This is a genomic window from Xanthomonas sp. F4, from assembly GCF_011761895.1.
In genome coordinates this window covers 1-57,671 of sequence record NZ_JAASQX010000007.1, presented here as the reverse complement: position 1 = coordinate 57,671, position 57,671 = coordinate 1, and the positions used below count along the sequence as shown (strand labels likewise).

Below are 57,671 nucleotides of genomic sequence, written 5' to 3'. Positions count from 1 at the left end.
CGGGCGCCGCCTGGACTGGGCGCCGGGACAGTTCCTGAAGAGCCGCGAGGGTCATGTGGTGTGCGCCGCGCATGGCGCCGCGTTCGAGCTGCAGGACGGCCTGTGCGTGTCCGGCCCGTGCCGCGGCCAGAGCCTGCACGCGGTGCCGGTGGACGTGCGGGCCGGGCAGGTGGTGCTGGTCTAGCGCGCAGCAAGCGCGCTTGCGGTGCGGCGCGCTACAGCGCGTGCCACCAGCCCATCGACATCAGGTTGACCATCAGCACCACCACCAGGGTATAGACCAGCGACAGCGGGCCGCCGACGCGCCACAGTTCGCGCGGCTGGTAGTTGGCCGGGCCGGTGATCATCGAGATCACCGGATTGGACGCGGTCATCAGGTTGTTGGACGCCGACAGCGCCACGATCAGCGCGAACGCGGTGGGGTTGCCGCCGGCCGCCAGCGCCAGGTTGACCGCGATCGGCACCATCACGATGGTCGCGCCCACATGGCTGATCACCAGCGAGAACGCGGTGGTCAGCAGGCCCAGTGCGATCTCCAGCGCCCACACCGGAATGCCCTCGGGCAAGCGCGCGATGGTGTGGCCGGCGACCCAGGCCGCCGCGCCGCTGCTGTCCATCGCCCAGCCCAGCGGGATCAGCCCGGCCATCAGGAACACGGTCTTCCAGTTGATCGAGGCGTAAGCCTCGTCCATGCGCAGCACACCGGTCAGCAGCATGCCGGCCACGCCGGTCATCAGGGTCAGCGCCACCGGCAGCTTGGAGGTGAGCGCGATCAGGATGGTCAGGGCGAAGATCGTCATCGCGATCTTGAACTTGTGCGGACGGTGCTCGCCCTTGGGGTAGTCGGTGACCACCACGAAGTCGCGGCTTTCCGAGGCCTGCGCCAGGTCCTGCCAGATGCTGTGGAACACCAGCATGTCGCCGGCGCGCAGCGGCACCTTGCGCACGTCCTCGCGGATCACCTGCTTGTCGCGGTTGATCGCCAGCAGGCTGATCCCGGCCTGCTTGCGCAGGCGCAGTTCGGCCGCGCTCTTGCCGATGAAGCGCGAGGTCGGCGGGATCACCGCCTCGGAGATGCCGGCGCGGCTGGGGTTGAACAGGTCGCCGAGGTTGCGCAGGCGCGAGGACAGGCGCAGGAACTGGTTCTGCGCGAAATCGGCCACCTGCTGGCGCGCGCCCATCACCCCGAGCACGCTGCCGACCCAGATGCGCATGTCCGCCGGCGGCGCCAGGCGGGTGTCGTTGCCGGTCTTCAGGGCCAGCAACAGCGGTGCGTTGTGCACGGTCTCGGCCTCGCCCAGGGTCATGCCGACCAGCGGGCTGTCGGCGCTGACGATCAGTTCGAACACATCGCCCTCGATGCCGTAGGTGCGGGCGAAATAGCTCTCGGTGCGCGCCGGGGTGACGCCGTCGTTGATCAGCCGCTCTTCTTCGGCCAATGCCTTGTCGCCGCGCACGCGGAAGTAGATCAGCGAGGCCAGCAGCAGCGCCACGCCGATCGGCAGCGGCGCGAACATGCGCAGCGGCTCGATGGTGGCCATGCCCGAGGGCAGGTTGTTGTTGGCCGACTGCAGCAGGTCGTTGAGCAGGATCAGCGGCGAGTTGCCGACCATGGTCAGCGCACCGCCCATCACGATGGCCGCGGCGATCGGCAGCAGCAGCCGCTGCAGGGTCAGGCCGGTGCGTCCGACCAGGCGCGAGGCCACCGGCAGGTACAGCGCCATCACCGAGGGGTTCTGCATGAACGAGGAATTGAGCCCGGCGATGGCGGTGGTCAGCAGCATCAGCCGTTCCTCGACCCCGCGCGCGCGGCGCAGCAGCCACGACGCCAGCCGGTTCAGCGCGCCGGTGCGCTCCAGCCCGGCGCCGAGGATGGTGGTGGCGATGATGCTCATCACCGCATTACCGGAGAAGCCGCTGAACAACTCCTCCGGCGCGATCAAGCCGGTCACCCCAAGCACCACCAGCACCACCAGCGCCACCACGTCGGCACGGATCCGCTCGAACACGAACATCGCCATGGTGAAGCCGACCAGCCCGAGCACGAGCTTCATATCGGTGGTCAGCGTCAGCGCGGTGTCCATTGGGGGCCGGGATTGGGGATTGGGGATTCGGGATTAGCTGACGGCGCGAATCGGGACCGGCCGCGCTAATGGCGTGCCGCGGAGGCATTGTGTCCGGAAGGTGGCGGATTCGCTCCTCATCCCTAATCCCGACTCCCCAATCCCGGCTTGTCGTACAGCAAATCCCACACCCCATGGCCCAGATTCTGGCCGCGGGTCTCGAAGTGGGTCTGCGGGCGCCAGTCCGGACGCGGTACGTGGCCGCGCGGGCCGGCGCGGTTGACCAGGCCGGGGGTGGCGTCGAGCACGTCCCACATCTGCTCGGCGTAGTCGGCCCAGTCGGTGGCGCAGTGCAGGCGGCCGCCGTCGCGCAGCTTGCGCACCAGCAGCGCGGCGAACGCCGGCTGCAGCAGGCGCCGCTTGTTGTGGCGCTTCTTGTGCCAGGGATCGGGGAAGTAGATGCGCACTTCGTCCAGGCTGCCGTCGGCGATCTCGTGCTGCAGCACCTCCACCGCATCGTGGTGGTACAGGCGCACGTGGTCGGCACCGTCCTCGGCCAGCGCGTTGAGCAGGCGGCCCACGCCGGGCGCGTGCACTTCGATGCCGATGTAGTCGCGGCTCGGATCGTGCTGCGCGGCATGGCGCAGGGCCGCCCCATTGCCGAAGCCGATCTCCAGCACCTTGGGCGCGTTGCGGCCGAAGGTGGCGTCCAGATCGCGCGGCTGACCGCTGTAGTCCAGGCCGAAGCGCGGCCACAGCGCATCGAACGCGCGCTGCTGGGCCGGGGTGAAGCGGCCCTGGCGCAGCACGAAGCTGCGCACCTGGCGGTGCCCTTCCTCGACGGTGAAGGGTTTCGGCGGGGTCTTGGCGCCGGCGCTGGAGAACGGATCGGTCATGCCTGCGGCCTCACCCGATCAGTCCGTCGACCGGCGAGGAGGCGCTGGCGTAGCGCTTGCGCGGGATGCGCCCGGCCAGGAACGCCTCGCGGCCGGCTTCCACCGCCTTGCGCATGGCGCTGGCCATCAGCACCGGATTGCGCGCGCCGGCGATGGCGGTGTTCATCAGCACGCCATCGCAGCCCAGTTCCATCGCGATCGCCGCGTCCGAGGCGGTGCCGACGCCGGCATCGACGATGATCGGCACCTTGGCGTTGTCGATGATCTCCAGCAGGTTGTAGCGGTTCTGGATGCCCAGCCCGGAGCCGATCGGCGCGGCCAGCGGCATCACCGCCACGCAGCCGATCTCTTCCAGGCGCTTGGCCAGGATCGGGTCGTCGCTGGTATAGACCATCACCTCGAAGCCGTCGGCGACCAGGATTTCGGCGGCCTTGAGGGTCTGCACCACGTCCGGGAACAGGGTGCGCTGGTCGCCCAGCACTTCCAGCTTGGTCAGGTTGTGGCCGTCGAGCAGTTCGCGCGCCAGCCGGCAGGTGCGCACCGCATCCTCGGCGGTGTAGCAGCCGGCGGTGTTGGGCAGGATGGTGTACTGCTCAGGCGGCAGCACGTCGAGTAGGTTGGGCTCGCCCGGGTTCTGGCCGATGTTGCTGCGGCGGATCGCCACGGTGACGATCTGCGCGGCGGCGGCCTCGGTGGCCAGGCGGGTCTGTTCGAGATCGGCGAACTTGCCGGTGCCGGTGAGCAGACGCGAACGGTAGGGTTTGCCGGCGATCACCAGCGCATCGTGGGGGGCGGGAGCGTTCATCGGCGGATTATCGCCCATCGCACCGGCCCTGCCGAGTCCGCACCGGGACGCGCGGCGGCGCGATTCAGCCGCCGCCCAGCGCGTGCACGATCTCGACCCGGTCGCCGGCGTGCAGTTCGTGCGCGGCGTGCGCGCCGCGCGGCACGATCTCGCCGTTGACCTCGACCGCCACCCGCCGCTGCCCCAGCCCTTCGGCCTGCAGCAGCGCGGCCACGGTGGTGGCCTGCGCCAGCGTGCATTGTCTGCCGTTCAATTCGATGTTCATGCCATCATTGTGCAATGCGCGCCCTGGGCGCGCGAGTCGCGATCTTGCGGCAGTGCAACGTGAGCGTGTCCGGCAGAGGTGAAATCATGTCGGCCATGCGGCAACGTATGGCGCGGCCGCTCCCCCGTTTCGTTGCATTTCTCGTGTTCCATTTCTGCCCGGGAGGGCTTCCATGACTTCGTCCATCCGTCCGCTCCGTTCGCTGCTCGCCGCCGCGATCGTGCTCGCCGCCGCGCCTGCGTTCGCGCAGTCCACCTACAGTCGCACCGTGTTCTTCGGCGACAGCCTGACCGACGCCGGCTACTACCGGCCGCTGCTGCCGGCCTCGGTACGTGCGGTGACCGGCCAGTTCACCACCAACCCGGACTTCGTCTGGGCGCAGTACGTGGCCGAGTACTACGGCACCAACGCCGCCGCCAACGGCAACGGCCAGATCGGCGACGACTATGCCGCCGGCAACGCCCGCGTCGGCGTGGCCAACCCGAGCGCCCTCGGCGTGGCGCCGTCGCTGGCCACCCAGGCCAGCAACTACCTGGCCGCCAACGGCGGCAAGGCCGACCCGAATGCGCTGTACTCGGTCTGGGGCGGCGCCAACGACCTGTTCGCCATCGCCGGCGGCGCGCCGGTGCAGACCACCATCGGCAATGCGGTGGCCGCCGAAGTGGGCATCGTCGCCAGCCTGCAGAACGCCGGCGCGCGCTATGTCATGGTCAACAATCTGCCCGACGTCGGCATCACCCCGCGCTTCCGCGCCGGCGGCGCCGTGGCGATGGCGCAGGGCACCGCGCTGGCCACCGCCTACAACAACGCGCTGTTCTCCGGCCTCAAGAGCGCCGGGCTGCGGGTGATCCCGGTCGATACCTTCCACCTGCTGCAGGAAGTGGTGGCCAACCCGGGCACCTACGGCTTCACCAACGTCACCGGCACCGCCTGCCAGCCGCAGGTCACCGCGCAGTCGCTCACCTGCAACCCGACCAGCTACGTCAGCGCCGATGCCGCCGACACTTATGTGTTTGCCGACGGCGTGCACCCGACCGGCCGCACCCACGAACTGCTGGCGCAGTATGCGCTGTCGATCTTGGAAGGCCCGCGCACCCAGCAGATCCTGACGCACTCGGCGCAGATGGTCGGCCGCTCGCGCGCCGATCAGGTCGCCTGGCACGTCGATGGCCGCCCGGAATCGGACGGCGTGCGCTGGTGGGGCAACCTGCGCGGCGACATGCAGCGCTACCAGCACGGCGACCTGTACGACGGCATGGCCCCGGCCGGCCTGTTCGGCGTGGACTGGTCGCGCGGCGAGTGGGTGTTCGGCGGCTTCGGCGGCTTCGGTCGCACCGATGCCGACTTCGGCAACCGCGGCGGCGACTACACCCAGGACGACAGCACCCTCGGCGGCTTCGCCGGCTGGTACGGCGAGCATGCCTGGGTGAATGCCCAGGTCAGCTACACCTGGCTGAGCTACGACGTCACCCGCAAGGTCAACCTCGGCCCGGCCACCATCGAGCACAAGGGCTCGCCGGACGGCAGCAACCTGACCGCGGCGCTGCAGGGCGGCTACGAGTTCGGCGAAGGCAGCTTCAAGCACGGCCCGGTGGCCGCGGCGATCTGGCAGAAGGTCAAGCTCGACGGCTACACCGAGAGCAACCCGAACTCCAGCGCGCTGGGCTACAGCGACCGCGACGTCGAGTCGATGGTCGGCCGCATCGGCTGGAAGGCCAGCATCGACGCCGGCACGGTGAAGCCGTACCTGCAGGCCACCTACGACCACGAGTTCAAGAAGAACCAGGAAGCCACCGCGTGGCTGCAGACCATGTCCGACCTGGGCGAGTACGCGGTGCCGGGCATCGACTTCGACCGCAACTACGCGTCGGTGGTGCTGGGCGCGCGGACCAAGCTGTGGGGCTTCGAGAGCAACGTCGGCATCGCCACCACCACGGGCCAGTCGCGCGCGCACGACACCTCGCTGTTCGTGAACTTCGGCGGCAGCTTCTAAGCACCGCCCGGGTTTGCCCGCCTTGCCCGGCTGCGTGCCGGGCAGGGTAGGGCGAGGGATGTACAAAGGCAGCAGTGCCTGTTGTGGGAGGGGCTTCAGCCCCGACGCCTCGGAGTTCGAGCCGTCGGGACTGAAGCCCTTCTGCATTTCCACGGCACCTGCCGGGCCGTGTCGCTTTCGTCCGCGCACTGCAGCCCGCATCGCGCCGATTTCTTGCGCAACCCCCGGCCCAGCGCATAGACTGCACCGGCAACGCGGGCGTAGCTCAATGGTAGAGCTGTAGCTTCCCAAGCTACTGACGTGGGTTCGATTCCCATCGCCCGCTCCAGTCTCGCGAATGCTAGCGCTAAGTTGTTGACCGCGCTGACTATTCCGTCCGGCTGAAGACCGCCTCGAACGACCTCCCAAGGTATCGTTTGAGGTATCGTTTTTCCCAAAGCCCCTCTTGCTGCATCGGTCATCAGGCCTCTACGTGCGCTTCTTGGTTCCTGCTGATTTGCAGGGGTAAGTCGGCTCGCGTTTTCTTGTTCGTCCTCTCTATCTTTGCCCCGGCGACGCTGCGCGTCTGGTGTCTGCCTACATGGGAGTGGCACTATCGAACGCGTTCCAAGCATTGAGGCAGGGAAAGTCAGTGGATCTGGACGAAGTGCTGCGCCGAATTCGAGAGCAAGGACTGCGCGAACTCACATTGACCGATGTGACGCTGCCTAATGGCACGCATCGTTAAGGCCCAGATCGATACGCCTGAGGACGCAGCGTTAGTTGCTGCGTTGAATCTAGCCCCAATCGACGAGATTTTCGTCGATCGGGGGGTTTCATGCATTCAAGGCGAGATGTCTCTTGCGATGGCTGTTTTTGGGCCTGATAGCTACCATAAATTTATTGAAAATCAGTCTTCCCCGGAAACTGGGAGAATGAGCTCGGCGTTCGACTTGGGGAAGGGAAAGCCACTTCTCGGGATGAGGTGGGCAAAACCATTTCCCTTATTTTGGATGATCCTACTCTCGACTTCTTGCGAAAGTGGAATTGCTCGTCCGGTTCTTTCCTGAACAATTCAGTCAGATCCTCTTCGCGCATCTGCCGGCCTATCAAGAAAGCGTCGACCAAGAGGTTGAGAATCTCTGTGTCGTCACGCGTGGAGCCCCTATCGATTTGAAAGGAAGGGAATCGGTTGTTGCGCGAAAGCAGATATTCAATGAGGTGGCGAGGGACGCCTTTGCTAAAATTGGGCTATCTGTTGCCGGCGAAAAGGATGGTTTACTTCTTCTCTGGCGTCGGAAGCGATGGTGCCAAAATCTCGGCGCAAATTGAGCCTTCATCCCTCACCAGGGTATATTCGACCCACACGTGGCCGACTATTCGATATTGGCCTTTGATGCCGTTTAGCTTCGTCGTCAAGAAGAGATCTAAAGGCGAGAAGAATGCGGCATTCATGATGCCACCTGAGGTCCAGTCACTAGCAGCGCTGCGTCTAGGAAGATATGAAGACAGTCACTCGCTAGAAGTTGCTGTGCGCGCCTTGGCGTTGTGGATCGAACTGGGATTTTTTGGTGACCCGCCCAAGAAGGATTGAAGTTTCCCAAGTGTCCTGGCTGATCTACTCGATAGGCAGTAGACGAAAAGCCCCGAGTTGATTGTGCTTTTATGGACGCCTAGATGATCTTGTCGTGCTGGTTCCGTTGGTCATCCGGTCGATCTAAGATGCATCTGGTTGGCACATCAAAGGCGCGCCTTCTGTGTATAAGCAGGTCAAGTTCACTCGGGAAGAACTCTACGAGATGGTTTGGGCACGCCCTGTGCTCGTCCTTGCCAAGGAAATCGGCGTATCCGATGTCGCTTTCTCGAAGGCATGTCGAAAAGCGGAGATTCCACTTCCGAACAGAGGGCACTGGGCAATCGTCCGGACTGGGCGGACCGTCAAGCAGCCCCCTCTTCCGGATGCCAAGGAAGGGCAGCCAAGTGTCGTGCTCTTTACCGTGTCCGAGAACGCTCCTTCCAAGCCACCTCGACCCGAGGTGCCGCTTGGGCCACCTGTTGCGGTTCCCCAAGAACTCATCAAGCCCCACCGCTTGATCGCTGAGGTCAAAGCGGCAGCAAAGGCTGCCCGAGAGGACAAGGGCGTCTTGCAGTTGAGCTATAACAAGGTGCTTCGGCTCAGAACCTCGACGGCTCAGCTACCCAGAGCCTTGATCCTATTGGACGTCCTGATCAAGCAGTTCGAGGCCAAGGGCTGCAAAGTCCGCCTCAACGAGGAGCGGGCTTCAACAGAATTGGTGTTGAAAGAAGGAACTGTATCTTTCCGGTTGAGCGAAAGGACCAAGCAAACGCTACCGCCACCACCACCGCCTCGCCCACCCGGACGAAGAGGAGAGTCTTACTACGAGCCGTGGAGGCCAGCTTACATCTTGGTGGGAACGGGCGAATTTGCCTTGGAGTTTGACCAATGGCTTGGCAACAGTCGCCACATTTGGAAGGATCGGGCAGGAAACCCCTTGGAGGCTCAGCTCCATGAGGTGATCGCAGAAGTCCCTGTGTGGGAAGACGCATTGCGCACGCGTCGCTTGGAGAACGAGAAGCGAACTGCCGATGCGAGAGAACAAGAAGCTAGGCGCATAGAAGCGGAGCGGGCAAGGGCTGTCTTGCGCACACAACGAGCCCGCCTGGTGCAGAACATGCTTGCTTGGGAGCGCGCTCAGCGAATTCGCCACTTCATCTTGGCAGTTCAACAAAGCGCAGATCCGACACCGGAAGCGCAGGTGTGGTTAGCCTGGGCCAACGAACAAGTGAAATGCCTCGATCCGATCACCTCATCTCTTTCGCACGTAATCAACTTGGACGTAAAGCTCGATCCCTACTTCAGTGGCTACTCGCATTGGAACAAGCCTGAGAAGGATTGGTGGGATTGATCTTTGAGCGGACTGCCGGCGCAGCAAGCGCGAGCAGGCGGGAGGTAGAGCACCGATCGTTGCGGCACCCAGGTCCGGTGGGTGCCGCATCAAGGGCAACATCTCGCGTCAGGGCAATAAGATCTACCACGTGCCTGGCCCCCGTGAAGCCTTGCGGGCAGGGTGGCGGCCGGCACTGCGCTGACATGCGTTCTCTATGCCCAAGTGGACGGTAGGGAGGCGGCCCAGCAGCCAGCGGAGCAGAACCTGGTACAGGCGGAGGTCATCAAGCAAGTCGAAGTGCGTCAGCACCAGGTGGAGATGACCCAGAAGTAAGCGCAAGAGCAGGCAGCGCCGACTCGGGGGATGGGAAGCAAGAAAGGATAGAGGTCCTGTCTGCTTCCACGCAGAGGGTGCTCGGTTCCTTAGGCGCTCCTGGCCCCGGCTTTCATGGAGTTACCCGTCGAATCTCCCAATCGCCGCGCGACATTGTTCGAACTTGATGAAGGTCAATGTCATAAATGGCGATCAGTTCAGAGCTACTGGCGATGATGTGGCCTCGGATCTTACGCTCGCCCTTTTCCCAGAGTTCCGTATCGCCGCGCGACACCGGGCCGAGTAAGCGACGCCGCTCAGCGCTTGCTTCATTTTTTCCAGCATGTTCGCCAACAAATCCTGGTAAGACTGATACGAACAAGCCGACGAAAAAAAGTGTCGCTGCAAGATAAATGCCAGAGGCGGCGATACCCGCTGATGACAGGACAAGCATGATTGAAGGGTGACGCCGGCCAAATTCTTTGATGCGAACTCCTTTGTAGGGTCGGGCAGGGAAGCGGTAGACCCAAACTGCCAACCACAAGAAGAAAAAAGCGAGCAACACTGCAAGCCAAGGCACGGAGTGGATGACTCCAATGCCTTCCAACACAATGGCATAGTAGCCTCGGATGACTTTCCAGTCGGTGGATTGAGGAAAGAGATCTGCCTGGACACCCCACGCATTGAGATAGCTGGTGTAGGCAACATGCCCACACCCGTGAAGCACGATCCCAGCCAGCGTTGTCATCGCAGCGATACTGCCGATCAACGTGGTGATGGACCAAGATCGCTTCGAGGACGCCTTGTTCGCGTCCTCTGGTGAAGGGCTGGAACGCTTCGATCGGACAATTTCGATATGGCGCATGGCTGTCGTGTTTGATGAGCTACTCAGCTACTTTGATCGTTCCTCAAGAACCCGATGTGATGCACGGAGTTGATGTCAGCCATGAAACGCCCTGAGCCTGACTCTCGGGCGTAATCGAAAAGGAGAAGATAGTGGCCAACCATCTCGTCAATGCTCGATAGGCCATAGCGAGCGAGGATCGAAGGGATGTGATCACGCAGAAGCGCGATACGGAAACTCTCACGTGTGGTGCCAAAGTTGCAGTAATAAGTGTCATGCGCTGTCCACAATTTCCACGGACGGACGATGCCCCAGAACCCCAACCATCGGCCCGTGTGATGCGCCATGATCGCTGATTCAAAACGCACGAATGCATCATGGACAGCCACCTCAGGCCGGTCGTTGCCTGGCATGCGAATCGTCATCGAACTTGTCTTAAAGCTCGGCCACTCGACCAGCTGTTCAAGCAGCTTTTGAGGCCCACGCGAGACGGTATTTGAACGCCTTGTGCCATCGCCGCTGCTCCGCGAGCGACTTTCTTCCCCAGGCCCTTCCTGATCCTCTGAGGTGATGTCATCGCTCTCTGCCGTCAAAGACGGGATCAACACGATAAGCTTGGTGTTGCGCTGCTCCCAATGAGCCACCGTTCGATCGCTGTCGTCGTCTTCCCAGGGGTCGCCATAGCTTCGAGTGATGTCACACTCATCTGCGTGGGGAAGAGCGTAGAAGTGTGCGACTTTGCTGCGCCGGCCAGGACTCGGCCTGGATGCGGATCTGAAATGAGCCGTGGCCTCGCAATAGGGGCAGCGCAAATGGAGCTTCAAGGCGCGCCGGGAGGACGGATCTAGATCCGCGACTTCCTGTGCTGTGTATTCTTGATTGCTTCGAAGATCCCTTGCTTTGTCCATCAGGCTCCCCTTGTCCTAACTTGCATGCTTTCAAGTGCCGTGCAGCTAGTCAAGCCGATCCGCAGTGGCGAATATTGCGATACGATCAAGGGGATGGCATCGGGGGCGAAGCGCTCTCTAGATCATATGTAGAACCCAAACAGCAGAGGTCGTGATGAGTAAGCTGAAGGTGCACTCCGTGGCGAATAAGGGTGACTTGGCGAGCGAATGCGTATGGATCCAGGTATTGGAGGATATTCAAAGCCTCAGTCATTATCTTCTCTGTGATACCACCTACACTGATGAAAATCATGTATCTAATGAACTTCGGCACCTATACTGGTTCAATAATCTTGCTGTCAAGAAGGGTGACTGGATTCAGCTCATGACCAAAGATGGGAGAAATGCCTCTATGGTCAATAAGTATCAAACAACAACTCATGTTTTCTTCTGGAAGCTGAGTGTGGCGGTATGGAATAAGGCTGGTGATGCGGCGTTAATTTTCGATGTTGTCGATTGGAAAACCACACGGGTCTGATGGATAGCAAAGAGTGGAGATGACCAGTGCATCAGGGCCTGATGGTTTGCTTCGGCAGCTTATTGATGAGCTGGATTACACGCATCGGCCTGAGGTGCTTTCAAGTCACGAATTTTGGAAAAATTTCGGTCTTTCTAACTTTTCCACCGCGAAGTCGGGTGAGCAGCGACACTTCACGCAGCAGGCGGCCTTGCTGATGCATCGCCTAACGGCTCAGCTGCATGTGGAGCCTGGTCCCCTTGGACACCAGATTGATGAGAATAGTCTGGGGCTGATGCTTCGCCAAGCAGTCACCGAACTCCACGCAACGCAGGCCTTTGTCACCGATAAACCACTTCTCTTGCTGCGCGAAGAGCTTCTACGGCAGCTCAATGATCGCACTCAATCTAAGCGCCACTACCTTCCTGCCTGGACACTGGGTGTTGAGTCACTTGGAGAGTGGTCCATCGGACCGGTCTCTTTTATGACTTGGGATCGATGGCTTGAAGGCGTTGAATTCGCAGACTGGGCTAAGGAGCACTTCCCCGGCAACGCGGTGGATAACGCGCAGTGGAAGAGTCTTGTTCGCGCGGTGCTTGACGGAAAAGCCGATGAGCCTAAGGAGGGATTGGCCCGAATGGTCCTTCCCGTTATTCGCTCCTCACCCGCCGTGCTAGCAGTCACGATTAGTGGCTTGGACACAGAATTTTCGCGCCAGCGCGCAGAGATCGCCTGCAAAACGGCGCTGGATGCGTCTTCTTTGCTGATCGGGCAACAAGGTGCGTTCTACCAACAAGCGCTTCAATCCGAACGGCTACCACCAACAGAAATTCAAGACATCATTGAAACCGATGGCTTCCTTTGGTCGCCCCGTCGCATAGCCAGCCAGCGCTTGACTAAGCTCCCTCCTGAGGAAATTAAATCTCACTTTGAGCGGGTAAAAGGGGAGTTGGATGCAATCTCTATGGTTCTGGACTGTCTAGTTGACCCCAGCAAACATCCTCATCCACAGTTGGCCAGTCGTTGGGCGACAGCCTTGGACTGGTATGCAGAAGCGCAGCGGGAGCTAAGCGACGCTATTGCGGTTGCCAAGCTTGGAACATCGCTAGATGTGCTAGCTTGTGGCGGAAAGTTCGGTGGCATCTTAGGTGTCGTTATACATATGACCAGGCGTCAAGAACACGCCTTGGTGACGAAGGGGGCTGTTCAACTTACCCTCAGAGCTTTGGTTAAGCGTATTTATGACGAGTGTCGATCGAAAATCCTGCACGGCAATCACCACGATCGCATGATGGAGTTCCAGCGCGACCGCCACCTTGCCACGCAACTAGCCGCGGAGGTGCTTAGGGAAGCGTTGATCAGACTTCATTACTATCAGGGCAGTGATGCTGACCCCAAAGCATTTAGGGATATGCCTCCCTTGGAAAATTAGTAACTGTGGCCCTAGCAATCAGCTGTGAAAAATCTGAGTTGTAATAGTAGAGCGTGATAAAGGGGTCTGGTTCTTTAGCCCCGAGGAGGCCATGCGGGCGGGGAGGGTGGCAGCTGGCAAAGCGCTGACGACTTGTGCGTCCAGTTAATAGGAGACGACTAGGCTGATTTGGAGGCGATCCTGACTCATTGAATACAGTGCAAAGCGGATTGCAAGGGCTTTGCTGTCAGGCCTAACGGAATTTCGCGTCCAGGTATTGGAATATGGTTCGAGCAGCATTGATCGTTAGCGTCGCCTCGTCCTTGTCTAGAAGCTCTTCGTTGGCGTGCGCCAAGCTCCCGTGATTGCGCGCAGGATTGAGACAATCCATGACATTGCTCAACGAGGACAGCATTTTACTCATGGCCTCGGATTGGCTCCCCATATCACGCAACCCCGGATGGCCCGATCGGAGTTGCTTGAACAAGTGGGTAATCGTCGCGTTTGGTGGGGCTTCGATCCCATGAGCCTGGCAAACCGCTTTCAAGTAAGCATGAATTGCGGTATGGATCCGATCTACTGCATGAGTTGGTCCTGCGCCTTGGATGAGTCGATCGGTATCGGCTAACGCGCGCTTCAAGACTTCGCTGGTGATCGCTGGGTTACTCGCTTGGACCGAAAGCGCGTCAGCACAGCGCTTGGTAAGTTCCATGAGTTGCCGGTATGCCTGTTGCGTCCGGAAGTGTTCGCTTCCAAGTGGATATTTCCGGGCGATACCGCGCAAGATGGCGCCTTGTTGATGTGCTTCAACGCCCGCCAGTATGGCAGTGAAGCGCTCACGGGTTGTGCTGCCGGTAAAAGCATCGGGATCCAAGTCGAGGTCACAAAAGCCGGGGTAAAACTCGCGGTGAGTCTTATAGGAAAAGTCGCCTAAGTAACCGCCCTCCACGCCGATGTATTGGTAGACAATCCAATGAATTTCACTGCTTCTCAACTCGCCCACAGCGACTCCTGGCTGGCTGGAACACGCGTCACTTTCGGCGCATTATAGACAGACGCTTTGGGACAGCGGAGGGCCGCCTTGCACGCCCGGCCATGTCCCGTCACAGGGGACGAGTCGATGGATCAGACGGCAGTAGCACAGGCAGATGAGCAGTCTTCACTTCGGGGAACCGGCGGCCTTAAAGACAAGATTGAAAAGGCCCGCTTGGAGCTTTTGGACCTGTCTACGCGCAATCGTCTGCTCCATACACCCAGAGGCGGGCGTGCAAAGACCATTGAGGTTGTCCATGAGCTTGCCAAGGCGATGTATCAGACCTTGGTCATCGATGGTAAGCGCTTCACTTTCGTGCCAGGAAAGCAAGACCCCAAGCAAGGCGGCGCGTTGCCTGACTTAGATGACGAAGATGCGGAAGTTTTCTTGGATGAGGCCCCGGAAGACCGGGAGTTGATGGCTCAGCCTGACTTCGAGTTGGATGAAAATGGGCGAGTCAAAGCGCATTGGGATGCGCATCTCACAACGCGTCTCACGCCAACGGGCCTCCAGAAGCGCCTGTTGGATCTTTACGTAGACGCACGCACGCTCCAAGAAGAGCAGGGCGTCAATGTTCTTTACTTGGCCGTTGGCTACTTGCGTTGGCGTGCTACTTCCACTCCTCAAACGGATCGCTTCGCGCCGTTGGTGCTCATCCCCGTTCAGTTAGAGCGCAGCACTGCGGGCGAGAAGTTCCACCTCAAATGGACCGGTGACGACATACAAGCCAATCTGTCGTTGCAGTTGTTCTTGCAGCGCGAGTTTGGGCTTCGCTTACCCAACATCGATGAGTTCGAAACGCTCGATATCGATGCCTACTTGGCGTCGGTTGAAGTGATGCTGGAAGGCAAGGACGCCTGGGGTGTGCTTCGCGATGACGCCATCCTAGGGCTGTTCTCGTTCGCCAAGTTCATGATGTATCGAGACCTAGACCCTCACGGTTGGGAGGCGCTTGGTGGGATGGAGGCCATCCCGACACTTCGCGGCGTCGTTCAGGACGGCTTCCCTGGCGCCAGCCTCACGGATGAGGCGAGCAATCTAGACAGCATCATTCCGCCTGAGAAGATGCGTCATGTGGTGGACTGCGATTCGTCGCAAGCCTTGGTGGTGCACGATGTGCTCCAAGGCAACAACATCCTGGTGCAAGGGCCGCCTGGAACGGGCAAATCTCAAACCATCGCGAACATCATCTCAGGTGCTGTGGCTGAGGGTAAGCGGGTGTTGTTCGTGGCCGAGAAGATGGCCGCGCTCGAAGTCGTGAAACGGCGCTTGGATCATGTCGGTGTGGGGGTGGCCTGTTTGGAACTTCACAGCAACAAAGCCAACAAGCGCTCATTACTGGAAGAACTTCGCCACACGCTGAACTTGGGCGAGCCCAAGCGAAGCAGTGCTGCGCCTATCATCGAGCAGCTTACCGAACGGCGTGACACGCTCAATGCCCATGTGGCGCGGCTCCACGAAGCTCACCAGCCGTCTGGACTGACGCCTTACCAAGTCTTCGGACACATGGTGCGCCTGCGTCGCTTGGGCTACACGACCCAAAGCCTGCCTCTCGAAGTGCCGACCTCTTGGGCGTCTCATCAAAAGGATGAGCGGGAATCACTCCTGCGTGAGCTGATCGAGCGAATTGAAGAAATTGGCGTTCCAGATGAGCACGCTTGGAGCGGCGTTCAGAACGACGGTCTCTTGCCGAGTGAACGCGACCGGTTGCTCATTTTGGTCGCAGTATTGTCCCAGCGGCTGGGGGACTGGGAAGCGTCAAGCACTTCGCTCCATCACACACTGGACCTTGCCCCTCCCGCGCGCTTTGATGATGCGGGCTTTGCGGTCCAGCGCGTGAAAGCGCTCCTCGAAGCGCCGAAGCTTGGCTCCAACGCGCTCCAAAGCGAGGTTTGGGACGAGCCTGGTCGTGCTTCGACAGTCATCGACGCGCTGGAAAGCGTTCAGAAGGCCAGGGCGGCGGTCGAAGCCAAGATCAAAGTGGACGCGTTGGTGCAGGACTGGGACGCCACTAAGGCGACCTTGGGCGTCTTGCCAAGCATCTTCGTTTTGGGGAAAGAGCTTGCAACGCTCGTTGGGGCGCACAGCGTGCTGGTTCGGCTTCTGCCAGACCTCACTCGCTTGACGCAGCTTCTAGCTGAGAGGTCAACGCTAACGCTGGATCTTGCCCTCCGCCTCGTTGCGATCGCTGAGCGGGCCACGAGCATTCCGGAACTCGATCGCGATGCGCTGGTGGCTCACATTTGGGACCGAGGGGTTGATGCGGTCGAAGAGATCGTCGTGGCCGTTGAAAGCGTCCAGCAGGCCAAAGCAAGCCTCTCAACGGTCTTCCGGGACAGCGCCTGGAACAAAGACCCTGCGGAACTTGAAGCGGCGCGCGGTCAGTTGGCCATGCGCGGCACGAGCCTGTTTCGCTTCCTGAGTGGAGATTGGCGTCGCGCCAATCAGACAATCCGCACACTGCTTTCTAACCCCAAGCTTTCAGCTTTGGAGATGCTTGGCTCTTTGGATGTGCTGCTCGATGCCAAAGCGGCACAGCGCAAAATCGCCGAGCACGACTCCCAAGGCCAAGAGGCATTTGGCTCGAATTGGCAGCGTGAGCGCTCCAACCCCTCGTTCCTGAGAGGCGTTGTGGCTTGGATGCGCACGCTCCGTCCCTTAGGGAGTGGGGTGCGCGAGCGCCTGGTTGATATCGGTGATCGGGTGCTGGCAACCGAGATTGCCAAGCGCGTGAAGCCAGTTCTGGAAGAACTCGGTCGCAATCTCTTGCCCGTGCACGAAGCATTGCTTGCAGCTGAGCGCAATCCTTGGGGCGAGGAGACCGTCTTAAAGCGTGTTGCGCTTTCTGATCTCACGGATAAATCGGCGCTTTGGCTGGCCGCATCTGAACAGGCAGCCTTCTTGCTCGGGGCAGAAGAGCTGACGGTAGAGCAGGCACTTGCTGTGGTAGGGGAGATCCAGCAGGCACAAGCGGCCACTGCTGCGTTTGAGGGTTTGGCCGATGATGGGGCGTCTGCGTTTGGCCCGTTTTGGCTAGCGCTCGACAGTAAGCCAAGCGAGCTTCGCCTAATCGTGTCTTGGATTGAGCAAAATCCCGAGCTTCGGCCTTTGGCCGCACGGATCAGTGAGCCTCAACCGCTGTTGGACCAAGCCGAACGTGCCTCGTCGGCTGCCGGCATCCTGGCAGGCGAAGTGATGGATCTTCTGGTTGGCTTGCAGTTTGAGGGCAACGCCGAGATCACGCGTGACCCAAGCCAAACGCCTTTGGCGACGCTCAAATCACAGCTGGCGAGCTGGCAAGCCGACCCGGAAGGGCTTAGGACTTGGGTGGCGTATCTGGCCATTGCCAATGAGGCCAAGCGCAAAGGCCTTGGCACGGTGGTCGATGCGCTTACCGAAGGGGACTTGGCAGTTGCCGATGCTCTGGGCGTGTTTGAACTGTCTTACTACGAAGCGGTGCTTCAAGCACTGGTGCAACGCGATCGGGCGCTGGCAAGCTTTGACGGGCAGCGTCAATCGCAAGTGGTGGCAAGCTTTGCAAGCCTCGATCAAGAGCGCATGCAGCTTGCCCGCTACGAGGTCGTCAAGGCGCACCACAGCAAGATCCCGAGGCAAGGTGGAGCAACGGGACCGACCGCTGTTTTGATTGGCGAGATGGCGAGGAAGAAGGGGCATCTGCCGATCCGGCAACTGATGCAACGGTGCGCCCCGGCCATCCAGGCGCTTAAACCCGTCTTCATGATGAGTCCGCTGTCGGTGGCGCAGTTCTTGCCGGCGGGTGCGTTGGACTTTGACATGCTGGTCATTGACGAGGCGAGCCAGGTGCAGCCGATCGATGCGCTCGGTGCGATCGCGCGCGCCAAGCAGTTGGTCATTGTCGGTGACGAGCGGCAGCTTCCGCCCACGCGCTTCTTCTCCAAGGCGCTTGGCGATGGGGGTGATCGGGAGGACGACGAGGGTGGGGCACAGGCGTCGGATGTGGAGAGCATCTTGGGCCTTTGCCGCGCAAGAGGCTTGCCTGAGCGCATGCTGCGTTGGCACTACCGGAGCCGCCATCAGTCGCTCATTGCCGTTTCCAATCAGCAGTTTTACGAAGGCAAGCTCTTCATCGTCCCCAGTCCCTATACCAGCGAAGCCGGTGTGGGCTTGCGACTGCACCATTTGCCAGAAGCCATCTACGACCGGGGCAACACACGCACCAATCCCAAGGAGGCCAAGGCCGTAGCACTCGCGGTGCTTTCCCATGCGCAGAACACGCCTCAACTAACGCTGGGCGTAGCGACCTTCTCGACAGCGCAGCGCCGTGCCATTCTTGATGAATTAGAGCTCCTGCGCCGCCAGCACCCTGAAACGGAAGGGTTCTTCGCCGATCATCCAGCAGAGCCTTTCTTCGTCAAGAGTTTGGAAAACATCCAGGGCGACGAGCGCGATGTCATCTTCATCTCGGTCGGCTACGGGCGCGATGCTCAGCGCCACATGACGATGAATTTCGGTCCCGTGAGCAGTGAAGGTGGCGAGCGTCGCTTGAACGTGCTGATCAGCCGGGCCAAGTCGCGCTGCGAAATATTCACCTCGATCACTGACGAAGACGTCGATACCGATCGCGCCAAGGGCAAGGGCACTTTCGCCTTAAAGCTCTTCTTGAATTACGCTAGGACTGGTCGGCTCACCCTTACCACTGAGGCACGTGACGCCAAGCAAAGTGTGTTTGAGCAAGAGGTCGCCCAAGCGCTTCGCGAGCGAGGCTATGATCTCCACACAGATGTGGGCTTGGCAGGCTTCTTCGTCGATATCGCGATTGCCAATCCGGACGAACCTGGACGCTACATCTTAGGGATTGAGTGCGACGGGCAGTCGTATCGAGATGCAAAAAGTGCCCGTGATCGGGACCGTTTGCGCGAGAGCGTGTTGCGTGACAAAGGCTGGCAGGTTTGCCGCATTTGGAGTTCAGACTGGTTCCATCGGCCTGAGGCGGAGCTTGAAAAGCTTGTTGCCGCTATTGAACACGCGAAGTCAGAGTCAGGCGCCTTCGAGTCCAAGGCTAAGGCTTCGCATCGTGCGGTGCCAGTCGAGATCCTCACCGTTGATCGCGGTGAAGTGGCCGAGATGGGGCTCATTGAAGCTCAAATTCCTCCGGACACGGAGCCCTACATTGAGGCGTCCTTCGCTGTGCCGAGCAAGCAGTTCGAGTTGCACCTGGCACCACTAGGTCTGCTAGCGACGATCGTTAACAAGATTGTCGAAGTAGAGAGCCCGATCCATCGAAGCGAAGTCATGAGCCGTGCCCGAACGCTTTGGGGGTTGCAGCGTGCAGGCTCGCGCATCCAGCAGGCGGTTGAAGAAGCGATTGGATCATTGGTATCTCTGGGTGGTGTGCAGATCGTGGACAAAGACTTCTTGGTCATTCCGGGGAAAGAGGTCCGCGTGCGGGACCGCTCGATGGTCGAGTCGTTGACGCTACGCCGCCCAGAATTTCTGCCGCCCTCCGAAATCGATGTCGCTTTGATTAGGATCGTGAAGGACAATCTTGGCGCCAAGGCTGAGGAACTGGTGACAATGGCCTCGCGGCAGCTTGGCTACAAGAGCACGAGCCAGCAACTTCGTCGGGTCATTCTGGATCGCTGCGAAACTCTAATAAAGGACGAACGGTTGACCTTGAGAGGAGACCTCTTAACAAACACCTGATCTTGCTGGGCAGCAGAGATAAAAGGTTCAGACAAGGCAGTATCGTCTGGCGCGACCTATCAAGGAATCGCTCCGCAATATCCTGGGCGCTCCGCAATTGCGCGTCGGGGTTGTCTTGGCGCCACTGCGCTTACGCACGTAGACCGCGGTCGTCGTGACCGACTTGTGTCCCCCATTGCGACTGAGCTTGGCGGATGTCGCCGACTGTACCGGCCTTTGCGCATTGCCTGCAGTTCTGCCCCTGCTTCTTTCAACAGCGTCGCGCGCGCTGCACTCGACAACGCTAAACACGAAGCCCGAGCGTGTGATGGGTCTCGTTGAGGCGATGTAGGGTGAAGTCGTCTGCTTCGATCGCGATTTCATTCACGCAGCACGGCTCCTGCTTGATGCGCCAGTAGCGGGCCAGCGGCAGCCCGAGGCATTGCAGGAGGATGACCCGATTGATGCTGTCGTGGCCAACCAGGACGACGGTCTGGCCGCTGTGATCATGCAGGATCGTGTGCAGCACCTTCATTGCGCGAACCAGCACGTCCGCCAGCGTTTCGCCTCCTGGAATCACGGCGAGATCCGGCATTGCAAACCAGGCCCGTGCGAGATCGGGCCAGCGCGCAGCCACCTCTTCGTGCGTCAGCCCCTGCCATTGGCCGTAGTCGATGTCGGACAGGTCGTCCAGGATCTTGGCCGGCACACCGGTTGCCTGCGCGATCGCATCGCCGGTTCGGATGCACCGCGACAGTGGGCTGGTGTAGATCGCGTCCGGTGTCCAGCTTTGTGCTACACGCGTTGCCAAGGCCGCGGCCTGCAGTTCGCCGAGCTTCGATAGCGACAGTTCCGCACGCCCGCGGAACCGCTCGGGCGCAATCCAGTCGACGTGCCCATGGCGGGCGAGGATCAGGGTGGTCATGACGCCTTTCTCTCATTGTCTTGTCTAACCAACGCTGAGCGGTGAGATGGCGTGGTTTCGCCGATGCATGTGGCCCGGTTGCATGCATGTCACGACACTCCGCGGCGCGGTTGCCGCAGATCTCCGGCAACTCCCACGTCATCGACCAAATTGGGGTTGGCCGATGCCTGAGCGCTTGCTCGTTGCCGATCTTTCCATCGCAGTCCAATACCGCCGTGCCGCTTCCTCACCCATGCATCGTCGGCCCTGGCGGCCGGCACGGCACTGCCAGTCTTGCCGTGCGTCATCCGCAGTGCGATGGCGGTGCCGCCGGCACTCGGATCCCCACGCCCTGCAGGACGTGCAGCACGTGGCGATCCCGATGCGGCAGAGCCGTTCCTTTTCCAGGAAATTCGACGCTCCTTCATCAATGGCAACGCCGTCCGTTGGTCGAACGGCGTCGTTCGCGTCCGGATCCGTTTCAGGGCATGCGCGGCGTCCGGCGCGCGCACGCCTGTGCGCACCTCCGACTCAGCGCGCCGTTGCGCGTCGCGTGGTGTCCACCGACGGCGCCGGAAGCGGGACGTCCTGCGGCGAGGTCAGTGCGCCGGTGTCGGTGTCGTAGCGGTAGATCTCTTCGATGTCGCCGGTATGCACGGTGACCGTGCCGGTGGTCAGATCGTCGCGCACGGTGAGCGGGATCGGGGTCAGACCCGGGCAGGCGATGCGCGCACCGGTGTCGAAGCCACCATCGCCGAGCGGTTGGATCAGGCACGGCGCCTGGCCCGGGCGACCCAGTTGCAACCAGCCCTCGGCGGTGATGGTGTGCGCATACAGCGGCCGTCCATCCGGTGCGATGGTGGTGGCGGTTTCGCCTTTGCCGTAATCGCGCGGCGGGCGTTCGATGCCCTTGATGCCCATGCGGTTGTTGACCAGCAGGCCGTGGTCGTCCAGGTAGAGATGGCCGATCTGGGTGCCGGTGTCCTGTGGCCAGCGCAGGTGCATGTGGATATGCGGCGGGTCGTCCCGATGCCCGTGCGGATCGTTGGTGTCGAAGCCCATGATCTGGATCGTGCCGAGGCCTTCTCGCACGGCTTGCTCGCCCAACCCCAGGCGCCGCACCACCTCACGTTGCGCGAACTCCAGAGTGTCCGCGGCGCGGCGCTGGCGAACAGGGAAGGCGCCGCTGCGGTAGGCACCGGCACGGCGTGCGGGGTCGGCATGTTCGAGTCGCAGCACCATGCCCGGCTCGACGATGTGCATCGAGTATTCGGCCGCGGTGATCGCGTCGCGGTCCAGAGGTGCCAGTTGCACCACCCAGCGGCCTTGCGCGTAATGGAACGGCACGTCGCCGTCCTCCACCCGCACACGTTCGATCGCGTCGGGGTCGCCGGAGAACGTCAGTTCCAGCGTGCGCATGCGCGGAACCCGGAGGGCGACCACCGTTTCCTTGGCGTTGTCGGCGTTGTAGCCGTCGATGTGGATCGGCGTGCAGGGACGGCATGACGTTGCGTCGAAGGCGATCTTTGCAGATGCATGCCCGTCGGCCTTGACCAGCTTCAGTACGACGGCGACATCGTCCGCGTTCGCTGCGTGCGCGGACCCCAGCGCCAGTCCAGCGCACACTGCGGCGATGAGCGGGCGACGCCAGAGGTGTTGCGGCCGACTGTCGCGGCGATGGCCCTGCAACTGCATCGGTCGCATCACTTGCTGCCTCCATTGGGATGCCAGCTGAAGCTCAGCCAGAGCGTCGAGCCGACCGGGAAGTAGTTGTTGACCAGCGCCTGCCCCGGTCCCTGGCGCACGACAAAGGGCGCGCGGGTGATGTTCTGCGCCTGCAGCATCACGTCCCAGGCCGGGTTGATCGCGTAGCTGAGCTGCAGGTCGAGCTGGCTGCGCGGCTGGGCGTAGAGATCGCGCTCCGGCGTGTCGCTGCTGACCAGTTGCAAGGCTTCGCCGATGCGGTTCCAGGAGGCGCGCGCCTCGAAGCCGCCGCGTCGGTAGAACACGGTGGCGTTGGCGATGTAGTCCGGTTGCTGCACCAGTCCGCTGCTGCGTCGGCTGGCGGGAGCGCCGGCCGCGACTGCTGCCGAACTGGCGGGAATGTCGAAGCTGCCGTCGAGCAGGGTCAGGTTGCTGCTCACGCCCAGTCCGCGCAGCGCGTCCGGCAGAAAGGCGAGTTCGCCGGAGACGTAGTTCAGTTCGAGACCGCGCACCTTGCCGCGACCGGAATTCAGCGGAGTGCTCTCGCTGACATCGTCGTACACCACGCCGTTGTAGGCCGTCGGGCCCGGGCTGCGCACCGCGGTGAAGATCTCGTTGCGGATCCGCTTCTGGAACACCGCCGCCGAGAACAGTCCGCCATCGTCCATGAACCACTCGTAGGACAGATCCAGGTTGACGGACTGGCGCGGCTCGAGCGCGGGATTGCCGCGGCTGATCGCCAGGCCGCCGCTGCTGGTGACGGCGAACGCGGTGGTGGCCGCGTATTGGGCGTAGTCGGGACGACCGATGGTCTTGCTGACGGCGGCAGTCAGGCGCGCGTCGTCGTCGATCTTCCAGGTGGCCAGCGCCGAAGGCAGCAGGTACGCATAGCCGCCCTTGCGCAGCGCCGGCGCATACGCGGAAGGCGCCGCCGGGTTGGGGACCTGCCAGGTGGTGACGTCCACCTTGGTGTCGTCGTAGCGCACGCCGGCGAGGGCGTAGAAGCGCTCCGAGCGGAACACGCCTTCGGCATACACGCCGGTCACCGCTTCCTTGTCGTCGAAGTCGCTGGTGTAGTTGTCGGCGACCCGATTGGATTGGGCCAGCCACTCGGGGTGGTTGGCGATCAGCGCCGTGCCCTTGGCCGGGTCGACGACGTAGAACGGCACGCCACCGATGAAGTCGCTGGGCCAGGTGGTGGGATAGGTGTAGCCGGGAAGGCCGCCGATCGCCGTCTGCGCCGCGGCGTTCCTGGCGAACCATTCCTGGTAGGACTGGTCGTTGCCGACCTTGCTGTCGGTGTACGAGGCGCCGGCGCGCGCGCCGAAGCCCTGGTCTTCGGGGTCGGCGTTGAGCGCCACGTTGGCGGCGACGTAGCGGACGGTCGATGCCGAATCTCGGGTGATGTTGCGCAGGTACAGCAGATCGTAGGACGACGGGTCGGTGGCGCGGCGCGGGTCGGGGAAGGTGGCCAGCACCTTGCCGCCGTCGAGGGCGTAGTCGAACCGGTAGTCGGTGGCGTTCAGCGTCGTGGTGGAACCGGGGCGCACGTCCGACGCCCACTTGTACATGTCCCGCTGCAGTGCGCTGGTGGCGCGCGACCACGACGCGGTGGCGTCCCAACTCACGTCGTCGGTGGGGCGGAAGGCGCCCTTGAGGGTGACGATGTCGGTGTCGCGGGTCTGCGGCTGCCAGACGATGCCTTGCTGGAACTGCGCGGCCCCGTAGCTGCCGTGCTGCGCATCCACGTAGCGCGGCGGGGTGCTGGGGATGGCCAGTTGCTCTGCGCGCAATTCCGCATCGACGGCCTGGTAATGGCCGCCGAACAGCGAGATCTCCCCGCCATTGGCGAACAGGTACTCCAGCTTGGCGTTGATGCCCTTGCGGCTGCGCGCATCGTCGAACCAGTAGCCCTGCGGGCGCACCGGGTACAGCACGCCGTCGCGCGACAGGTTGGCGAACGGCGTCGCCGTCCCCGAGGGGGTGTAGTACACCCAGCCGGCACCGGCGCTGTCGCCCGGCAACTGGCTGTGCGAGGTCGACCAGAGCTTCTGCCAGTCCAGCGAGACCACCACGCCCCACTGGCCGCGCTCGCCGAACACTTTCGACGCGGTGGCGTTGGCCTTCTGCAGCGGACGATCGTCCTGCACAAAGGCACCGGCACTGGAGCTGTGGCCCAGCCCCGCATTGACCACGACGAAGCCGTCGGGTTTGTCGAAGGCGCTGCGGGTGACCAGGTTCACCTGGCCGCCGAGGCCGTGCGGGTCGTACTGCGGGGTCAGGGTTTTGATCGCCTCGATGCGCGAGACCATCGGCGAGGGCAACTGGTCCAGGCGCGCGCCGCGCACGTCGATCTCGCTGCTGGCCATCGGCACGCCGTCGATGGTGATGAGGTTGTACTTCGGGTCCAGGCCACGAATGGTCACCCGTTCGTACAGGTCGCGGTTGCGGGTCGGGTCCATGCCGGCGACGGTGGACAGGCCGACGATGCGCCGCGCCGATTCGACGATGCTCAGGTCGGGGAGGCTGCCGATGTCGTCGTCGCTCACGGCGTCCAGCACCACCTGGCTCTCGCGTTTGGCGTCGACCGCGGCGGTGGCGGCAGCGCGAAAGCCGGTGACCTGAATCTGGTCCAGATTGACGGTCGCGGGCGTACCCGCTTGAGCGGTAGCGGCGTCTGCCGTGGTGGCGACAGGTGGGAGCGGCGCGGCATGGCCCTGGCTCGCCGCGGCGAGCGCGGGGAGCAGGGCGGAGGCGAGGCGGCTGAGGCGAAGGTGAAACGCGGCGTGGCGTTGAGGCATGACCGGGATCAAAGATGGATGGTGGCTAAATATATTACGATCAGTATGAAATTAATTTGACAAGACCAGCCGGGTAGCGGAGCATGCCGCCGCTCCGGAACGAGGCATGGCGAGGCGCGGCAGGATGATCAAGAAGACGCTCACGCCCCGGGCGAGGCTGGTGCTGGGTCTGGTCCGGCGACACGGTGCGGTCTCACGCGCCGCGCTGATCCGCGATACCGGACTCTCGGGGACGGCGGTGTTCCGTAGCACCGATGAGCTGGAGAAGGCGGGATTGATCCGGGTCGGCGAGACGATCGCCGAAGGCCGTGGCCAGCCCAGCGCCATGATCCATCTGCAGCCCGATGCCGCGTTCAGCCTGGGACTGTCGGTGATGGCGGATCGCGCCGAGGCGGTGCTGGTGGATCTGTCAGGCCGGATCCGTGCGCGCGCCGACGTCGCCACGCTGGGATTGAGACGCGCAGACGTCTTGGCGCGCTGCCACGCCCTCGCCGTGGAGGCGTTGGGCGGGCGCGCCGCAATGGCGCCGCGGCTGATCGGCGTTGGCGTGGCCATCGCTGGTTACTTCGTCGATGACGGCACGGTCAACCCCAGCCCGGAGCTGGAGGACTGGGCGCTGGTCGACTTCGGTCCGGAGATCGCGCAACGCTTCGGCGTGCCGGTCAAGATCGAGAATGTCGCCAACGCCGCGGCCATGGGCGAATACCTGCTCGGCACCGGGGCGACGCACGCCAGCTTCTGCTACCTCAATTTCGCGATGGGTTTCGGCGGCGGCATCGTCATCGACGGCCGGCTCATGCGTGGCCGCTTCGGCAATGCCGGCGAACTGGCAGGCACGCTCAACGCGGCCGACCTGCCGGTGCCGCATCTGGCAGGACTGCTGCACGCGGTGAACCTGCATGATGGCCATGCCTTCGCATCGCTGAAGGACATGCTGGAGGCGTTCGATCCGCAGTGGCAGGGTGTGGACGCGTGGCTGCAGGCGCATACCCGCAGTTTCCAGTTCCTGTTCTCGGCGTTGCGCTACACGCTGGATGTGGATGCGATCGTGCTCGGGGGGCTGCTGCCGGCGGCATTGGCCGAGCGCGTCATCGCCGCGGTGCACTGGCACGAGCAGACCGTCGCGCCACGCCGCCTGCGCCCGCTGCCCGCGCCGCGCCTATGCGTTGCCCAACTGCCGCCGGAGACGACCGCGCCGGTCGGCGCGGCAGCGTTGCTGTTCGGCGATCTTTTGTCCGCTTAGCCGGGGCATCAGCGCCGCCACCGCGCTCAATAGTCCGACCGCCAGTGGGATCGCCTGCACCAGCAGCGACGCAGGCGAGCCTGCAACGGCGAGCGCGGTGCGGTAATCGGACTGCTGCAGCATCAGGGCGATGGCGAAGGTACCTGCCGCCTGGGCGATCTTCGACGCGCACGTGAGCATGCCGTAGTCGCGGGTGGCGGTGCGTTGGCTGGCCGTGGCCGCCACGCACAGCCACAAGGCCGTGCCGATGCCGCTGAAGCCGATCCCCGACAGGAGCCCGGCGGCGTAGGTGGCGTAGGCCCCGCGCTCGCCGACCTGATGCAGCAGCGTGCCGGCGCCGAGCAGCGCCGCGCTCGAGACCAGGAAGATGCCGCGGTGGCTGCATTGGCCCAACATGCACCGCCACAGCGGCTGCACCAACAGCACGCCCAGCGCGACCGCCAGCGACAGGTTCGATTCTTTCCCCGGCGCGTGCGCATAGGCGGAGACATACGGCTCCAGCTTGCGAAAGCCGGACACCAGGAAGCCGACGAGCACGGTCAGTAAGATGATCGACGAAAGCCGCAATGGCGGTGCGGCGCGCCAACCCGCATGCATGCCGGCTGGCGGTTCGCCAATCGTGTTCCTGCACCATGCCAGCGGCACTGCGCAGCTCACCGTGATCAGCGCGATCGCCGCGCCGGCGCCGGCGAATTCGATGCCGCTGCGCGCCGACAAGCGCAGCAGCAGCGGTGCAACGCACAGGCATACCGCCAGGTGCGCCAACGCAGAGAAGAACGTCCGTCGCACGGTGACGTGCTGGCGCTCGTGCAGCGTCGCCGACCCCAGCACGATCAAGGCGTTCTGGGCGACGTCCACCAGCGGATAGACGCAGCGAAAGCCGATCAGGGTCGCCAATGCCCAGGCCGGCCGTGCCCACTCGGCTACCAGCGAGGACGCGCAGAACAGCAAGAAGAACAGGGCGGCGATCGCGGCGCCGATCGCCTGGAAACGCGCGGCATCCGTTGCCGACGCGATGCGTGTGCGCTGCCAGCGGCCCAGCAGCAGGTCCAACACTCCGTTCAGGGCGAGCGTGGAAGCCAGCAACGCGCCGGCAGTGGCTGGCGGCAGGTGGCAGGTTTCGGTCAGGAAAAACGTGAACAGCACGACGCTGGCATGCCACATGAGGCATTTGCCGAAATGCGCACCCAGATAGATCGGACCCAGCACCTGCATCCGCGTTCGCTCCCCCGGTCTGCCGCGGCTGCGCGCAGGCCGACGGCATTCTTGCATCGAACGATGACATTCGCAGTGCGGCGATGTCGCCTGGGGACGGTGCAGGGGAACGGCTTGCGGCGTCCCCGGATCCGTGGAGCTAGGGGGCAAGCGCAGGCCGGATCGACGCGGCTGTCAAACCCGCTTCATCCGCCGCCGCTAGGCTGGCTGACGCCTGAGCATCTGCTCGTTGCCGGTCCTGCTTGCCGTGGTCGAACACAGTCGTCGTCGTTTTCTCGCCCGCGCGTCCCTGGCCCTGGGAGCCGGCGCGGCCATGCCGCTGTTGCCGGGCGTCATCCGCAGCGCGCTGGCGGTGCCGCCGGCGCGGGTCACCGGCACACTGCAGGACGTGCAGCATGTGGTGATCCTGATGCAGGAGAACCGCTCCTTCGATCACTACTTCGGCTGCCTGCGCGGGGTGCGCGGCTATGGTGATCCGCGGCCGCTGCGGCTGCCCAGCGGCAAGCCGGTCTGGTACCAGCCCGAGCGCAAGGGCAGCGATCGCTATGTGCTGCCGTTCCGGCTCAACAGCCAGACCAGCAGCGCGCAGTGGATGAAGGATCTCAATCACGACTGGAAGGGCTCGCACGAGACCTGGAAGCACCACGACGCCTGGATCGCGCAGAAGAGCGCGATGAGCATGGGCCACTTCCAGCGCGAGGACCTACCGTTCTATTACGCGCTGGCCGATGCCTTCACCATTTGCGACGGCTACCACGCCTCGCTGTTCGGCCCGACCAATCCGAACCGCATGTACATGTTCACCGGCACCAGCGGGCTGAGCGTCGGCAATGACGGCGAGCAGGCGGTGAACAACCGCGACGACGGCAACTGGACCGCGGACATGGCGCGCGACAATCCGCGCTTCCCCGGCTACACCTGGAGCACCTACTCCGAGCGCCTGCAGCAGGCCGGCATCAGCTGGCAGGTGTATCAGGAGTTCGACAACTACGGCGACAACAGCCATCCGTACTTCGCCAACTTCCGCAAGCTGGACCGCGCATCGCCGCTGTATCGTCGTGGCCGTGCCATCGTGCCCGGCTCCACCGCCGAGAACGCCAAGGCCTCGCGCGGCGAACATCTGGTGGCGGCGTTCGCGCGCGACGTGCGTGCCGGCACGCTGCCGCAGGTGTCGTGGATCGTCGCGCCGTACCTGCTCAGCGAGCATCCCGAAGCGACACCTGCCTACGGCGAATCCTTGAGCGCGCGTCTGCTGGAGGTGCTGGCGGCCTCGCCGGAGGTCTGGTCGAAGACCGTGTTCCTGATCAACTACGACGAGAACGACGGCTTCTTCGACCACGTGCCGCCGGCGCTGCCGGCGATCCGTCCGGAGCTGGGCGCCAGCAACGTGGACCTGCATGGCGAGGACTATCATGGCGTGCCGGTCGGGCTGGGGCCGCGGGTGCCGATGTTGGTGGTGTCGCCGTGGAGCCGCGGCGGCTGGGTGAACTCGCAGGTGTTCGACCACACCTCGGTGCTGCGTTTCCTCGAATGCCGTTTCGGGGTGATGGAGCCGAACATCAATCCCTGGCGCCGCGCCGTCGCCGGCGATCTGACCTCCACGCTGGATTTCGTCGGCCACGATCCGGTGCCGGTGGCGCTGCCGGATACCCGCGACTACATCGCCCGCATCGATGCCACCGCGACCCTGCCGCCGCCACAGCGCCCTGCACAGCAGGCGCTGCCGGTGCAGGAACCCGGCCAGCGTCCGGCGCGCGCGCTGCCCTACGACTTCGACGTGCGGCTGCAGGTGCAGGGAGATGCGCGGGTGTTGCGCATGCGCAACCGCGGCGCCGCCGGCGTGGCGCTCAATGCCTATGCCGACGATGGCGTGGCCGGACCCTGGTTCTACACACTGGCCGCCGGCAGCGAACTGCAGGATGCGCGCGCGTGGCGCGGCGATGCCGCCGATGCCGGCTATGCGCTGCGCGTGCACGGGCCCAACGGTTTCCTGCGCGAGTTCCATGGCGACGGGATCGGCGATGCCGGACTGCTGGCCGAGGCCGACTACGATGCCGCCGCGCAATGCCTGCTGCTGACGCTGGGCAATGCCGGCACGCAGCCCTGCGCCCTGCGCGTCCGCGACGGGTACCGCGGCGATGGCGGCGAGCAGACGCTCACCCTCGCCGCCGGCGACCGCACCGTCGTGCGTCTGCCGTTGCAGGCGCAGCACCATTGGTACGACCTGACCATCGACAGTGCGACCCTGCCGCAATGGCGGCGGCGCCTGGCCGGCCACATCGAAACCGGCCGCCCGAGCATGAGCGATCCGGCGATCGGCCGCACGGTCGACGCGTAGCGGCCGCGTCTTACCAGCGGTACACGATTTCTGGCTGTACACGGTCGCGGCTGAAGCCGCTCCTACAGGCCATGCGGCTGTCGTAGAAGCGGCTTCAGCCGCGACCGCTCCGACCGCATGCAATCCGGAAACGCCGCTCGTACTGCCGGGTCATCTACAGCACTCCACACGTTTGCCTGCCCCAGAACGCGAACGCCGCCGCTGCAAGCGCAGCGGCGGCGTAGGTGCCTTCCCTGGCGGTGTCGCGTCGGCTCAGAACTTGCCGCTGAAGGTGACGAAGAACTGGCGCGGCGCACCGGCCATTAGCGTCTGGTTGTAGCCGTTGGGGTCGGAGACCACGTAGCCGTTGGTACCGACGGTGGCGAAGTAACGCTTGTCGAACAGGTTGGTGACGTTCGCGCTCAGCCCCAGGTTCTGGAACATGCCGACCTGGCCGAAGTCGTAGCCGGCGCTGAGGTCGAAGCGCCAGTAGCTGGGCACCGACGAGTCGTTGAGGTAGCTGATGTAGCGGCGGCCGGTGTACTTGCCATCCAGCGAGGCGTGCCAGCCGGCGTTCTCGTAGGCCAGGCTGCTGGAGAACATCCACTCGGGGATGCCGACCACGCGCTTGCCGGAGGTCGGCACCACGCCGGGATTTTGGGGATTGTTCTTGTAGCTGGAATCGGTGTAGTCGTCCTGGTAGGTCGAATCGTCGTAGGACAGCGAGTTCAGCCAGCGCAGCTGTTCGATCGGGCGCCAGATCACCGCCAGGTCGGCACCCTGGCTGCGTACCGAACCGACGTTGTTGAGCGAGGCCGGGCAGGTCTGGATCGCGCTGCACGGCGAGGTCACCAGCAGACGGTCGTCGAAGGTGGTGTGGTACAGCGCCAGCGACGCTTCCACGCCGCCGCCGCGCACGCGATAGCCCAATTCGTAGGTCTGCGCGGTCTCCGGCTCCAGCGAGCCCTTGATCGCGTTGAACGAGGCCTGCGATTCCTGGAACGGGGTGAAGCCGAAGCCGGCCATGTTCTTGTTGTAGGAGGCGTAGACCTCCTGGTGATCGTCGATCTTGTAGTTCACGCCGACCTGCGGCAGCAGGTCCGAATCGGCCTTGATCTCGCCGGCGGCATTGGACGCGGACGGCACCTGCGACTGCGCGGTGGTGTCGACGATCAGCTTCTTGGCGCCGAAGTTCAGGGTCAGGCGCTCGTCGAGCAGGCGCAGCGTGTCCTGCGCGTAGACCATGGTGGTGTCGGTGTCGTAGTGCTGGGCGAAGCCGCGCGCGAACAGGGTGCCGTTCTTGTTGAAGTAGTACAGATCGGTGAACGGGCCATCGAGCAGGAAGTAGTTGCGTTCCTGCACGGTCTTGGCGTTCTGGTACCAGCCGCCGATCTCGATCTCGTTGCCGGCCACGGTGAAGTTCAGCGAGCCGGTGACGCCGTGGCGGTTGAGGCGGTAGTCGGTGGTGCGCATCGACAGCGGCACGCTGGCCGAAGACGCGGCGTACGGCGTGGTCCACTGGCCTTCGCCGTTGTTGTCGTGGTAGTAGCCGGTCAGGTTCAGCGTGGCGCTGCCGCCGAGGTTGAACACGCCGCTGAGCGCGGCCAGGTTGTCGCGGCGCAGGCCGGCGCCGGAGTAGTAGGACACGTCGGCCTTGCCGTAGTCGGCGGGCAGGCCGTTGAGGCTGGCCGGGTAGCTGCCCTTGCCGTTGAGCGCGTTGGCGATCTGCACCGCGCTGTTCCAGTCCGGCATCAGGTAGTCCCAATCCCAGCCGAGGACCCGCTGCGAGGTCAACGACAGGTCCATGATGTCGTATTCCTTGCGGTGCGAACTGTCCAGGTACAGGCTGACCCGGTTGCCGTCGCCCCACTGGTACAGCGCCTTGGCATTGGCCTGGTTGTACTCGTTGTTGCCGTAGCCCTTCCACTTGTCCATTTCGCCGTGCACCAGCGAGGTGTACAGCGAGAAGCCGTGGATGTCGCCGGTGTCGCCGCGCAGGTAGGTGCGGCGGGTGCTGTCGGAGCCGAGGGTCTGGCTGAAGCGGATGCCGGCGTCGGCATCCGGATCGGCGGAGTAGTAACGCACGGTGCCGCCGAGGTTGCTGCTCGACGGCGTGCCCAGGCCGCCGGCGCCCTGCGCCAGTTCCACCGAGGCCACGTTCTCGGAAATGATCGCGCGGGTCACCTGCAGGCCGTCGGTGACGCCGTAGCTCATGTTGCCCAGCGGCACACCGTCCAGGGTGAAGCCGAGCCGGCTCTGGTCGAAGCCGTGCAGGCTGATCGCAGTGGACCATTCGTAGGCGCCGAACGGATCGGCCGACTGGAACTGCACGCCGGGCAGCTTGTCCAGCACCTTCAGCGCGCTGGTGCCGGGGGCGGCGATTCCGATGTCCTCACGGGTGATGCGCTGCACCTGGCGGGTGGTGCCGCTGGACACGACGGTGATCGCGTCGAGCATCGTGGCATCGTTGCCGCTCGCGCTGGCCGCCGCATCGGCGGTTGCGGTGGCGGCGGCCGGCGCGGTCTCGGCCAGCGCGGCGAAGGCCGGCAGGGCGGACGCGACGGCGAGCACCAGCGCGTGCGGGCGCAAGGATCTGGAAGTGGGGGTCATCGAAAGTCACCAATCATGAGGGAGAGAGGCTCCGGACCTGCCGCGCTGGGCGCGGGCAGCCGGCACCGGGCCGGTACGCGGCCCGCCCGCCACGATGCAACGGTTTTGTGAACGTTTCGGGGCGGTCCGGTGTCGGCTGTGGGACAGCGCGCGGACCGCGGGTGACGGTGATCACCGCGCATCCTGGCCTTGCGGCGCAGTCGGCACCTGCGGCGACGCGCGGCATCGCAGCGCCAGCGGCGCGACGTATGATGCCGGGCCTGCCACCGCCGCTGCCTTCGATGAAGCTCGCCATCCTGTCCCGCAACACCAAGCTGTACTCGACCCGTCGCCTGGTCGAGGCCGGCCGCGAACGCGGGCACACGGTGCGGGTACTGGACCCGCTGCGCTGCTATATGCGCATCGCCGCCGGCGCTTTCACCATGCATTACAAGGGCAAGCCGATCACCGGCTACGACGCGGTGATCCCGCGGATCGGCAATTCGGTGACCCGCTACGGCACCGCGGTGTTGCGGCAGTTGGAGATGATGGGCGTGTGCACGCCAAACCCGTCCGATGCGATCCTGCGCGCCCGCGACAAGCTGCGCGCGCACCAACTGCTGGCGGCCAAGGGCATCGACATGCCGATGACCGTGTTCGGCGACAACCCGGACGACACCGGCGATCTGCTGTCCATGCTCGGCCCGCCGCCGCACGTGGTGAAGTTGAACGAAGGCACCCAGGGCACCGGGGTGATCCTGACCGAGAAGGCCAGCGCCTCGCGTGGCGTGGTCGAGGCGCTGCGCGGGCTGTATGCCAATTTCCTGGTGCAGGAGTTCATCGGCGAGGCCGAGGGCGCCGACCTGCGCTGCTTCGTGGTCGGCAACCAGGTGGTGGCGGCGATGCGCCGTACCGCGCCGGAGGGCGACTTCCGCTCCAACCTGCATCTCGGCGGCACCGCCGAGCGGACCGTGGCCAGCCGCGGCGAGCAGGAGGTGGCGGTGCGCTCGGCCAAGGCGCTGGGCCTGGGTGTGGCCGGCGTCGACCTGATCCGCTCGCGGCGCGGGCCGCTGGTGCTGGAGGTCAACTCCACGCCGGGTCTGGAAGGCATCGAGACGGTCTGTGGGCTGGATATCGCCGGCAAGGTCATCGAGCACCTTGAGGTCTGCCTGAAGCGAAAGAAATCAGTGGTTTAGCCGATTTTTCGGCCGCGCGTTCTGGCTTAACGCTGGTTTAATTCGGCCCTGCGTAAGCTTCATCGGACCGCAGCTCTGCCCTCCTCAGCAGGAACGGTAATCGGGATAGAAAACCTTTCGGCCCAGGCAGCCCCGCTGCCTGGGTCTTTTTGTTGGGGATGCTGGAATGGGGCTGATGCGTGCGCGTGCTTGCGGCAATGTTTCGGCGAAAGCTACATTCGCGACGTAGTGCAATGCTGTTGTGATGCCGGGAATGCGAGGCGATGTGCCAAGGTGAGGCGCCCATGAACGTGAAGAAAGTGTTCGCGCGGCAACTCAGTACAATCTCGCAGCACTCGGAGCGGTACGAACGTCCCCGAAAGCGGACGATCACGGTTTGGCGCAAGCATTCGACGCAGGTCGTGACATTCGCGATCGGTGCAGGTCGCGACCGCCGTGCTGCGGCAAGAACTAATCAGGGTGAGGCGCTGTCTGATGCAGCGACCTGCCAGGTGGGGTGGGTCGCAAGCGAGGCGTCGCTGAACATTCACCAGGATGCATTGCAGGACCATGGCGGTTGCCGTCGTGGACAACGAGGAGGCCGGCACTGACGTGGCGCCCTCCACTGGCAAGTAGTACGACTGACGGGGTACATGTTGGTGCGAATTCTAGTGATCGAAGACAACAGCGACATCGCCGCCAATCTGGGCGATTACCTCGAGGACCGCGGCCATACCGTCGATTTCGCCGCCGATGGCGTCACCGGCCTGCACTTGGCGGTGGTGCATGAATTCGACGCGATCGTGCTCGATCTCAACCTGCCGGGCATGGACGGCATCGAGGTCTGTCGCAAGCTGCGCAACGAGGCGCGCAAGCAGACCCCGGTGCTGATGCTCACCGCGCGCGATTCGCTGGACAACAAGCTTGCCGGCTTCGATTCCGGCGCCGACGACTATCTGATCAAGCCGTTCGCGCTGCAGGAAGTGGAAGTGCGGCTCAACGCGCTGTCGCGCCGCGGCAAGGGCGTGCACACCCGGGTGCTGGAGACCGGCGACCTGGAATACAACCTGGATACGCTGGAGGTCCGTCGCCAGGGCAAGCTGCTGCAGCTCAATCCCACCGCGCTGAAGATCCTGCAGGCGCTGATGGAAGCCGCGCCGGCGGTGGTGACCCGGCAGGAGCTGGAAACCCGTGTGTGGGGCGAGGAACTGCCCGATTCCGACTCCCTGCGCGTGCATATCCATGGCCTGCGCGCGGTGGTGGACAAGCCGTTCGACGTGCCGATGATCCAGACCCGTCACGGCATCGGCTACCGCATCGCTGCACCCGATGCCTGAAGCACCGGTGTTGCCGCGGGTCGTGCGGCGGCGCGGGCGTTACCGCCGCCGCCTCCGCAGCCGCATCATTCTCTCGTTCGTGCTGTTGGGCTTCGGCCTGACCGCGCTGTTCGCGTTCGCCACCAACTGGGCGCGCGCGCGCGTGGAGAACCAGCTGGTCGAGGTGGTGCTGAACCGCAACATCGACGAGTACTCGCACCGGTTTTTCTCCGACCCGTCGAAGAATCCGGATCTGCCGGTGCAGCAGATGGTCGGCCGGGTGGTCAAGAGCGACCGTTTCGAGGCGCTTCGGCGCGAGCAGCCGGAGTGGTACAACTTTTCCGACGGCATCCACAACGTGTCCGGTCGCGACGAAACCGGCAAGCCGTTCTCCTACAAGGTGGCGGTGCGCAAGACCCCGAACGTCTGGTTCTTCCTCGCCTACGACATGACCCAGACCATGCAGGGTGAGGTGCAGCTCAATCGCACGTTGATCCTGTCGGTGCTGGTGTTCAGCGCGTTGTCCCTGGTGATCGGCTGGTGGTCGGCGTCGCGGGTGATGCGGCCGGTGTCGGACCTAGCGGCGCGCTTGCGCGCGTATCGCGGCAGTAGCGATCCCAAGCCGCTGGCGCCGCACTTTCCCGACGACGAGGTCGGCCAGTTGGCCGAGGCGTTGGACGACTACTCGGCGCGCCTGACCGAAGTGGTGCAGCGCGACCGCGAGTTCAATGCGGACGTCAGCCATGAACTGCGCACGCCGCTGGCGGTGATCCGTGGCGCCACCGAACTGCTGCTGACCCGGCCCAATCTCGACGAGAAGGTGCTGCAGCGCCTGCAGCGCATCCAGCGCGCCGAACAGCAGTGCAGCGACCTGATCGGCTCGCTGCTGCTGCTGTCGCGCAACGAGCGCGGGCAGGGCCACAGCAACGTCGCCAAGGTCGCCGAGCAGTTGATCGAATCGCACCGCGCGCAGTTGGGCGGCAAGCCGCTGCAGTTGTTGCTGGAAGGCGAGCGCAACCTCACCATCGATGCGCCGGAAGCGGCGCTGTCGGTGGCGCTGGGCAACCTGATCGGCAATGCGGTCAAGTACACCCAGGAAGGGCAGGTGGTGGTGCGGGTGCTGAGCGACGCGGTGCAGGTGATCGATTCCGGTCCCGGCCTGAGCGAAGAGGACGCGGCCAAGCTGTTCCAGCGCGGCTATCGCGGCACGCATGCAGGCCATTCGCAGGGCGGCGGCATCGGCCTGTCGATCGTCAGCCGGCTATGCGATCTCTATGGTTGGCAGGTCAACGTGCGTCCGGGCGCCACCAAGGGCGTGGTGGCGACGCTATGGTTCAAGCCGGCTTGAGGTGCTGGCGGGACGGTGCGTCTAAGCTTCCTTGTAGGATCGGCTTCAGCCGCGACCAAGCTTTCCGGGCAAGCCCGTCCCGTCGGGACTGAAGTCCCTCCCGCAGTGCAGTCGCAACCGCACTGCATTCGCTAAACATCCCTGATCTCATGCCCCGGCTTTTGTGGGAGCGGCGTCAGCCACGACGTCTTCGCAACGGATCGCGCTTGAGCGCGCTCCTAAAGGAGACGCTTGGCCGCCGCCAGCGCGCGGTACTGCCGATCCAGCGTTTCCACGGCTTCCTGGAGCTCTGCTGCGGCGCCGTCGTTGACCACCACATCGTCGGCAATGGCCAGGCGCGCGGCGCGGGTGGCCTGCGCCGCCAGCATGCGCTGCGCCAGGTCGGCGGTGATGCCGTCGCGCTGCATCAGGCGTGCGTGTTGCAGCGCCTCGGGGGCGTCGATCACCAGGATCCGGTCGAGCCAGGGATAGGCGGCGCGTGCGCCGACCTCGGTCAACAGCGGAATGGCCGCGATCGCATAGGGTCCTGCGGCCTCACGGCAGCGTTCCTGCAGCAACTGGCGGATGGCGGGGTGGGTGATCGCTTCGAGGTCGCGGCGAGCCGTCGCGTCCTCGAAGATGCGCTGGCGCAAGGCGGCGCGGTCGAGCTGCCCATCGTCCTGCAGCATCTGCGGTCCGAAGCGTGCCACGATCTGCGCCAGGGCCGGATGGCCGGGCGCAACGACCGCGCGTGCGGCGAGGTCGGCATCGGCGACGACGATGCCCTTGGCCTCGAAGCGGCGGCTCAGTTCGCTCTTGCCGGAGGCCACACCTCCGGTCAGGCCGACGACGAAATCAGTCAAGCCGGGGACTCCGTTAGCGCAGTCCAGACCAGCGCATGTAGGTCTCCACGATCTCCGTGCCCCAGAAGAAGGTGATCCAGCCGGCGATGGCCAGATAGGGCCCGAACGGGATCGGCGTGGCGCGGTCGCGGCCCTTGGCCGCCAGCCACAGCGAACCCAGGATCGCACCGACCAGGGAGGAGATCAGGATGGTCGGCAGGATGCCCTTCAAACCGCACCAGGCGCCGATCGCGGCCAGCAGCTTGAAATCGCCATGGCCCATGCCTTCCTTGCCGGTGATCTGCTTGAACAGCCACCACACCGACCACAGCGAGAAATAGCCGACCGCCGCGCCAAGCAGGGCGGGTTTGGCCGGCATGTACAGGTTGTCCATGCTGCCGATCAGGCCGAGCCACATCAGCGGCAGGGTCAACTGGTCCGGCAGCAGGCGGGTGCGCAGGTCGATGCCGGACAGCGCCACCAGGAAACAGCTGAACACGATCGCGCCGAAGCCCTGCCAGCCGAAGCCGAAGCGCCACACACTGGCGACCACCAGCAGGCTGGTGAGCAATTCCACCAGCGGATACTGTGGCGAAATCGGCGCATGGCAGTAGCGGCACTTGCCGCGCAGCGCCAGCCAGCTGAACAGCGGGATGTTCTCGAACCAGGCCAGCTTGTGCTTGCAGTGCGGGCAGTGCGACGGCTCCACCACGATGCCGGGCGGCGGCGGATCGTAGATGTCCGGCAGCTCAAGGATCTCGCGCGAATCGCGCTTCCACTGCCATTCCATGCGCTTGGGCATGCGCAGGATGACCACATTGAGGAAGCTGCCCACCAGCAAGCCGAGGCCGGCCGCGGCCGGGAAGCCGAGGCCGGGGTGTTGATCGAGAAATGCCATTAATGCTTATCCAACGACGGAGGCCAGCTTGAAGATCGGCAGGTACATGCCGATGACCATGCCACCGACGATGGTGCCGATGAACACCATGATCAACGGCTCGATCAGGCTGCTCAAGGCATCGACCGCATTGTTGACTTCCAGTTCGAAGTACTCGGCGACCTTGAAAAGCATCGCGTCCAGTGCACCGGCCTCTTCGCCGATCGCCGTCATCTGGATCACCATGTGGGGGAACAGGTTCGCCTGTTTCATCGCCAAATTGACCGGGTAGCCAACCGCCACGTCGTCGCGCATGCGCAGTACTGCCTTTTCGTAGACGCTGTTGCCGGTGGCGCCGGCGACGATGTCCAGCGCTTCCACCAGCGGTACGCCGGCGCGGAAGGTCACTGCCAGGGTGCGTGAGAAGCGCGCCACCGAGCTGTTATGCATGATCTGGCCGATGATCGGCACCTTCAGGATTAGCCGATCCATCGCATGCTGCATGGATGGCGATCGCTTGTAGGCAAAGATGAAGCCGACGATGCTTCCGACCGCGACAAGCAGCATCAGCCACCAATACGCCACCATGAAGCGCGATGCTTCTACGATCATCTGGGTAAAGGCTGGCAGTTCTGCGCCGAAGCCTTTGAAGACATCTTCGAATTGCGGCACCACCCAGACCAGCAAGATGGAACTGACGATCAGGGCGACCGCCATGACCATGGCCGGATAGAACAACGCCTTTCTGATCTTACCTTTCAAGGCCTCGATGTTTTCTTTGTAGGTCGCGACAGTTTCCAGGACGGTCTCAAGCACGCCTGCACCTTCGCCGGCTCTGACCAGGTTGCGGTACAATTCGTCGAACTGAACGGGGTGCTTGCTGATCGCCTCGTAGAGTGAGGAGCCGCCCTCAATGTCAGTGCGGATTTGGTCCACCATCTTCTTCATGCGAGGGTTTTTGTGCCCGCTGGCGATGATTTCGAGTGAGCCCACGATTGGGACACCGGATTTCATCATCGTTGCCATCTGGCGGCTAAAGAACGCGATATCCTTGGGGCTGATCTTCTTGCCGGCGGCGCCAAACAGTGGCTTGGGCTTGGGCTTGACCACCGAGGGGGTAATGCCCTGGCGGCGCAACTCGGCACGCAATAGATTTGCATTCTTGGCGATCTGCTCGCCCTTCATCTTGACGCCGCGCTTGTCGGTGCCTTCCCAGACGAATGGCACTTGCTGACTGGTGTTGCGCGCGACTGGCTCTTTCTTGACTGCGCTGCGAGTTGCGGACATCGGATAGTCTCCCCGTCCGGCCATCCCCGGGCGGACACGCCTGCATGTTATCGGTTTCTGTTGCGACTGACATCCTTTGTGGTCGAGGCGGATACGGGATTGGCTGACGCACAGCGTCACTTTTTGACGTCTGGCGACGTACGGCCCAATCCATCGCAAATCCTCGATTTGGCGGTCTTCCCTTGGCGCCATTGGTGCATCATGCAAGCGGCGCTGCCCTGTGCCGGAGCGTGCGAAGTTGGCACGCAGTCTGCTTGGGTATACGCACGTGGCGCTTCGCCGCGGCGCTCGGGGAGCAGGTCCGCGGGCGAGTGCCTACCACCTTTATCCGTACACACACTCTAGGGGTTCACAATGAAGAAGCAGCAGGGCTTTACCCTGATCGAACTGATGATCGTGGTTGCGATCATTGCCATCCTGGCCGCCATCGCGCTGCCGGCCTATCAAAATTACGTCGCCAAGTCGCAGATGGCAGCTGCCCTTGCGGAAATCACCCCGGGTAAGACGCAGTACGAAGTGATGGTCAACGAAGGTAAGGCTGCCAGCATCACGCCGGATCTCATCGGTCTGAAGACCTCCAACCGCTGCACCATTACCACGCCCAACCCGAGCGAGACTGGTGCCATCACTTGTGCGATCCTCAACTCCAGCCCCAAGCTTGGAACCGCGAGCATCTCTTGGACGCGTGCTGCTGATGGTAGCTGGACCTGCTCCACCACGCTTGCTGCTGCTGACAAGCCTAAGTACGCTCCGTCCACCTGCCAGAACTAATTGGCGGATTAGTGGGAAAAAGCCCCGCAATTGCGGGGCTTTTTTGTTAGACCGCACGCTGCGAAGGGGGGCGTATGCGTAAAGAAGGCTTTAGCCTCATCGAGGTGATGATTGTCCTTGCGGTGATTGCGGTACTGGCAGCGATCGCGCTCCCTAGATACGAAGATTTTGTCGCGAAATCACAGTTGACTGCAGCCCTCGCGGAAATTGAGCCAGGCCGCCCAATGATAGAAGTTGCATTTGCGGATGCTGCGGATCCTTCTATTGTCGACGCGAGCTTTGTTGGCCTACCCAAATCTAGTGTGCGTTGTGCACAAATCAGCGTTTCGCTTACTCTTGATGGCACGTCCACTCTCAGTTGTCGAGTGATCGGTAGTAAGGCGGTGAACGGACGGACGATTTCGTTGCGGCGAGCGGCCTCGGGTGGCTGGAGTTGTGATGCATCCGCCTTCCATGCCCGGCACAAGCCGGGCGAATGTGGATGATACGTCACGCATACGTATTGCTGGGTGGTGGGTGAGATGAATACATTGGTTTCCGCTAACTTGGTCGGCATCACCGGCATCGCCCGCCGCCTCGTGCAGGACGGTGCGCTGGAGGAAGCCGCGGCGCGGACCGCCATGGCCCAGGCGGCCGAGGCCAAGGTCCCGCTGCCGCAGTGGTTCTCCGAGAAGAAGCTGGTCACCGCCGCGCAGCTGGCCGCCGCCAATGCGGTGGAGTTCGGCATGCCGTTGATGGATGTCTCGGTCTTCGACGCCAGCCAGAATGCGATGAAGCTGGTCAGCGAGGAACTGCTGCAGAAGTATCAGGTGCTGCCGTTGTTCAAGCGCGGCAGCCGCCTGTTCGTCGGCATCAGCAACCCGACCCAGACCCGGGCGCTGGACGATATCAAGTTCCACACCAACCTGACGGTGGAGCCGATCCTGGTCGACGAGGACCAGATCCGCCGGACCCTGGAGCAGTGGCAGGCCAGCAACGACTCGCTCGGCAGCGCCTTGGGCGACGACGAGGGCATGGACAACCTCGATGTCGGCGGCGGCGACGAGGACGTGGGCAGCGGTGGCGATACCGGCATCGACGCCAAGGGCGAGGACACCCCGGTCGTCAAGTTCGTGAACAAGGTGCTGGTCGATGCGATCCGCCGTGGTGCGTCCGACATCCACTTCGAGCCCTACGAGGACGACTACCGGGTGCGCCTGCGCATCGACGGTCTGCTCAAGAGCGTGGCCAAGGCGCCGGTCAAGCTCAACCAGCGCATCGCCGCGCGCCTGAAGGTGATGGCGCAGCTGGACATCGCCGAGAAGCGGGTCCCGCAGGACGGCCGCATCAAGCTCAACCTGTCCAAGAACAAGCAGATCGACTTCCGCGTCAGCACGCTGCCGACGCTGTTCGGCGAGAAGATCGTGCTGCGTATCCTCGACGGCAGCGCGGCCAAGCTGGGCATCGACAAGCTCGGTTACGAGCCGGAGCAGCAGAAGCTGTTCCTGGATGCGATCCACAAACCGTACGGCATGGTCCTGGTCACCGGCCCTACCGGCTCGGGCAAGACGGTGTCGCTGTACACCGCGCTGGGCATCCTCAACGACGACACCCGCAACATCTCCACCGCCGAGGATCCGGTCGAAATCCGACTGCCCGGGGTCAACCAGGTGCAGCAGAACAACAAGCGCGGCATGACCTTTGCCGCGGCGCTGCGCTCGTTCCTGCGCCAGGATCCGGACATCATCATGGTCGGCGAAATCCGTGACCTGGAGACCGCCGAGATCGCGATCAAGGCCGCGCAGACCGGTCACATGGTGCTGTCCACCCTGCACACCAACGACGCGCCGCAGACCATCGCGCGCCTGATGAACATGGGCATCGCGCCCTACAACATCACCAGTTCGGTGACCCTGGTCATTGCCCAGCGCCTGGCGCGGCGCCTGTGCAACAACTGCAAGCGCCCGGTCCAGTTGCCGGAAAAGGCGCTATTGGCCGAGGGCTTCACCGAGGCGGAGATCGCCGCCGGCGTCCAGCTGTACGAAGCGGTCGGCTGCGACGAGTGCACCGAGGGCTACAAGGGCCGCACCGGCATCTATCAGGTGATGCCGATGAACGACGAGATCGCCGCGATCGTGCTGCAGGGCGGCAACGCCATGGACATCGCCAGCGCCGCGCAGAAGATCGGGGTCAAGGACCTGCGCCAGTCGGCCCTGCTCAAGGCCCGCAACGGCGTCACCAGCCTGGCCGAGATCAATCGGGTGACGAAGGACTGAGAAGCTGGGATTGGGGAATCGGGATTGGGGAATGGTAAAGCGGCTTTTCCGTCCCTATTGGTCTTCCGGTAGCCCAAGCCTTGTTCCCAGGCTTCTCGACGTTTAGCGCAGGCGGGCAATGCCGGTTGCGCCCAACGGAATCACCCCACTCAATCGGGCGAAGGACCAAGAGCAGCCAGGAGAGCGGCTCTTCCCATTCCCCAATCCCGACTCCCCATTCCCGGCCCTTCTACTCCATCCCCAGCTTCTTCAGCTTGTAGCGCAACGCGCGAAAGGTGATGCCCAGCTGCGCGGCGGTGCGGGTCTTGTTCCAGCGGTTCTCTTCCAGCGCCTTCTGGATGGCGGCGCGTTCGAGCTGTTCGATGTAGGACGGCAGCGCGGAGGAGGTCGGGTCGATGTCGACCACGCCGCGCGGTAGCGCCGGTGCAGCTTCGGCAGCGCTGCGGGCATGGTTGCCGGGCTGCGGCAGGCGCAGGTCGGCGGCGCTGATCTGGTCGTCCTCGGCCATCGCCAGGGCGCGTTCGAGGATGTTCTCCAGCTCGCGCACGTTGCCTGGGAAGGCGTAGCTGCTCAGGGCATCCAGCGCGGAGGGCGACAGCAGCGGGGTGGGGCGGCCGTGGCTCTTGGCCAGCCGCGCCAGGATCGCCGCGGCCAGTTGCGGCAGGTCGCCGCCGCGCTCGCGCAGCGGCGGCACGCGCAGTTCGATGACGTTGATGCGGTAGTACAGGTCGTGGCGGAAGCGGCCCTCGGCGACCAGGTCGGCCAGATCCTTGTGCGTGGCCGAGAGAATGCGCACGTCCACCGGCACCTCGGTGGCGGCGCCGACCGGGCGCACCGATTTCTCCTGGATCGCGCGCAGCAGCTTGACCTGCATCGGCAGCGGTAGTTCGGCGACCTCGTCGAGGAACAGGGTGCCGCCGTGCGCGGCCTGGAACAGGCCGGCCTGGTCGGCGTGGGCGCCGGTGAAGCTGCCCTTTTTGTGGCCGAAGAACTCGCTTTCCATCAGTTCGGCCGGGATCGCGCCGCAGTTCACCGGCACGAAGGGGCCGGCGGCGCGGGCGCCCTGTTCGTGGATGGTGCGCGCGACCAGCTCCTTGCCCACGCCGGATTCGCCGAGGATGTACACCGGCGCCTGGTTGCGCGCGACCTTGGCGATGGTGCTGCGCAGCGCGTCCATCGCCGCCGAGGCGCCGAGCAGGCGGCTGGCCTGTTCCGGGGCCGGCTGCGGCGGCGCGGCGCGGCTTTCGTTGTTGAGTTCCAGCGCATGCTTGACCAGGCCGCGCAGCACGTGGATGTCCACCGGCTTGCTGACGAAGTCGAAAGCGCCGGCCTTCAGTGCTTCCACCGCCAGGTCCATGCTGCCGAAGGCGGTGATCATCGCCACCGGCGTGCGTGGGTAGTGCTTGGCGATTTCGCTGACCAGCTCGATGCCGTTGCCGTCGGGCAGGCGCATGTCGGTGATGCACAGGTCGTAGGGATTGCTCGCCAGCAGTTCGCGCGCTTCGGCGAGGTTGGCGGCGGTGCTGATGCGCAGCCCCATCCGGCCCAGGGTCAGGACCAGCAACTCGCGGATGTCGCGCTCGTCGTCGACGACCAGGGCGCTTCGGGTTTCGTTCATGTGCAAAGAAGATAGCGTAGGAACCGGGGCATGTGCCAATTTACCGGCGCCGGCCGCGCGCTGGCGGAGCGATTCTCACCTGCCGCCGCTGAGCATGGTGTGCGGCCCGGGCAAGGCGACCCGGAAGCAGGCGCCGCCGGCCGGCACCGACACGTATTCCAGTCGCGCCTGGTTGGCCCGGCACAGCTCGCGGGCGATGTACAGGCCCAGTCCGGTGCCGTGCTCGGAGGTGGTGAAGAACGGCCGGAACAACTGCGCCGCCACCGCCTCGGGGATGCCGGGGCCACGGTCCATCACGTCGACGACGGCGTTGCGCTCCTGCATCGCCACGCGCAGGCGCACCCGTGCCGGCTCCTCCATCACCCGCCCGTACTTGAGCGCGTTGTGCACCAGCGCGCTGAGGATCTGGTGCAGGTGCTTGGGGTCGACCAGCGCGTGCACCGGCTGCGGGGCGAGGATCGCCTCGAGGCTGTCGGTCTCGATCGACAGGGTCTGCCGGTACTCCAGGACGAAGCGCCGCACGAACGCGCCCAGGTCCAGGTTCTCCGGATTGGAGCGCTCGCGCCGGGCCAGGCCGAGCACGCTCTCGACGATGCCGTTGGTGCGCTGGCACTGCTGGTGGATGATCTGCAGCAGGCGGCGGTCGGCATCGCCGATCGCCGGCGATTCCTCCAGCAACTGCGAGGCGTAGTTGATCGCGGCCAGCGGGTTGCGGATTTCGTGCGCCAGGCTGGCCGAGAAGCGGCCCAGCGCCGACAGGGTGAGCGACTCGGCGCGTCGCGAGACCACCGTGGCGTCGTCGAGAAACACCAGGGTCAGGTCGCCCTCGGCCAGCAACCGGGCGAAGCGCGGCTGTACCTCCGGCTGGTCCGGCGACAGCTGCAGCGGGCTTTCGTCCTGGTTCCAGCCGTTGCGCCAGCGCTGCAGGCGCCGGGCCAGTTCCGGCGCGGCGCTGAGCAGGTCGAGCCGGCCGCTGCCGCTGTTGCCGTCGGTGTCGCCGAGCAGCGCCGACGCGGCCTCGTTGGCCAGGGTCACCCGGTTCTGCGCGTCCACCACCAGCACGCCGGTGCGCATGCGGCGGATGATCAGTTCGTTGATTTCGTAGAGATTGGCGACCTCGGCGCCGCGGCGTTCGGCCAGGCGCTGGCTGGTGCGCGCGCGCTGGCCGAGGCCGTTGCAGATGTAGGCCACCGCCAGATAACTGGTGGCGAACATCGCCAGTTCGGCCAGGCTGCGGGTGTTGTCGGCGCCGTCCAGCACGCTCCACACGTACTCGGCCAGCGTCGCCGCCGAGGCGATCAGGGCAATGGCGAGGCCGCCGCGCAGGCGCAGCAGCATCGCCGCGGCGGCGACGTTGAACAGCAGCATCATCGCGATGCCGGCGCTGGCCGCGGGCAGGGCATGTGCGGCGAGTGTCGCGGCGACGATGTCGGCGACGGCGCTGAAGCCGACGATCGGTGCCAGGTGAGCCTCGTTGCGCCCCCACATCAGCAGCGCCAGCGCCACTGCCAGGTAGGCGGTGGCCAGGGTGCTGGCCAGTTGCGGGTAGCGCGGCTCGCCGACCAGCACGCTGAGCGGGCTGAATACCAGGGCGGCGATCAGCCCGGCCACCAGCACCCGGTACAACGCGAAGAAGTACAGCTCGCGGCGCGGAATGGACTCGATGCGGTCGATGAGCGAGGCGCTGGTGGGCAAGCCGGACTCCGGGCGGACAGCGGACGGCGCGAGTATAGGGGTGGCGCCGTCCACGCGGATGGCCGCTCGGGCCGGCGGCGGCCAGCCTGGGGCCGGTCACCGCGGTCGCGACGGCGCAACCGCGATCGCCGCCGTCGGCGGTCCGGCGGCCTGTCTGGACAGGCAGGGGAAGGCGGCGGGATGAGCGCGGCAGGGCGCGCGCGGCCCGGCGCCCCCCACCCGGCGCCGCCACCGCGGACCATCCCGGAGGCCGCAGCCGGGCCAGACCGCCGGTGCTTTTGCGCCGCCGCCCTGGGTCGGCGACAATAGGCGTCCCGTCCGTACCGCTCCCGGCCGCCACTCAGGGCCCGGATCGCTGCGGGACGGCCGTTCCTTTTCCCACGGTGACGCATGAATTTCCACGAATATCAGGCAAAACAACTGCTTGCCGAGTACGGCATCCCGGTCCCGGCCGGCAAGGTCGCGGCTACTGCGGAAGAAGCGGTTGAAGCCGCCAAGTCGCTTGGCGCTGGCCCTTGGATGGTCAAGGCGCAGATCCACGCAGGTGGCCGCGGCAAGGCCGGCGGCGTCAAGTTCTGCAAGACCACCGACGATGTGAAGGCCGTTGCCGAGAAGCTGCTCGGCACCAAGATGGCCACCTACCAGACCGCCGGCGTCGAGCTGCCGATCAACCTGGTGCTGGTGACCACCGCCGGCGAGATCGTCAAGGAGCTGTACCTGTCGGTGCTGGTCGACCGCGGCACCCGCACCATCAGCTACATCGCCTCCTCCGAGGGCGGCATGGAGATCGAACAGGTCGCCGCCGAGACCCCGGACAAGATCCACACGCTCAACGTCGACTTCGTCGAGGGCGTGCAGGGTTACCACGGCCGTGACATTGGCTTCAAGATGGGCCTGACCGCCAAGCAGGCCGGCCAATTCGCCAACATCATGGTCAACCTGTACCGCATCTTCAACGAGAAGGATCTGGCGCTGGTGGAGATCAATCCGCTGGCCATCCTGGACGACGGCAACCTCTACGCGCTGGACGGCAAGTTCAACAGCGATGACAACGCCAACTTCCGCCACAAGGAACTGGTCGCCATGCGCGACAAGTCCCAGGAAGACGAGACCGAAGTGACCGCTTCGGAGCTGGACATCAACTACGTCACCATGGACGGCAACATCGGCTGCATGGTCAACGGCGCCGGTCTGGCCATGGCCACCATGGACGTGATCAAGCTCAACGGCGGCGAGCCGGCGAACTTCCTCGACGTGGGCGGCGGCGCCAACAAGCAGCGCGTGATCGAGGCGTTCAAGCTGATCCTGTCCTCGGACAAGGTCGAAGGCATCTTCGTCAACATCTTCGGCGGCATCGTCCGCTGCGACATGATCGCCGAGGGCATCATCGCGGCAGTCAAGGAAGTGGGCGTCAAGGTTCCGGTCGTTGTGCGCCTGGAAGGCACCAACGTGGAAGAGGGCAAGCAGCTGCTGCGCGACAGCGGCATGGCCATCATTCCGGCTGACAACATCAACGACGGCGCCAAGAAGGTCGTTGAAGCTGTCAAGAACGCCGCCTGATCCACGACACCAAGGAACTCCAATGTCTGTTTTGATTAACAAGAACACCAAGGTGATCGTGCAGGGCTTCACCGGCCAGCAGGGCACCTTTCACGCCACCCAGATGATCGAGTACGGCACCCAGGTCGTCGGCGGCGTCACCCCGGGCAAGGGCGGCACCACCCACATCGACCTGCCGGTGTTCAACACCGTGGCCGATGCCGTGCAGAGCACCGGCGCCGATGCCTCGGTGATCTACGTGCCGCCGCCGTTCGCGGCCGATGCGATCCTGGAAGCGGCCGCCGCCGGTATCAAGGTCATCGTCTGCATCACCGAAGGCATCCCGGTGCTGGACATGCTGCGCGTCAAGAACGTGCTGACCCGCTCCTTCCCGGAGACCGTGCTGATCGGGCCGAACTGCCCCGGCGTGATCACCCCGGGCGAGTGCAAGATCGGCATCATGCCGGGCCACATCCACAAGCCGGGCAAGATCGGCATCGTCTCGCGTTCGGGCACGCTGACCTATGAAGCGGTCAAGCAGACCACGGAAGTCGGCCTGGGCCAGTCCACCTGCATCGGCATCGGCGGCGACCCGATCAACGGCCTGAACTTCGTCGACTGCCTCAAGCTGTTCAACGAGGATCCGCAGACCGAAGGCATCATCATGGTCGGCGAAATCGGCGGCGACGCCGAGGAAGCCGGTGCCGAGTACATCGCCAAGCATGTTAAGAAGCCGGTGGTCGGCTTCATCGCCGGTGCGTCGGCGCCGGCCGGCAAGCGCATGGGCCACGCCGGTGCGATCGCCTCGGGCGGCAAGGGCACGGCCGAGGGCAAGTTCGCGGCGATGGAAGCGGCCGGGGTCAAGACCGTGCGTTCGCCGGGCGACCTGGGTGCGGCGATCGCTTCGCTGATGAAGTAAGTCGCAGTGCGGCTGTGGCGCGCAGGCGCCACAGCGGCTCGCGTCGAAAGGGCCCCGCGCGAGCGGGGCCTTTTTCGTTGAGGTCGGTAGCATCCGTCCGCGTCGCCGTCGATGTGGAGGCAAGGAGGATCGCCATGTGGCCGGCCGTGGCCCGGCGCGTGCGGGAGTGAGCCCATCATGCGGCGATCCCGTTTTCGGCCAGCGCGACCGCGCGAAGTTTTTCCCTGTCCGGAGCGAATGGCATGGTGTCCAGGGCTCGTTGCAGGGCAAGCCGCGCGTGGGCCAATGCGGCCTCACGCATCGGCGGGTGGTCGCTCTGCGCGATTGCGGCGAACGCCTTCTGCAGGCGGATGCCCACTTCCAGCATGCCCGCGGCGTCGCGGGCGATCGGCTCGAACACGTCCTCGAACATGTCGTGTTCGTTCAGGGCGGCGACGCGCACGTTGTCGAAGCTCACCTCCGGTGCCTGCGCCTTGGCACGAGCGTGCTCCCAGCCGCACAGCAGGCGCACGCAAGTGGCGATCACGTCGATGCATGTGCCGGGATCGTTGATCGCCGGCGACATCGCCCTCTGCCCGATCTCGGCAAGCATGACCAGACCATAGCGCGGATCGTTCTCGATGCGCCTCGTCTCGCCCAGACTGATCGCTTCGCAGAGCCGCTCCCGAACACTGTCCTCCGCCGCGCCCTCGACCGCAAGGATGGGGCGCACCGGCGTGGCGAAAGTGCCGGGCTGGCACAGCACGTGGACGATCAGCGCGTGTTCGCGGGCCAGCGCGTCCAGGCGCGCCACGTCGATATGCTCCACGTAGCCGATGCGCGGACTGTGCAACTGTCTGGCATGCTCGGGTAGCGGCAGGCTGCATGGCGCCGCCCCCAGCAGCGGGTCTTCGGCGCGGCGGCGCATCGCATCGCGGGTGACCAGTTCCACCAGATCGATGGTCTCGCCCAGTCGACCGAAGCGGGAGAACTGTTCGATGGCCCGCAGCAGCGTCACCGTGATGACCGTAATGACCGCGATGGTGGCGCCGAACAGCACCAGCCGGCCGCCCTCGCCGTAGAGACCGGTGCTCAGCGCGATCAGCCCGACGATGGAGAACAGGAACGCCCCGATGAAGGTGGCCAGGGCGCCTTGCGCGCGAGTGTCCTCGATTAACAGCCGGGCGGCGCGTGGGGTGGCGCTGTTGGAGGCGGAGCCGTAGGCGGACACCATCGTCGATAGCGAGAACGTGGTGACCGTCAGCATGGAGGCGGCAAGGATGGCGAGGATGTTGCCGACCGAGTCGGCACCGATCCGCGTCGCCAATCCCTCGGGAATCAGGAACTTCAGGAACGCGCCGGCCAGTGCGGTGATGACGCCAAGCGCGCCATACAGCGTGGAGCGGAACCACATCCGCTTGCTGAGCTTGCCGAGGGCAAGTCTCCATCGGGTCAGCATGGTGCTGCGCTCCTGGTGGTGGGTGGTTGGGGCTGGCGTACTATCGCGCGGTAGACGCGCAGGCCGGGTCAATGCCGTCGCGTTGGGCGCGCGGAAGGCGCCGCGCATACGCCGTGGGTGGCCGCTGAGGGCGCCACCGTTCGTCCCTGCGGCCCGCCACTGGTCACCAGCATGGCCGGTTCCGTCCCCGCAGCGCTGCGCCACGGTCTGCCGGTGCCGATACTGACGCCACTTTCTTCGGCAGCAACAGGGGTGGATGCGTGATCAGGCGATGGCGGGCAGCGGTTTGCGGGGCGGGCATGGCGATGGGCATCGGTGGCATCTGCGCGGCGGCGCCGGGCGACTGGGCCAGTTATGCCGGCGCGCCCGGCGGCGGGCAGTACTCGCCGCTGACCCAGATCACCCCGGACAACATCGGCCGGCTGCGCATCGCCTGGTCGTTCCGCACCGGCGAACTCGGCGCGGGCCTGCCCGATCCGGAACGGCGGCGCTTCGAAGCCAATCCGCTGGTGCTGGGCGGGCGCATGTACCTCACCACCGGCACCGGCATCGCCTTCGCCCTGGATGCGACCAGCGGCCGCGAACTGTGGTCGTTCGACGCCAAGGTCGCGCGCGACAAGCACTACAGCGACCCGGCCTCGCGCGGGGTGAGTTTCTGGCGCGACATCCAGGCCACTGCAGGTGCGTGCCGCGAGCGCATCGTATACGGCACCCTGGATGCGCGGCTGATCGCGCTGGACGCCGCCGACGGCAAGCCCTGCGCCGGGTTCGGCAAGGACGGCACGATCGACCTGCATGCCGGGGTGGATGTGCACGATACGGCCAGCGATGCCTGGTCCAACTATGCGGTGACCTCGCCGCCGGTGGTGGCCGGCGATGTGCTGGTGGTCGGTAGCTCGATCGGCGACAACCGCGGGCATGCGCTGGAGCAGGGCGTGGTGCGCGGCTACGACGCGCGCAGCGGCCGTGAGCTGTGGCGCTGGGATCCGGTGCCGCGCGATCCGGGCAAGGCCGCCGCGGCCGGCTGGCAGCCGGAGCAGGCGGCCACGGTCGGCGGCGGCAATGCCTGGGCGCCGCTGTCGGTGGACCCGGCGCTGGGCCTGGTCTACGTGCCGACCGGCTCGGCCAGTCCCGACTACTACGGTGGCGAGCGTCTCGGCGACAACCGCGATGCCGATTCGCTGGTGGCGCTGGATTTGCACAGCGGCCGTCGGGTATGGGCGCAGCAGTTGGTGCATCACGACCTGTGGGACTACGACCAGGCCTCGCAGCCGGTGCTGACCACGGTGCAGACCGCGCAGGGGCCGCGCGCGGCGGTGCTGCAGGCGACCAAGACAGGCTTCCTGTTCGCCTTCGACCGCCGCGACGGCACGCCGCTGTTCCCGATCAGCGAGGTGCCGGTGCCGGCCTCCGACGTGCCGGGCGAACGTGCCTCGCCGACCCAGCCGATGCCCGAACCGGGTCTGCGCCTGGCGCGGCATGCGCCGCTGACCGCCGCCGATGCCTGGGGGGCGACGCCGGGCGCGCGCCGCGAATGCGCAGCGCTGATCGCCGGGCTGCGTTCGGAAGGCCTGTTCACCCCGCCCAGCGTGCGCGGCACGATCGCGCTGCCCGGCTGGGCCGGCGGCGTGAACTGGGGCGGCATCGCGGTGGATCCGCAGCGACAGCTGGCGATCATGCCGGTGTCGGACCTGCCGATGCAGGTGGCGCTGATCCCGCGCGAGCAGTTCAGCGAGGCCGAGCGCGCGCGCCATCCGGACCAGCAGTTCAACGACATGGAAGGCACGCCGTACTACATGCGCCGCGGCATGTTGGGCTCGTCACGCGGCGTTCCCTGCGTCAAGCCGCCGTGGGGACGGCTGGTGGCGGTGGACCTGCGTACGCGCAAGATCGCCTGGGAACGCCCGCTCGGCACGCTGGAAGAAAGGCTGCCGTGGCTGCCACTGGACGTGGGCACGCCGCTGCTCGGCGGCGCGGTGACCACCGCCAGCGGTCTGACCTTCATCGCCGCGGCCGCCGATTCGCGCCTGCGCGCGCTCGACAGCGCCACCGGCAAGACCCTGTGGGAGGCCAAGCTGCCGGCCGGTGGCCAGGCCACGCCCTCGGTCTATGCGGTGGGCGGCAAGCAGTACGTGGTGATCGCCGCCGGCGGGCGCGAAGGCATGGGCACGATGGGCGACTACGTGGTCGCCTATACGCTCGACGGCGACGGCAAGGAAGTGGTGTTCCAGCACGGCGTTGGCGTGCGTATGGCGGTGCTGGGCCTCGCCGCGCTCGGGCTGTGTGCGGGCTTGGTGTTGCTGTTGCGGCGTTGGCGCCGGCGGCGCCGCGCGCGCGCTGGCGCTGGCGCCCGCTGAAGCACATGGTCGTGGCTGGCCGGCGCTCAGGGATCGATGCAGTCGGGACTGAAGTCCTCCCACAGTGCGCCCAGTCAGCACACGACATGTTGCGCCTTGTGGGAGCGGCTTCAGTCGCGACGCGGCGTCTGTCAGCGGCCGGCGTCGGAGCCAGTCGGGACCGAGGGTCCTTCCAACAGTGCACCTCGGCCCAGCATGAGGTGGGCAGGCTAATCGCCGGCCCCGGTGCGGCGCTACACTGCGCATTGCTGCCGCGCGCATCTCGGTGACGCTGCTGCTGGCAGCATGCTGTGAGCGGCCGCGGCGCGACCGCCGCGCTTTTCCCCTCCCGCTTCTGCAAGGTTGTCCATGTCTTCTTCTCTTCGCCTCGCCATGGCCCAGTTCGATTTCCCGGTCGGCGCCGTCGCCCAGAACACCGACCGGATCATCGCGTTGATCGAGGAGGCGCGCGACGAGTACGGTGCCGACGTGGTGCTGTTCCCGGAGCTGGCGGTCAGCGGCTACCCGCCGGAAGACCTGCTGCTGCGGCCGGGCTTCCTGGCCGATTGCGAGCGCGCGGTGCAGCGCATCGCCGCGCAGGTGCGCGGCATCGTCGCGGTGCTCGGCTGGCCGCAGAGCGCCGGCAGCGTGGTCTACAACGCCGCCAGCGTGCTGCGCGGCGGCCGCATCGAACGCACCTACCGCAAGCGCGAACTGCCCAACTACGCGGTGTTCGACGAGCGCCGCTACTTCGATGTGGATCCGGACGGCGAGAACTGCGTGTTCGAGGTCAACGGCACGCCGGTTGGTTTGGTGATCTGCGAGGACCTGTGGTTCCCGGAGCCGCTGGCGGCGACCGTGCGGGCGGGCGCGGAACTGGTGCTGGTGCCCAATGCCTCGCCCTACGAGCGCGGCAAGCACGCGCAGCGCGATGCCTTGCTGGCCGAGCGCAGCCGCGAGAGTGGTGCGGCACTGGCCTATCTCAACGTGGTCGGCGGCCAGGATGCGCTGGTGTTCGACGGCGCCTCGGTGGTGGCCGACGGCGACGGCACCGTGCATCCGGCCGCGGCCGCGTTCACCGACCAGTGGCTGGTGGTGGAATACGACACCGCCGCGCGCCGTTTCGCGCCGCTGCGCTGGACCGACGACGGCGACGAGAGCATGGATGCGCTGGCCTGGCGCGCGGTGGTGCGCGGGTTGCAGGACTATTGCGCCAAGAATCGCTTTTCCAAGGTGTGGCTTGGCCTGTCCGGCGGCATCGATTCGGCGCTGGTGCTGGCGATGGCGGTGGACGCGCTGGGCGCGGACAACGTCACCGCGGTGCGCTTGCCGTCGCGCTACACCGCCGACCTGTCCAACGACCTGGCCGCCGATCAGTGCCGCGTCCTCGGCGTGAAGCTGGAGACGGTGGCGATCGAGCCGGCGTTCGAGGGCCTGCTGAGCGCGCTCGGCCCGCTGTTCGCCGGCACCGAGCCCGACGTCACCGAAGAGAACCTGCAGTCGCGCAGCCGTGGCGTGATCCTGATGGCGCTGGCCAACAAGTTCGGCGGCCTGCTGCTGACCACCGGCAACAAGAGCGAGTACGCGGTGGGCTACGCCACCATCTATGGCGACATGTGCGGCGGCTACGCGCCGCTGAAGGACCTGTACAAGACCGAGGTGTTCGGCCTGGCGAAATGGCGCAACACGGTCGGCGGCACGCCGGTGATCCCGCCGGCGGTGATCACGCGGCCGCCCTCGGCGGAGCTGCGCGCCAACCAGACCGACCAGGATTCGCTGCCGCCCTACGACGTGCTCGACGGCATCCTGTATCGCTACGTCGACCAGGAGGAATCGCGCGACGAGATCGTCGCCGCCGGCTACGCCGCCGAGGTGGTCGACCGGGTGGTGCGGCTGGTGCGCATCAGCGAGTGGAAGCGGCACCAGGCCGCGCCGGGGCCGAAGGTGTCGCGCCGCGCATTCGGACGCGAGCGGCGTTATCCGATCAGCAATGGGTATCAGGCCTGAGGCGGTTTTCGACCTGGCAGATAGTGTAGGAGCGGCTTCAGCCGCGACGCAGCCGATTGGAAAGCGTCGCGGCTGAAGCCGCTCCTACGAGGGATGTCGTTGACAGGAGGCTGCCGCCGCGCGCGCCGCGCTCGCTTTTGCGAATTCCCAATCCCGACTCCCCAATCCCCGCCTTCAGACCACCTGCAGCAGTCGCAACCCAAACGCATCGTCCTGCGCATTCCAGCCGTGGCTGACGCGCAGGCCGGCATCGGCGGCCATCGCCGCGAAGCTCTGGTCGGTGTACTTGTGGCTGTACTCGACCTGCATCGCCTCGCCTTCGGCGAAATCGAAGCGCTGCCCGGCCACGGTCACCTGCTGTGCGCACTGGCTGACCAGGAAGGTCTCGATGCGCTGGCGCGTTTCCGAATAGACGGCGTGATGGCGGAACTGCGCCAGGTCGAAGTCGCTGCCGATCTCGCGGTTGAGGCGGCGCAGCAGGTTCAGGGTGAACGTGGCGGTGACGCCGGCGGCATCGTTGTAGGCCGCCTCCAGCAATGCGGTGTCTTTGACCAGGTCGATGCCGATCAGCGCACAGCCGTCCGCGCCCATGGTCTGGCGCATCGAGCGCAGCAGGGCGATGCCGTCCTCGCGGGTGAAGTTGCCCAGGGTCGAGCCGGGGAAGAACACCAGGGTACGGCGCGCCCCGCGCTGCGGCGCCGGCAGCGCCACCGGCGCGGTGAAGTCGGCGCACACCGGCAGCATCTGGATGTGCGGGAAGCGCTCGGCCAGCCGCGTGGTGCTGGACATCAGCATGTCGCGGGAAATTTCGATGGGTGTGTAGGCCACCGGCATGCGCAGGCCGTCCAGCAGCAATTGGGTCTTGCGGCCGCTGCCGCTGCCCAGCTCCACCACATGCGCGCCGGTGCCCACCGCCTGCGCGATCGACGGCATCCGCGCTTCCAGCAGATCCAGCTCGGTGCGGGTCAGGTAGTACTCGGGCTGGCGGGTGATCGCCTCGAACAGGCGCGAACCCTCGGCGTCGTAGAAATACTTGGACGGCAGCTGCTTGGGGCTGCATGACAGCCCGGCGATCGCATCGGCGGTGATGTCGTCCGCTTGCGGATGCAGGTCGGTCAGGGCGGCTTCGGTCAGGGCACGGGCGGTTGCGGCATTCATGCGGAATCCTTGGCCAGGCGCACGCCGGCGAACTGCCACCGCGCATCGGAGGGGAAAAAGTTGCGGTAGCTGGCGCGGATGTGATCGTGCGGCGTGGCGCAACTGCCGCCGCGCAACACCCACTGCGCGTTCATGAACTTGCCGTTGTATTCGCCCAGCGTGCCCGACCATGGACGGAAGCCGGGGTAGGGTAGGTAGGCGCTGCCGGTCCATTCCCAGACATCGCCGAACAACTGCTGCAGGCCGGTATCGGCCGGCGCCGCCGGCTGAGGGTGCAGCGCATCGCTCTCGACGAAGTTGCCGGCGATGGCGACGCCGGTAGCGGCCTGTTCCCACTCCGCCTCGGTCGGCAGGCGCGCGCCGGCCCAGCGCGCGAAGGCGTCGGCCTCGAACAGGCTGAGATGGCACACCGGCGCATGCGGATCGCGTTCGCGCCAGCCGCCGAGGGTGAATTCGCGCACGCCATCGGCATGCCAGTACAGCGGGCGCTGCCAGTCCTCGGCGCAACGCTGCGCCCAGCCGTCGCTGAGCCACAGTCCGACCGTGCGATAGCCGCCATCGGCGATGAACTCGGCGTATTCGGCATTGCTCACCGGGCGGCTGGCCAGCGCGTGTGCCGGCACCAGCACGCGATGCCGCGGCGATTCGTTGTCGTAGGCGAAGGTCGTCTGCGCCGGCCAGGCGGCAGCCCCGATCTCGCTGATCTGTTCGTCGCGCTGCAGCCAGCGCAGCGGCGACGCCGGCGCGTGCTGTGTCGCCAGGTCCGCGCGATACGCCGGGCCCAGCGGATTGCGCCAGAACGCGTGCTTGATGTCGGTGAGCAGCAGCTCCTGGTGTTGCTGTTCGTGCTGCAGGCCCAGTTCCAGGATCTGCAGCGTCTGCGGCGCCAGGGTGCCGGCCTGCAACTGCGCCAGCACGCGGGTATCGATCTCGCTGCGATAGTCCAGCACCTGCGCCAGCGATGGCCGCGACAGCAGGCCGCGATGCGGCCGCGCATGCGCCGGGCCGATGCTCTGGTAGTAGCTGTTGAACAGATAGTCCCACTGCGGATCGTGCGCGCGGTACGCCGGATCGGCGCCGAGCACGAAACGCTCGAAGAACCAGGTGGTGTGCGCCAGATGCCATTTGGTCGGGCTGGCGTCATCCATGCTCTGCACCATCGCGTCTTCTTCGCTCAACGGCGCGGCGAGCTGACGGCTGCGCGCACGCACGCGACGCAGGCGGTCCGCCAGTGTCGCGACGGATGCGATGGGCGAGGGCGGTGACGCCGGAGAGATCGCTTGCATCGATGCAGTCTTAGCGCTACGGCGTGAACGGACCGTCACGCGTCGCGGACCACGGCGTTACCCTAGACACATGTCTACGACCGCCTCGCGCCATGCTGCCAGTCCGGCTTCTGCGGAAGAGCTGGTCGACCTCGATGCCGCGGCGGATGCGTTCGCGCTGCCGGCCGGCGTGCGCTACCTGGACACCGCCAGCAAGGGCCCGCGGCTGCACCGGGCCCTGGCCGCAGGGCAGGCGGCGCTGGCCGATTCGATGGCGCCGTGGACGCTGTCCTTCGATGCCTGGCGCGCGCAGATCGAAGACCTGCGCACGCTGGCCGCGGCCACGGTGTTCTCGGGCGACAGCGAGGGCGTGGCGATGGTGCCGTCGGCCGCGTACGGCCTGGCCATTGCGGCGCGACAGGTGCCGCTGGCGCCCGGCGATGCGGTACTGCTGCTCGATGGCCAGTTCCCATCGAATTTGCTGGCGTGGCAGCAACGCTGCGCCGAGAGCGGCGCATCCCTGGCGGTGGTGCGGCGCGCGCCTGGGAAGGACTGGACCGCAGCGGTGCTGGCGACGCTGGACGCCCAGCCGCGCGTCCGCGTGGCGACCCTGCCCAACGCCTACTGGCGCGACGGCAGCCTGCTGGATCTGGACCGGATCGCGCCGCGTGTGCATGCGGCCGGCGCGATGCTGGTGCTGGACCTGAGCCAGAGCCTGGGCGTGCTGCCGGTGCGGCTGGATGCCTGGCGGCCGGATTTCGTGGTCTCGGTCGGGCACAAATGGCTGCTCGGACCGATGGGACTGGCGTGGCTGTGGGCCTCGCCGCACTGGCGCGCGCATGGCGTTCCGTTCGAGCAGCACTGGCAGGCGCGCGATCCGGGCGGCGACTGGCAGTTTCCGGCCGAAGCGCCGCCGCCGTACCACAGCGGCGCGCGTCGCTTCGATGCCGGCGGTGTCGCCGATCCGCTGCGTCTGGCGATGGCCAGTGCCGCGCTGCAGCAGGTACAGCAGTGGCAGCCGGCGCGCATCGCGCAGCGGCTCGCCGACCTTGGCGGGGCCTTCGACGCGGAATTGCAGGCGCTGGGCGCGGGCGACTGGACCGTGCCCGGGCACGCGCCGCACCTGTACGCGCTGCGTCCACCGGCGTCGGCGATGCCGGCGCTGCTGCCCTGGTTGCAGCAGGCGCACGTCATCTGCACGCATCGCCATGGTGCCCTGCGCATCGCGCCGTACCTGCAGCTGACGCCGGAGGCGATGCGTGGCCTGGCGCAGGAGATGGTGGCTGCGGCGCGTGCTTGAACGCACGTGCGTGCGTTCGTTGTCTATCTTCAGTTTCGATGGGGAAGGCAGTCGATTACCGGTCTGCATCGTCGATCCTGTTGGGTGCATGGCTTCGTTGGTCGCGGCTGAAGCCGCTCCTTGTATCTGGACCTGGCGCCCCTAAACAGGCGTCATGTCTTCCGACTGATCATCGGAGGAGGTGTGGGAAGTCCA

42 protein-coding genes and 1 tRNA gene (1 of these 43 running past the window's edge) are annotated in these 57,671 nt (G+C 65.0%); 23 read left to right on the top strand and 20 right to left on the bottom strand.

Annotation, left to right across the window (positions count from 1 at the left end; all coding sequences use genetic code 11):
- Positions 1-184, top strand: partial view of a Rieske (2Fe-2S) protein gene (locus FHR66_RS18240; RefSeq protein ID WP_160967653.1) — the 3' portion only. It extends 155 nt beyond the left edge of the window; the window shows 184 of its 339 coding nt (coding positions 156-339); the start codon falls outside the window, past its left edge; its stop codon occupies positions 182-184.
- Between the two features lie 31 nt (positions 185-215).
- Here the strand turns inward: FHR66_RS18240 and FHR66_RS18235 are convergent, their stop codons facing one another.
- The 4 genes from FHR66_RS18235 to thiS all read right to left on the bottom strand — a co-directional run bounded on the left by FHR66_RS18235 (position 216) and on the right by thiS (position 4,029).
- Entirely contained in the window at positions 216-2,084 is a 1,869-nt protein-coding gene (locus FHR66_RS18235) for an SLC13 family permease (protein WP_160967655.1), read from the bottom strand.
- A gap of 122 nt (positions 2,085-2,206) precedes the next feature.
- Positions 2,207-2,959: a tRNA (guanosine(46)-N7)-methyltransferase TrmB gene (gene trmB, locus FHR66_RS18230; protein ID WP_160967657.1), complete on the bottom strand. Its 753-nt coding sequence runs from the start codon at positions 2,957-2,959 to the stop codon at positions 2,207-2,209.
- Between the two features lie 10 nt (positions 2,960-2,969).
- Positions 2,970-3,764 (bottom strand): thiazole synthase, encoded by a 795-nt coding sequence (locus FHR66_RS18225; protein ID WP_017910410.1) that lies wholly within the window; start codon positions 3,762-3,764, stop codon positions 2,970-2,972.
- A 64-nt stretch (positions 3,765-3,828) separates the two neighbouring features.
- On the bottom strand, positions 3,829-4,029 hold the full coding sequence (gene thiS, locus FHR66_RS18220) for a sulfur carrier protein ThiS (protein WP_167088014.1): 201 nt from the start codon (positions 4,027-4,029) through the stop codon (positions 3,829-3,831).
- 172 nt (positions 4,030-4,201) lie between these two features.
- Here thiS and FHR66_RS18215 point away from each other — a divergent pair, with 172 nt between their 5' ends.
- From FHR66_RS18215 to FHR66_RS18195, 5 genes are all read left to right on the top strand, one after another.
- Positions 4,202-6,022 (top strand): autotransporter outer membrane beta-barrel domain-containing protein, encoded by a 1,821-nt coding sequence (locus FHR66_RS18215; protein WP_160967661.1) that lies wholly within the window; start codon positions 4,202-4,204, stop codon positions 6,020-6,022.
- Positions 6,023-6,276: 254 nt separating this feature from the next.
- Positions 6,277-6,350, top strand: a tRNA-Gly gene (locus FHR66_RS18210).
- A 692-nt stretch (positions 6,351-7,042) separates the two neighbouring features.
- A complete protein-coding gene (locus FHR66_RS18205; protein ID WP_167088012.1) occupies positions 7,043-7,333 on the top strand; it encodes a hypothetical protein in 291 nt (96 codons plus the stop codon).
- Positions 7,334-7,397: 64 nt separating this feature from the next.
- Positions 7,398-7,595, top strand: coding sequence for a hypothetical protein (locus FHR66_RS18200; RefSeq protein WP_167088010.1), 198 nt, complete (start codon positions 7,398-7,400; stop codon positions 7,593-7,595).
- Positions 7,596-7,758: 163 nt separating this feature from the next.
- The gene (locus tag FHR66_RS18195) at positions 7,759-8,928 is read left to right on the top strand and encodes a hypothetical protein (protein WP_160967665.1); all 1,170 of its coding nucleotides are present in this window, start codon (positions 7,759-7,761) and stop codon (positions 8,926-8,928) included.
- A 427-nt stretch (positions 8,929-9,355) separates the two neighbouring features.
- Here FHR66_RS18195 and FHR66_RS18185 read toward each other — a convergent pair whose 3' ends face one another.
- Both FHR66_RS18185 and FHR66_RS18180 read right to left on the bottom strand, forming a co-directional pair.
- Positions 9,356-10,087 (bottom strand): hypothetical protein, encoded by a 732-nt coding sequence (locus tag FHR66_RS18185; RefSeq protein WP_160967667.1) that lies wholly within the window; start codon positions 10,085-10,087, stop codon positions 9,356-9,358.
- A 23-nt stretch (positions 10,088-10,110) separates the two neighbouring features.
- Positions 10,111-10,974, bottom strand: coding sequence for a hypothetical protein (locus tag FHR66_RS18180; RefSeq protein WP_160967669.1), 864 nt, complete (start codon positions 10,972-10,974; stop codon positions 10,111-10,113).
- Positions 10,975-11,128: 154 nt separating this feature from the next.
- Between FHR66_RS18180 and FHR66_RS18175 the strand changes: the two genes are divergently transcribed.
- Both FHR66_RS18175 and FHR66_RS18170 read left to right on the top strand, forming a co-directional pair.
- Positions 11,129-11,491: a hypothetical protein gene (locus FHR66_RS18175; protein WP_160967671.1), complete on the top strand. Its 363-nt coding sequence runs from the start codon at positions 11,129-11,131 to the stop codon at positions 11,489-11,491.
- Positions 11,492-11,510: 19 nt separating this feature from the next.
- A complete protein-coding gene (locus FHR66_RS18170) occupies positions 11,511-12,902 on the top strand; it encodes a hypothetical protein (protein ID WP_160967673.1) in 1,392 nt (463 codons plus the stop codon).
- Between the two features lie 232 nt (positions 12,903-13,134).
- Here the strand turns inward: FHR66_RS18170 and FHR66_RS18165 are convergent, their stop codons facing one another.
- Positions 13,135-13,884 carry an abortive infection family protein gene (locus FHR66_RS18165; protein ID WP_160967675.1) on the bottom strand — a complete coding sequence of 250 codons (750 nt, stop codon included), beginning with the start codon at positions 13,882-13,884 and terminating at the stop codon, positions 13,135-13,137.
- A gap of 117 nt (positions 13,885-14,001) precedes the next feature.
- Between FHR66_RS18165 and FHR66_RS18160 the strand changes: the two genes are divergently transcribed.
- Positions 14,002-19,599 (top strand): DUF3320 domain-containing protein, encoded by a 5,598-nt coding sequence (locus FHR66_RS18160; RefSeq protein ID WP_160967677.1) that lies wholly within the window; start codon positions 14,002-14,004, stop codon positions 19,597-19,599.
- A gap of 283 nt (positions 19,600-19,882) precedes the next feature.
- Here FHR66_RS18160 and FHR66_RS18155 read toward each other — a convergent pair whose 3' ends face one another.
- The 3 genes from FHR66_RS18155 to FHR66_RS18145 all read right to left on the bottom strand — a co-directional run bounded on the left by FHR66_RS18155 (position 19,883) and on the right by FHR66_RS18145 (position 24,987).
- Positions 19,883-20,503: a histidine phosphatase family protein gene (locus FHR66_RS18155; RefSeq protein ID WP_160967679.1), complete on the bottom strand. Its 621-nt coding sequence runs from the start codon at positions 20,501-20,503 to the stop codon at positions 19,883-19,885.
- Positions 20,504-21,013: 510 nt separating this feature from the next.
- Complete coding sequence (locus FHR66_RS18150) at positions 21,014-22,189, bottom strand: hypothetical protein (RefSeq protein WP_160967681.1); 1,176 nt, start codon at positions 22,187-22,189, stop codon at positions 21,014-21,016.
- Complete coding sequence (locus FHR66_RS18145; protein ID WP_160967683.1) at positions 22,186-24,987, bottom strand: TonB-dependent receptor; 2,802 nt, start codon at positions 24,985-24,987, stop codon at positions 22,186-22,188. The genes FHR66_RS18150 and FHR66_RS18145 overlap by 4 nt, the downstream gene beginning before the upstream one ends.
- Before the next feature lie 124 nt (positions 24,988-25,111).
- Between FHR66_RS18145 and FHR66_RS18140 the strand changes: the two genes are divergently transcribed.
- The gene (locus FHR66_RS18140; RefSeq protein WP_160967685.1) at positions 25,112-26,230 is read left to right on the top strand and encodes an ROK family transcriptional regulator; all 1,119 of its coding nucleotides are present in this window, start codon (positions 25,112-25,114) and stop codon (positions 26,228-26,230) included.
- On the opposite strand, the gene FHR66_RS18135 is transcribed toward FHR66_RS18140, so the two are convergent.
- The gene (locus FHR66_RS18135; protein ID WP_167088008.1) at positions 26,147-27,445 is read right to left on the bottom strand and encodes an MFS transporter; all 1,299 of its coding nucleotides are present in this window, start codon (positions 27,443-27,445) and stop codon (positions 26,147-26,149) included. The genes FHR66_RS18140 and FHR66_RS18135 overlap by 84 nt on opposite strands.
- Positions 27,446-27,692: 247 nt before the next feature.
- Here FHR66_RS18135 and FHR66_RS18130 point away from each other — a divergent pair, with 247 nt between their 5' ends.
- The gene (locus FHR66_RS18130; protein ID WP_160967724.1) at positions 27,693-29,783 is read left to right on the top strand and encodes a phosphocholine-specific phospholipase C; all 2,091 of its coding nucleotides are present in this window, start codon (positions 27,693-27,695) and stop codon (positions 29,781-29,783) included.
- A 252-nt stretch (positions 29,784-30,035) separates the two neighbouring features.
- Here the strand turns inward: FHR66_RS18130 and FHR66_RS18125 are convergent, their stop codons facing one another.
- Positions 30,036-32,372 (bottom strand): TonB-dependent receptor family protein, encoded by a 2,337-nt coding sequence (locus FHR66_RS18125; protein WP_160967689.1) that lies wholly within the window; start codon positions 32,370-32,372, stop codon positions 30,036-30,038.
- 281 nt (positions 32,373-32,653) lie between these two features.
- Between FHR66_RS18125 and rimK the strand changes: the two genes are divergently transcribed.
- From rimK to FHR66_RS18105, 4 genes are all read left to right on the top strand, one after another.
- The gene (gene rimK, locus FHR66_RS18120; RefSeq protein WP_160967691.1) at positions 32,654-33,547 is read left to right on the top strand and encodes a 30S ribosomal protein S6--L-glutamate ligase; all 894 of its coding nucleotides are present in this window, start codon (positions 32,654-32,656) and stop codon (positions 33,545-33,547) included.
- Positions 33,548-33,831: 284 nt separating this feature from the next.
- Positions 33,832-34,137, top strand: a complete 306-nt coding sequence (locus FHR66_RS18115; protein WP_160967692.1) for a hypothetical protein — start codon at positions 33,832-33,834, stop codon at positions 34,135-34,137.
- 48 nt (positions 34,138-34,185) lie between these two features.
- Entirely contained in the window at positions 34,186-34,863 is a 678-nt protein-coding gene (locus FHR66_RS18110) for a response regulator transcription factor (protein ID WP_010340533.1), read from the top strand.
- On the top strand, positions 34,856-36,190 hold the full coding sequence (locus FHR66_RS18105) for a sensor histidine kinase (protein ID WP_160967694.1): 1,335 nt from the start codon (positions 34,856-34,858) through the stop codon (positions 36,188-36,190). Before FHR66_RS18110 ends, FHR66_RS18105 begins: the two co-directional genes overlap by 8 nt.
- A gap of 218 nt (positions 36,191-36,408) precedes the next feature.
- Here FHR66_RS18105 and coaE read toward each other — a convergent pair whose 3' ends face one another.
- From coaE to FHR66_RS18090, 3 genes are read right to left on the bottom strand one after another with little or no spacing between them, the layout of a single operon-like run.
- The gene (gene coaE, locus FHR66_RS18100; RefSeq protein WP_160967696.1) at positions 36,409-37,032 is read right to left on the bottom strand and encodes a dephospho-CoA kinase; all 624 of its coding nucleotides are present in this window, start codon (positions 37,030-37,032) and stop codon (positions 36,409-36,411) included.
- Positions 37,033-37,045: 13 nt separating this feature from the next.
- Complete coding sequence (locus tag FHR66_RS18095) at positions 37,046-37,909, bottom strand: prepilin peptidase (RefSeq protein ID WP_010342233.1); 864 nt, start codon at positions 37,907-37,909, stop codon at positions 37,046-37,048.
- A 6-nt stretch (positions 37,910-37,915) separates the two neighbouring features.
- On the bottom strand, positions 37,916-39,175 hold the full coding sequence (locus tag FHR66_RS18090; protein ID WP_160967698.1) for a type II secretion system F family protein: 1,260 nt from the start codon (positions 39,173-39,175) through the stop codon (positions 37,916-37,918).
- Between the two features lie 354 nt (positions 39,176-39,529).
- Here FHR66_RS18090 and FHR66_RS18085 point away from each other — a divergent pair, with 354 nt between their 5' ends.
- The 3 genes from FHR66_RS18085 (at position 39,530) to pilB (ending at position 42,201) form a co-directional block, all read left to right on the top strand.
- Positions 39,530-39,946, top strand: a complete 417-nt coding sequence (locus tag FHR66_RS18085) for a pilin (protein WP_160967700.1) — start codon at positions 39,530-39,532, stop codon at positions 39,944-39,946.
- A 74-nt stretch (positions 39,947-40,020) separates the two neighbouring features.
- Positions 40,021-40,431: a pilin gene (locus FHR66_RS18080; protein ID WP_160967702.1), complete on the top strand. Its 411-nt coding sequence runs from the start codon at positions 40,021-40,023 to the stop codon at positions 40,429-40,431.
- Positions 40,432-40,467: 36 nt separating this feature from the next.
- Positions 40,468-42,201, top strand: a complete 1,734-nt coding sequence (gene pilB / locus FHR66_RS18075; protein WP_160967704.1) for a type IV-A pilus assembly ATPase PilB — start codon at positions 40,468-40,470, stop codon at positions 42,199-42,201.
- Between the two features lie 229 nt (positions 42,202-42,430).
- On the opposite strand, the gene FHR66_RS18070 is transcribed toward pilB, so the two are convergent.
- Entirely contained in the window at positions 42,431-43,819 is a 1,389-nt protein-coding gene (locus tag FHR66_RS18070) for a sigma-54-dependent transcriptional regulator (protein WP_160967705.1), read from the bottom strand.
- 75 nt (positions 43,820-43,894) lie between these two features.
- The gene (locus FHR66_RS18065) at positions 43,895-45,514 is read right to left on the bottom strand and encodes a sensor histidine kinase (RefSeq protein WP_160967707.1); all 1,620 of its coding nucleotides are present in this window, start codon (positions 45,512-45,514) and stop codon (positions 43,895-43,897) included.
- Between the two features lie 390 nt (positions 45,515-45,904).
- Here FHR66_RS18065 and sucC point away from each other — a divergent pair, with 390 nt between their 5' ends.
- Positions 45,905-47,074 carry an ADP-forming succinate--CoA ligase subunit beta gene (gene sucC / locus FHR66_RS18060; protein WP_160967709.1) on the top strand — a complete coding sequence of 390 codons (1,170 nt, stop codon included), beginning with the start codon at positions 45,905-45,907 and terminating at the stop codon, positions 47,072-47,074.
- Positions 47,075-47,096: 22 nt separating this feature from the next.
- A complete protein-coding gene (gene sucD, locus FHR66_RS18055; protein ID WP_160967711.1) occupies positions 47,097-47,972 on the top strand; it encodes a succinate--CoA ligase subunit alpha in 876 nt (291 codons plus the stop codon).
- A 175-nt stretch (positions 47,973-48,147) separates the two neighbouring features.
- On the opposite strand, the gene FHR66_RS18050 is transcribed toward sucD, so the two are convergent.
- Complete coding sequence (locus FHR66_RS18050) at positions 48,148-49,410, bottom strand: DUF2254 domain-containing protein (protein WP_160967713.1); 1,263 nt, start codon at positions 49,408-49,410, stop codon at positions 48,148-48,150.
- A 299-nt stretch (positions 49,411-49,709) separates the two neighbouring features.
- On the opposite strand from FHR66_RS18050, the gene FHR66_RS18045 reads away from it, so the two are divergent.
- On the top strand, positions 49,710-51,767 hold the full coding sequence (locus tag FHR66_RS18045; RefSeq protein WP_160967715.1) for a pyrroloquinoline quinone-dependent dehydrogenase: 2,058 nt from the start codon (positions 49,710-49,712) through the stop codon (positions 51,765-51,767).
- A gap of 348 nt (positions 51,768-52,115) precedes the next feature.
- Positions 52,116-53,753 (top strand): NAD+ synthase, encoded by a 1,638-nt coding sequence (locus tag FHR66_RS18040; protein ID WP_160967717.1) that lies wholly within the window; start codon positions 52,116-52,118, stop codon positions 53,751-53,753.
- Between the two features lie 174 nt (positions 53,754-53,927).
- Here FHR66_RS18040 and egtD read toward each other — a convergent pair whose 3' ends face one another.
- The gene (gene egtD / locus FHR66_RS18035) at positions 53,928-54,911 is read right to left on the bottom strand and encodes an L-histidine N(alpha)-methyltransferase (protein ID WP_160967719.1); all 984 of its coding nucleotides are present in this window, start codon (positions 54,909-54,911) and stop codon (positions 53,928-53,930) included.
- A complete protein-coding gene (gene egtB / locus FHR66_RS18030) occupies positions 54,908-56,197 on the bottom strand; it encodes an ergothioneine biosynthesis protein EgtB (protein WP_160967720.1) in 1,290 nt (429 codons plus the stop codon). The genes egtD and egtB overlap by 4 nt, the downstream gene beginning before the upstream one ends.
- A 70-nt stretch (positions 56,198-56,267) precedes the next feature.
- Here egtB and FHR66_RS18025 point away from each other — a divergent pair, with 70 nt between their 5' ends.
- Positions 56,268-57,476, top strand: a complete 1,209-nt coding sequence (locus FHR66_RS18025) for an aminotransferase class V-fold PLP-dependent enzyme (RefSeq protein ID WP_160967722.1) — start codon at positions 56,268-56,270, stop codon at positions 57,474-57,476.
- Positions 57,477-57,671 lie beyond the last annotated feature (195 nt).

Excerpts from the sequence above, each read along its gene's own strand:
- FHR66_RS18235 (WP_160967655.1), bottom strand. The coding sequence starts at position 2,084 with ATGGACACCGCGCTGACGCTGACCACCGATATGAAGCTCGTGCTCGGG.
- trmB (WP_160967657.1), bottom strand. The coding sequence starts at position 2,959 with ATGACCGATCCGTTCTCCAGCGCCGGCGCCAAGACCCCGCCGAAACCC.
- FHR66_RS18225 (WP_017910410.1), bottom strand. The coding sequence starts at position 3,764 with ATGAACGCTCCCGCCCCCCACGATGCGCTGGTGATCGCCGGCAAACCC.
- thiS (WP_167088014.1), bottom strand. The coding sequence starts at position 4,029 with ATGAACATCGAATTGAACGGCAGACAATGCACGCTGGCGCAGGCCACC.
- FHR66_RS18215 (WP_160967661.1), top strand. The coding sequence starts at position 4,202 with ATGACTTCGTCCATCCGTCCGCTCCGTTCGCTGCTCGCCGCCGCGATC.
- FHR66_RS18200 (WP_167088010.1), top strand. The coding sequence starts at position 7,398 with ATGCCGTTTAGCTTCGTCGTCAAGAAGAGATCTAAAGGCGAGAAGAAT.
- FHR66_RS18185 (WP_160967667.1), bottom strand. The coding sequence starts at position 10,087 with ATGCGCCATATCGAAATTGTCCGATCGAAGCGTTCCAGCCCTTCACCA.
- FHR66_RS18180 (WP_160967669.1), bottom strand. The coding sequence starts at position 10,974 with ATGGACAAAGCAAGGGATCTTCGAAGCAATCAAGAATACACAGCACAG.
- FHR66_RS18175 (WP_160967671.1), top strand. The coding sequence starts at position 11,129 with ATGAGTAAGCTGAAGGTGCACTCCGTGGCGAATAAGGGTGACTTGGCG.
- FHR66_RS18170 (WP_160967673.1), top strand. The coding sequence starts at position 11,511 with ATGACCAGTGCATCAGGGCCTGATGGTTTGCTTCGGCAGCTTATTGAT.
- FHR66_RS18160 (WP_160967677.1), top strand. The coding sequence starts at position 14,002 with ATGGATCAGACGGCAGTAGCACAGGCAGATGAGCAGTCTTCACTTCGG.
- FHR66_RS18155 (WP_160967679.1), bottom strand. The coding sequence starts at position 20,503 with ATGACCACCCTGATCCTCGCCCGCCATGGGCACGTCGACTGGATTGCG.
- FHR66_RS18145 (WP_160967683.1), bottom strand. The coding sequence starts at position 24,987 with ATGCCTCAACGCCACGCCGCGTTTCACCTTCGCCTCAGCCGCCTCGCC.
- FHR66_RS18140 (WP_160967685.1), top strand. The coding sequence starts at position 25,112 with ATGATCAAGAAGACGCTCACGCCCCGGGCGAGGCTGGTGCTGGGTCTG.
- FHR66_RS18135 (WP_167088008.1), bottom strand. The coding sequence starts at position 27,445 with ATGCAGGTGCTGGGTCCGATCTATCTGGGTGCGCATTTCGGCAAATGC.
- FHR66_RS18125 (WP_160967689.1), bottom strand. The coding sequence starts at position 32,372 with ATGACCCCCACTTCCAGATCCTTGCGCCCGCACGCGCTGGTGCTCGCC.
- rimK (WP_160967691.1), top strand. The coding sequence starts at position 32,654 with ATGAAGCTCGCCATCCTGTCCCGCAACACCAAGCTGTACTCGACCCGT.
- FHR66_RS18115 (WP_160967692.1), top strand. The coding sequence starts at position 33,832 with ATGAACGTGAAGAAAGTGTTCGCGCGGCAACTCAGTACAATCTCGCAG.
- FHR66_RS18105 (WP_160967694.1), top strand. The coding sequence starts at position 34,856 with ATGCCTGAAGCACCGGTGTTGCCGCGGGTCGTGCGGCGGCGCGGGCGT.
- FHR66_RS18095 (WP_010342233.1), bottom strand. The coding sequence starts at position 37,909 with ATGGCATTTCTCGATCAACACCCCGGCCTCGGCTTCCCGGCCGCGGCC.
- FHR66_RS18090 (WP_160967698.1), bottom strand. The coding sequence starts at position 39,175 with ATGTCCGCAACTCGCAGCGCAGTCAAGAAAGAGCCAGTCGCGCGCAAC.
- FHR66_RS18085 (WP_160967700.1), top strand. The coding sequence starts at position 39,530 with ATGAAGAAGCAGCAGGGCTTTACCCTGATCGAACTGATGATCGTGGTT.
- FHR66_RS18080 (WP_160967702.1), top strand. The coding sequence starts at position 40,021 with ATGCGTAAAGAAGGCTTTAGCCTCATCGAGGTGATGATTGTCCTTGCG.
- pilB (WP_160967704.1), top strand. The coding sequence starts at position 40,468 with ATGAATACATTGGTTTCCGCTAACTTGGTCGGCATCACCGGCATCGCC.
- FHR66_RS18070 (WP_160967705.1), bottom strand. The coding sequence starts at position 43,819 with ATGAACGAAACCCGAAGCGCCCTGGTCGTCGACGACGAGCGCGACATC.
- sucC (WP_160967709.1), top strand. The coding sequence starts at position 45,905 with ATGAATTTCCACGAATATCAGGCAAAACAACTGCTTGCCGAGTACGGC.
- sucD (WP_160967711.1), top strand. The coding sequence starts at position 47,097 with ATGTCTGTTTTGATTAACAAGAACACCAAGGTGATCGTGCAGGGCTTC.
- FHR66_RS18050 (WP_160967713.1), bottom strand. The coding sequence starts at position 49,410 with ATGCTGACCCGATGGAGACTTGCCCTCGGCAAGCTCAGCAAGCGGATG.
- FHR66_RS18045 (WP_160967715.1), top strand. The coding sequence starts at position 49,710 with ATGGCGATGGGCATCGGTGGCATCTGCGCGGCGGCGCCGGGCGACTGG.
- FHR66_RS18040 (WP_160967717.1), top strand. The coding sequence starts at position 52,116 with ATGTCTTCTTCTCTTCGCCTCGCCATGGCCCAGTTCGATTTCCCGGTC.
- egtD (WP_160967719.1), bottom strand. The coding sequence starts at position 54,911 with ATGAATGCCGCAACCGCCCGTGCCCTGACCGAAGCCGCCCTGACCGAC.
- egtB (WP_160967720.1), bottom strand. The coding sequence starts at position 56,197 with ATGCAAGCGATCTCTCCGGCGTCACCGCCCTCGCCCATCGCATCCGTC.
- FHR66_RS18025 (WP_160967722.1), top strand. The coding sequence starts at position 56,268 with ATGTCTACGACCGCCTCGCGCCATGCTGCCAGTCCGGCTTCTGCGGAA.